The sequence below is a fragment of the Pseudomonas psychrophila HA-4 genome, assembly GCF_000282975.1.
Lineage (GTDB): Bacteria > Pseudomonadota > Gammaproteobacteria > Pseudomonadales > Pseudomonadaceae > Aquipseudomonas > Aquipseudomonas psychrophila_A.
Genome location: NZ_ALJC01000120.1, coordinates 57672 through 103741 on the forward strand (window position 1 = coordinate 57672; position 46070 = coordinate 103741).

The window sequence follows — 46070 nt, forward strand, 5'->3', positions numbered from 1 at the left end:
CTTGTGCTCGACCAACTCTTCGAAAATCATCACCTGCAGCTTGCCCAGACCTTCAAAGCCCAGCACCTTGGCGCCAGCTTTCTTGGCGATGGCACGGGCCTTGTCGATGTCGTTCAGGTCGTCTGCGGTCAGTTCAGGGTTGTACTTAAGGATCGAGTCGAACACCGACAGACGCACGAACGGTTCTCCGAAGTGGAATACCTTGTCGCCATACGGCACATCGGTCGTGCCCAGAACCAGTTGCGCCAGTTCGCGGAACAGCTCTTCGGTCAGGTCCATGTTGTCTTCGTAATCGGCGTAAGCCTGATAGAACTCCAACATGGTGAATTCTGGGTTGTGACGAGTCGACACGCCTTCGTTACGGAAGTTACGGTTGATCTCGAACACTTTCTCGAAGCCGCCAACAACAAGACGCTTGAGGTACAGCTCAGGCGCGATCCGCAAGAACATTTCCATGTCCAGCGCATTGTGGTGGGTTTCGAACGGCTTAGCAGCCGCACCGCCCGGAATGGTTTGCAGCATCGGCGTTTCGACTTCGAGGAAATCACGCGCCATCAGGAAGTTGCGGATGTGGGCAATGACCTGCGAGCGCACACGGAAGGTGTGACGCACGTCTTCGTTAACGATCAGGTCAACGTAACGCTGGCGATAGCGCTGCTCGGTGTCAGTCAGACCGTGGTGCTTGTCTGGCAGCGGGCGCAGGGATTTAGTCAGCAGACGCACGCTGGTCATCTCAACGTACAGGTCGCCTTTACCGGAACGGGCCAGGGTGCCTTCAGCAGCGATAATGTCGCCCAAGTCCCAGGTTTTAACGGCGGCCAGGGTTTCTTCTGGCAAGGTTTTACGGTTGACATAGACCTGAATGCGACCGGTCATGTCCTGAATCACCATGAACGAGCCACGGTTAAGCATGATGCGACCAGCAACCTTGACCGGGATTGCCGCCTCAGCCAGCTCTTCCTTCGTCTTGTCGGCGTATTTCTTCTGCAGATCTTCGCAGTAGTTGTCGCGACGGAAGTCATTAGGGAAGGCATTGCCCTTAGCGCGCTCGGCTGCAAGTTTTTCCTTGCGCAGAGCGATCAGGGTGTTTTCTTCCTGTTGCAGGTCTTGCGGGTCGAGTTGTTGGTCGCTCATGTCTTAAAAATTCCATCACAGGTTCGTTGCCCCCGCCTCGCGGCAGGGGGTGGCGGGCCTTCAGCGCGCCCTTGGGGCATCGCACAGGCTTCGCACTTACGGGTGTTGCGCGCCTTACAAGCCTTGTTTCAGGCTGGCTATCAGGTATTCATCGATATCGCCATCGAGCACTTTGTCGCAATCGCTGCGCTCGATATTGGTACGCAAATCTTTGATACGCGAGGCGTCGAGTACATACGAGCGGATCTGGTGACCCCAGCCAATGTCAGACTTGGTCTCTTCCAGGGCTTGGGATGCCGCGTTGCGCTTCTGTACTTCTTGCTCGTAAAGACGTGCCCGCAACATTTTCATCGCGGTGTCTTTGTTCGCATGCTGAGAACGTTCGTTCTGGCAGCTCACCACGGTGTTCGTCGGAACGTGGGTAATCCGCACGGCCGAGTCAGTGGTGTTTACGTGCTGACCGCCCGCACCGGAGGAGCGATAAGTGTCGATCCGCAGGTCTGAAGGGTTGATGTCGATTTCGATGTTGTCGTCGATTTCTGGCGAAACAAACACAGCCGAGAACGAGGTATGACGACGGTTGCCCGAATCGTACGGGCTTTTGCGAACTAGACGATGGACGCCAATCTCGGTGCGCAACCAACCAAATGCGTATTCGCCCTTGATATGAACGGTTGCACCTTTGATCCCGGCCACTTCACCGGCAGACAATTCCATAATGGTGGCATCGAAGCCGCGCTTGTCGGCCCAACGCAAATACATCCGCAGCAGGATATTGGCCCAGTCTTGCGCTTCGGTACCGCCGGAACCTGCCTGAATGTCCAGGTAAGCGTTATTGGCGTCCATTTCACCGCTAAACATGCGGCGGAATTCGAGTTTTTCAAGGGCTTCGCGCAGACGTTCGACTTCAGCGGCGACGTCATCCACAGCGGCCTGGTCTTCTTCCTCGGCGGACATCAACAGCAGGTCTTTGGCATCGGCCAGACCTGTGTGCATCTCATCCAGAGTTTCGACGATTTGCGCCAGTTGAGCGCGCTCGCGACCCAGTTCCTGGGCGTACGAAGGGTTGTTCCAGACACTTGGATCTTCAAGCTCGCGATTGACTTCGATCAGACGCTCATGCTTTTGATCGTAGTCAAAGATACCCCCGAATAGTTTCGGAGCGCTCTGACAGGTCCTTGATGCTGTTAAGGATCGGGTTGATTTCCATGGCTGGCGGCACTCGTAGGCGATTTTTACAAAGCCGGGGAGTATACCGTAAACGTTGATCGGCAGCAGCCCGCCTGGCGGGGATGTTTGTGCGCAACCCACTCTCTGTAGCGAGCTTGTCTCGCGATCTTTTGCGTTTAAAGATCGCGAGACAAACTCGCTTCTACAGGGGCCGGTGTACGCTACTCAATCCCGACCTGATTACGCCCGTGGTGCTTGGCCAGATAAAGCCCTTTGTCCGCCGCCGAGATGAGTTGGCGCGAACTGCCATTTTGTTGTGGGGTGAGGGTCGCCAGGCCAATGCTGATGGTCAAGCTGCTGCCTTCACTCGGCTGTATATGCGGGATTTTTAGCGCTTCTACCGACTGACGCAGTTTTTCTGCAACCAATCGCGCGCCGCCTTGCGAGGTGTTAGGCAACACAATGGCAAACTCTTCGCCGCCATAACGCGCGGGTAGATCAGACGGTCGACTGCTCGCATCACGAATGGCCGAGGCCACTTTGCGCAACGCTTCGTCGCCATCCAAATGGCCAAAGGTGTCGTTGAAGGATTTGAAGTAGTCGACATCAATCATCAACAGCGACAACTGGGTCTGCTCACGCAAGGCGCGACGCCACTCAAGCTCCAAGTATTCGTCAAAGTGCCGACGATTCGACAACCCGGTCAAACCATCCGAGTTCATCAGCCGTTGCAGCACCAGATTGGTGTCCAGCAACTGCTGCTGGCTGACCCGCAACGCGCGGTAGGCCGCATCACGCTGCAACAAGGTCATGTAGGAGCGCGAGTGATAGCGAATCCGCGCCACCAGTTCGATGTTATCGGGCAGCTTGACCAAGTAATCATTAGCCCCCGCCGAAAACGCCGCGCTCTTGATCAGCGGGTCTTCTTTGGTGGACAGAACGATGATCGGGATGTTTTGGGTCGCTGGGTGATTGCGGTACTCGCGCACCAACGTCAGCCCGTCCAGCCCAGGCATGACCAGGTCCTGCAAAATCACCGTCGGTTTGATCCGAATGGCTTGAGCAATCGCCTGATGCGGGTCCGCACAGAAGTGAAAGTCTATGTTCTGCTCAAGCGCCAAGCCTCGGCGCACGGCTTCACCGATCATTGCCTGATCGTCAACCAGCAACACCATGGCGGCGTTTTCGTCAGTTTTAACGTCGTCCAACTGTAAATCGCTCATGCGCGTTCACCTGAATTACTGCCTTCAAGCCAGTTATGCCGAATTTTGCCAGTCATTTCGCAAATATCTCCAGCAAACGTGGCGCAATCTTGTCTAAAGGACGGATTTCAACCGCTGCATCAATGGCCGCTGCCGCTTTGGGCATGCCATACACTGAGCTACTTTGTTGGTCCTGAGCGATGGTCAAGAAACCTTGCTGACGCATGAGTTTGAGCCCTTGCGCCCCATCGCGCCCCATACCGGTTAATAGCACACCCACCGCGTCACCATTCCAGTGTCTGGCAACACTTTCAAAAAACACATCGATCGAGGGTCGATAAATCTCGTTCACAGGCTCTGCCGTATAGGCCAAGGTGCCGTTTTTTAATAGCCGAATGTGGTGGTTGGTGCCCGCCAGCAGCACCGAGCCCACCTGCGGCGTCTCGCCATCGCGGGCCAATCGCACGTCCAGCCCGCACGATGTACTGAGCCAATCGGCCATGCCTGCCGCAAACACTTGGTCAACATGCTGCACCAGCACGATGGCCGCCTGAAAGTTTCTCGGCAGCCCTTTAAGCAGTGTTTCAAGCGCTGCCGGCCCGCCCGCAGACGAGCCAATTGCCACCAACCCACGCTGGGCAGACAATTCGCGCGGTTGGGCAGACACGGGTTTTACCCGTTTGTCGCTTTGGCCCATCAACCAGCCCACGTTGAGGATTTTGCGCAGTAACGGCGCCGCTGCCTCTTTGGCATTGCCCGCTCCCAGCGCCGGCGTGTCAACCACATCCATTGCACCAAAACCCATGGCTTCGAATACGCGGTGTACATTCTGCTCGCGGTCCACGGTCACAATCACGATGGCACACGGGGTTTCAGCCATGATCCGGCGCGTGGCCTCTACCCCGTCCATCACCGGCATGATCAGGTCCATCAATATCAGGTCCGGCGTCTGTTCGGCGCACAGGCGCACCGCCTCCTCACCATCGCGCGCAACCCAGATCACTTGGTGAGCGGGCTCAAACGCCAGCGCTCGACGCAAGGCCTCAACCGCCATGGGCATATCGTTGACGATGGCGACTCTCATGTTTGGGCTCCACCAATAAGTTCAACCACAGCATCCAGCAAAGCGTCGTCATGGAAGCTGGCTTTGGCTAGATAATAGTCGGCCCCAGCATCTAGGCCACGTCGACGATCTTCTTCACGATCTTTGTAAGAAACCACCATCACTGGCATAGATTGCAAACGGTTATCTCGGCGCAACAACGTGACCAGTTCAATACCATCCATGCGCGGCATGTCTATGTCGGTAATCAATAGGTCGAAGTGCTCGGCCCGCAGGGCATTCCAGCCATCCATACCGTCAACCGCCACGGCCACTTCATAGCCGCGATTGATCAGCAGTTTGCGCTGCAACTCGCGCACGGTTAGCGAGTCATCAACCACCAAAATGCGTTTGCGGGTCAGTTCGGCGGTGTGGCGGTTGCGCCGGTCGATACGTTCCAGACGCCCGGTGTTGAGCAGTTTGTCGACTGAGCGCAGCATGTCTTCGACGTCCACGATCAGCACCGGCGAACCATCGTCCAGCAAGGCCCCGGCTGAGATGTCTTGCACCTTGCCCAGACGCGGATCGAGGGGTAACACCACTAACGTCCGCTCGCCGATGAAGCGCTCAACGGCCACGCCATACACGGCGTCGCGCTCACGAATCACCACCACCTTGAGGGTTTCGTCATCGCTCTGGCTGGGGGGGCGTTGCAGCAACTGGCTGGCCGCTACCAGCCCCACATGGCGGCCTTCGTGCCAGAAATGCTGACGACCTTCGACCTGCACGATGTCATCCGGCAACAAGTCGCGCATGCGTTCAATGTGCGCCAGCGGGAAGGCGTACGCCTCATCGGCTACTTCAACCACCAGGCTGCGAACCACGGACAAGGTCAGCGGCACTTCAAGCTGGAAGCGGCTGCCCTGCCCCGAGGTCTGTTCCAGCACAATCGCGCCGCGCAGCAGGCGCACCATGTGCTGCACTGCATCCAGCCCGACGCCGCGCCCGGAGACTTCGGTCACGGTGTCGCGCAGGCTGAAACCCGGCAGAAAGAGAAAGGTCAGCAGTTCTTCTTCGCTCAATTGCGCCACGGTCTCGGCGGTCGATAACTGACGTTCGACAATGGTGCGACGCAAACGCGTGAGATCAACACCGGCGCCATCATCGCTGAGTTCCAGCGCCAGCAAACCCGCCTGGTGCGACACGCGCAGGCGAATGGTGCCTTCTGCCGACTTGCCCGCCAGCAGGCGCTGTTCTGGCGACTCAATTCCGTGGTCAACCGCATTACGCAACAAGTGAGTCAGTGGCGCTTCAAGTTTTTCCAGTACATCGCGGTCAACCTGGGTTTTCTCGCCTTCAATTTCCAGGCGAATCTGCTTGCCAAGGGCACGCCCCAAATCGCGAACCATACGTTCCTGGCCAACCAGTACGTCAGCAAACGGGCGCATCCGACAGGCCAGCGCGGTGTCATAAAGCAATTGCGCGCGCTGACCGGTCTGCCAGCCAAATTCGTCCAGTTCTGCGGTCTGTTCGCTCAGCAGGTGCTGCGACTCGGCCAATGATCGCCGAGCCTCAGTCAACGCTTCCTCGACGTCATGGCTAAAGCCCGCCGCTTTAAGCTGTTCGCTCAGGGTGTCCAAGGCTCGCAAGCTGGTGCTTTGAATGCGCTTGAGCCGATGCAGGGCCATCAAATAGGGCTTAAGCCGCTGGGTCTCAACCAACGATTTGCTCGACAGGTCGAGCAGACTGTTGAGCCGCTCGGCGGTCACGCGCAATACCCGCTCGCCGCTCTCCGTCAAACGCTGAGGACGACGCGCGGGTTCTGGCTCCGCAGGTTCAGGCTGCATAGGCGGCTCAGGCTCGATCAACGGAGCAGCCACTACAGACGTCGGCGCCAGTAACAATTGTGAAACGTCGAATGCCGGCGGCGCGAACCGTGGCGTAACTATTGCAGAGGGGTCAAGCAACTCGTTCAGGTGCGTGACATAGGCGTCAATATCAGCCGGGCCAACATTTTCACTGCCGGGGGTGGCAATACGCATCAGCAAATCAGTGCCCTGCAACAACGCATCAATGTGCTCGGGATGCAGGCGCAAGCGCCCTTCTTGAGCACTGACCAGGCAATCTTCCATGACGTGGGCGACGCTGACCCCAGCATCGACCCCGACGATTCTCGCCGCACCTTTGAGCGAATGAGCAGCACGCATGCACGCTTCTAGCTGATCGGCTTGTGTTGGGTTGCGCTCCAACGCCAACAGACCGGCACTCAGAACCTGGGTCTGGGCCTCGGCCTCAAGACTGAAGAGTTCTAGTAAGGAGGCATCACGCATTTGCTCAGGGGTCATGTCAGGCTCCGGGAAATGGCGCTCAGCAGTTGTTCTTCATCCAGCCAGCGCAGGCTGCGGCTTTTCCACGGCAGTACACCCCGGGTGTATTTGGCACCGGCATGGTCGCCCGAGAGCGAAGCGGTGTTTAGAACACGTTCTTCAATGTTGTGAACACCGTCCACTTCATCAACCGGCAAAACCACGGGGCCGCCGTGCGCCGCCACGATCAGCATGCGCGGCATGACGCGTTGCGTAGTGGTTGGCGTGACCGTCGGGTCCAGCCCCAACAGGTCAACCAGTGACAGACACGGCACCAGCGCTCCCCGCACATTGGCCACGCCTTGCAACGCCCGTGAACGCTGGTGTGGCAGGGAGTGGATGGCTTGCAGGCGCGCGACTTCGTCTAGGCAACCGGTATTCAGGCCCAGCCACTCGCCGCCCAAACGAAAAATCACCAGCGAGCGCGTCGCGACTTTTCGTTCGAAATCTTGAGGGGCAGAGAGTTCATCGTGCTTTTGATCAAAGGAGTAGCGATCCAGCAAGCGCGTCGCGGCGACCGAATACACCGCGCAGTTGCGGCAATGAATATGCTCGGGCAACAGCGGGCAGGATTTATCGCCATAGATACCGATACGATTCCAGCAGTCATCAATGGCTTGGGCTTCGTCATGAATCAAGCTCTGGGCTGTTAAACCGCTCATTGTTTACGCTCACTGTGAACGGACCGCTCGTGACGGGCAGCACGCTCTTGCAAGCGCTGCGCACCTGCCGCATCACCTTGCGAAGCCAATAAAGCCGCCAAGTGTGCCAGCGCGTCTGAATGCTGCGGTTCCAGGTACAACGCCTTGCGATAAAAGCCCTGGGCCTGGTCGCTCCGACCTTCAACATCGCTGAGCAAACCTAACCAATAAAACACTTGTGCCTGCGGGCCATGCAGTAGCAAAAACTGTTCGCAGGACTGCCGGGCATCACTGCTTTTGCCTTCATTGGCCAAGCGTGCAATCTGCTCCAGCAAGGCGCTCACCCCTGAAGTTGCCGGGCTCGGTTTGTGTGGCGCTGGCGTTGCAGTTTGCGGGCGCGGGGCAAAAGGCCGAATCACCGGGGGGGACGTCGGCGGCAGTGGACGCGTCAGCGGTTTGAACTCAGCTAGCGCGGGGCGCGCAGCAGGCAACGGCTCATGGCTGTGACTAAAGGCAAACGACTGTGGCGCACAAATCGAACGCATCCCCAAGCGTGCCAGCAAGCTGCCTTCCGCCGGGCCAATGAACAGCACGCCGTCGTCGCGGGTTAAACGCTTTAGTACGTCCAGCGCTTGCTGTTGTGTTTTCAGGTCAAAGTAGATCAGCAGGTTGCGGCAAAACACAAAGTCATAGGGAACGTGATTAACCACCAGTGCCGGATCAAGCAAGTTGCCGACATGAAAGCTGACCTGCTGGCGCACCCGCTCCGACAGTTGGTAGCCGTCATTGGTAACGCTGAAATAGCGCTCACGAAAATCGGTTTGTTCGCCACGAAATGAATTCTTGCCATACACCGCCGCCTGAGCACGCGCCACCGATAGCGGGCTGACATCCAGGGCTTCGACCTTGAACTGATGCCCGGTAAAACCAGCATCAAACAAGGCCATTGCAATCGAGTAGGGCTCTTCGCCCGTCGAGCACGGCAGACTCAATATTCGCAGGATGCGGCGAGTGCCCACCTCCTCCAAACGCTTTCTGGCCAATCGACCCAACGTCGCAAACGACTCAGGGTAACGAAAAAACCAAGTCTCGGGCACGATGACCGACTCGATCAGCGCTTGCTGTTCATCGTGCGAGGTGATCAGCCGCTGCCAGTAATGATCGCTGTCGACCATGTGCAGCGCCGTGCAACGCTGACGAACAGCGCGCTCGATAATTGCCGGGCCGACAGACGCCACATCCAGACCGATGCGTTGTTTCAGAAAGTCGAAGAACCGTTGATCGTCACTCATGCGAGCTCCCGCGTGAAGGCGTCATCCGGGTTCGCAGGAAACAGCAGCGCACACACCGCCGGGCTCAGCAGGTCATCGACTCGGATCCACTGCGTTAGGCCATGAGGGTCTTTGCGCACCGGCCCCAAATAAGGCGCGTCGCGGTTATCCAGGCCATACGGCTGGAAATCATCAGGGTTACACCGCAAGGTATCGCTGGCCTGCTCAAGCATCAGCCCCAGCAGTTTTCCACGAAAATCGACCAACACCAGACGGGTACTCGTGCGAGCCACCGCCGCGTGGCCAAAGGTCATGGCGCTGACGTCAATCACCGGCACCATGTGACTACGGTGCGCAAACACCCCGGCCACCCAAGCAGGGGCCTGGGCGATCGGCTTCAGCGGTAAACGCGGCAACACTTCGACCACATCGGTGGCGGGCAAGGCATAGCGTTCATCGCCGATGTAAAACACCAGAAACAGGCGATTGCTGGGCGTCACTGCGCCCATACGTTTGGCTAGAGGCTCGATCATCAGACTTTGAAACGCGAAACGCCGCTGCGCAGTCCAACAGCAACCTGACTGAGTTCGTCGATCGCGAAACTGGCCTGACGCAAGGACTCAACGGTCTGACTGCTGGCATCACCCAACTGCACCAGCGCCAGGTTAATTTGTTCGGCGCCCGTGGCTTGGGCCTGCATCCCTTCATTGACCATCAAGACGCGCGGCGCCAGGGCCTGAACCTGATGGATGATTTGCGACAGTTGCTCGCCCACTTGGGTCACTTCGGACATGCCTCGGCGCACTTCTTCCGAGAACTTGTCCATGCCCATCACGCCCGCAGACACGGCCGACTGAATTTCACGCACCATTTGTTCAATGTCGTAAGTGGCAACAGCGGTCTGGTCAGCCAGACGGCGGACTTCAGTGGCAACCACGGCGAAACCACGGCCATATTCACCGGCTTTTTCAGCTTCGATGGCAGCGTTGAGCGACAACAGGTTGGTCTGGTCAGCCACTTTAACGATGGTCACGACCACTTGGTTAATGTTGCCGGCCTTTTCATTGAGGATCGCCAATTTGGCGTTGACCAGATCGGCAGCGCCCATCACCGAGTGCATGGTTTCTTCCATGCGTGCCAAGCCTTGCTGCCCGGAGCCGGCCAGAATCGAAGCCTGATCGGCGGCCGATGTCACTTCAGTCATGGTGCGAACCAGGTCACGGGACGTGGCCGCGATTTCGCGGGAAGTCGCGCCAATCTCAGTGGTTGTGGCTGCAGTTTCAGTGGCGGTGGCTTGTTGCTGCTTAGACGTGGCGGCGATTTCGGTGACCGAGGTGGTGACTTGCACCGAGGAGCGTTGGGCTTGAGACACCAACGCAGTCAGCTCGGTCATCATGGCATTGAAGCCGGTTTCGACCGCGCCAAATTCGTCTTTACGCTCCAGATTCAAACGCGAGCTCAAGTCACCCGAACGCATGGTTTCAAGGATCGCAACAATACGCTGCATCGGCGACATGATTGCCTGCAACAACAGGAAGCCACAAAGCCCGGCCGCCAACACGGCAATTACCAGCGACACCAGCATGCTGATTTTTGCGCTCGTGACGGCATTGGCAATGGCTTCTGTCGCGTGATTGGCAGCGGTGCGATTGGTGTCAATGATGGTGTTGAGTTGCTTGCGGCCGGCCATCCATAACGGGGCCAACTGATGAGTGATCATTTCATCGGCCTGTTCGGTTTTTTTGTCTTCATAAAACTCTAAAACGCCGGCCAAGGCCTGAGTGTATTGAACGTGGAGGCGCTCAAACGCATCAAACTCGGCACGGTCTTGGTCATCAAAAATGGTGGTGCGGTAGTTATCCAGCTCACGCTTCATCCGCTCCTCGTAGCTGGCATACAGCTTACGGTCTTCACTGTTCAGGTCTCGCTGGGTCGCCGACCCCACCAGTTGCAGGGTCAAGACATAACTGTCGACCCAAGCACTGCGTACCATCGAACTGTAATAGACCCCGGGAATCGAGTCGGTCCGAACCGCCTCTTCGCTCGTCTCAATGGAAAGCAAGCGAGAGTAAGACGCAACAACCATCAACGACATGATGGCGATGATCACCGCAAAGCTCGCCAAAATACGTTGGCGTAACGTCCAGTTCTTCACAGTTAATCCTCGGGGCCATTCAAATGATGCGAAGTATAGCCGAGGGTACGCGATGATTCGCCTGATCGTTGAGACTGTTCTCACAGCGATTAACAAAAAAACCTACATGCGAATACGCACTAAATCAGTAGGAGATTTGACCAGGGCTCATAGGTCAAACGCTCTGTAGCCACTGCCTATGGCTGCGATAAGGGCCGCAGGACCTCCACGCTGATCCAGACATTCGGGGCCGCTGCGCAGCCCATCGCAGTCTGCGGCAGCGGCTACAAATGCTTCTTAGACTTTGGCCTCATTGACCTGCTTTTCCAACTCAGCCTTAAAGCCAGGATCGAGTTTGAGTTGCTTGGCCAGTTCGTCCAGATATGCCCGCTCACCGAACGCTTCTTCATCCACCAAAATCAAGCTGGCGATGTACATTTCAGCAGCTATTTCGGGTGTGGTCGCAACGCTGGCAACTTCGGCGGGGTCGAGCGGTTTATTCAGTTCGGCTTGCAGCCATTGCTGTAAGGCAGGGTCTTGCTTGAGCTTGCTCAGTTCGCCGTCGATCAATTGGCGCTCTTTCTCATCAATATGCCCATCGGCCTTGGCGGCTGCCACCAACGCTTTAAGGATGGCCTGGCTGTGCTCCTCAACCTGCACGGGCGGCACTCGATCAATGGTTTGCGGCTCGTTTTGTGGCGCTTTGCCCTGATTCGCCTGCCAATTGCCGTAGGCCTTGTAAGCGAGCACACCCAAAGCTGCCAGGCCACCATACGTCAGCGCCTGACCACCATATTTACGCCCGCCCTTGCTGCCCAGCAACATGCCCAAAACACTGGCGGCCATAGCCCCGCCACCTGCCCCCGACAGCAAACCACCCAACCCACCAGCCCCCAACAAGTCGCCCAAGCCGCCTTTATTGGCACTGGTACCGGGAGCACCGCTTGATGCACCGGTTTTTTTCTCCAACATTTCCTGGCCGGACTTAAGCAACTGGTCGAGCAATCCACGGGTGTTCATAAGCAACCTCCTCATTTCGGGTTCAGGTGGGTCAGCATGGCCATTCAGTCGCGCAGGTCCGATTCATGTATCGGCTGGTCACGGTGAGTGGCGCGTTGATATTGGGCGGGCCACGTGGCTTGTTTACCGCCGAGATCATCGTCTGCGTGCAACGCCCAATACGGGTCGCGCAAGAGTTCGCGGGCTAGCAAAATCAGGTCTGCCTGACCAGTGCGCAAAATATGCTCGGCTTGCGCAGGCTCGGTAATCATCCCAACCGTGCCAGTGGCGATGCCCGACTCTTTGCGTACACGCTCTGCAAATCGAGTTTGATAGCCTGGCCCTACCGGAATCTCAGCCGTGGCCGCCGTGCCGCCTGAAGAGACATCAATCAGGTCAACACCCAGCGCCTTGAGGCGCAGCGCCAACTCAACCGTCTCGTCAGGGTTCCAACCGTCTTCCACCCAATCGGTGGCCGAGACCCGGACAAACAAAGGCAGCTCTTGTGGCCAGACTTCGCGCACCGCCTCTGTCACTTGCAGTACCAGACGAATGCGATTCTCAAAGGAGCCGCCGTATTGGTCGAGCCGTTGGTTACTCAACGGTGACAAAAATTGATGCAGCAAGTAACCGTGCGCGGCGTGCACCTCAACCACGGAGAAACCGGCTTCCAGCGCCCGTTTGGCAGCGTCGACAAAGGCTTGAATAATTGCCTGGATCTGCCCTTCGTCCAGTTGCGTCGGTGCAGTGTGCTGAGGATCGAAGGCAATCGTCGAAGGCCCGACAGGCACCCAGCCACCCTCATCCACTTTGACGCTGCCGTGTTTGCCCAGCCAAGGTCGATAAGTGCTGGCCTTTCGCCCGGCATGCGCCAGTTGAATACCGGCCACAGCGCCCTGAGCGCGGATAAACCGAGTGATGCGTTGCAGGGGTTCTATCTGTTCATCGTTCCACAGCCCAAGGTCCTGGGCGGTGATACGGCCGTCGGGGGTCACGGCGGTGGCTTCGGTAAAAATCAAACCGGCGCCGCCAATGGCGCGGCTGCCCAAATGAACTAAATGCCAGTCATTGGCCAGCCCGTCGACGCTGGAGTACTGGCACATAGGCGAGACCGCTATGCGGTTGAGAAGGGTCAGTTGACGCAGGGTAAAGGGTTCGAGCAGCAGACTCATGGGTCACCTCTAATTCCAGTGGGTAGGCTCCAGGCACTTGTATCAGCCTAGTCGACAATGCCGGATGAGGTGGGGTTCAAATCTTGTGGGCATTGAGACCCGTGGGCGTCTGGCTTGCTCGCGATGGTCGATAACGATGACGCATATTTATTGAGCAAATGCGGTGTTCTGAGGAACATCGCGAGCAAGCCCGCTTCCACACTTAAGTGAACAGCATTGTCTGAAGGATCGGGCTTGTCTCACGATCTTTTGATCTTGAAGATCGACGCCTTCGACAGTTAACGCGGTTCGATGTGGGCGATCATCAGTTGCACGGTTTCGTTGCCGCGAAATTCGTTGAGGTCGAGTTTGTAGGCCAGCTCAACCCAACGAATCGTCGGGTTGGGCCACACTTCCCGGTCAATCCCGAAGGCGATGCCGTCCAGTTTTACGCTGCCGCACTCGGTTTTCAGCACCACTTTCAAGTGCCGCTCGCCCACGATGCGCTGCTCAACCAACTGGAACACGCCATGAAACAGCGGCTCAGGAAAGTGTTGCCCCCATGGCCCGGCATTTCGCAGGGCACGCGCGAGTTCGAGGTGGAACTCTTCGACCGCTAAGCTGCCGTCAGACAATAGCCGCCCTGTGAGGTCTTCTTCACGCAGTTGACGCCTTACTTCGGCGTCAAATGCTTGGGAAAACAGCGTGAAGTTGGCCTCGGGCAAGGTCAGGCCAGCTGCCATGGCGTGACCGCCGTACTTGCTGATCAAGTCCGGGTGTTGCGCCGCAACCACACTGAGTGCATCGCGAATGTGAAAACCGGGCACCGAACGCCCGGAACCTTTGAGCATGCCTTCGCCCGCATCAGCAAAGGCGAAGGTGGGGCGGAAGTAACGCTCTTTGAGGCGCGAAGCCAGAATTCCGATAACGCCTTGGTGCCACTCAGCATCGAACAGGCACAGGCCAAACGGCATGCTGTCTATGGTCAAGTCCTTGAGCTGGGCCAACGCTTCACGCTGCATGCCTTGCTCGATGGATTTGCGGTCCTGGTTCATTTCGTCGAGCTGGGCGGCCATGTCGCGCGCCGCGTTCGCGTCATCGGTGAGCAGGCATTCGATGCCCAGGCTCATGTCGTCCAAACGCCCGGCAGCATTGAGGCGCGGCCCGAGAATAAACCCCAGGTCGGTTGAGGTAATACGCGAGTGATCACGCTTGGCAACTTCAAGAATAGCCTTGAGCCCCGGCCGCGCACGCCCGGCGCGAATCCGCTCAAGTCCTTGGTGCACCAGAATGCGGTTGTTGGCATCCAGCGGCACCACGTCCGCCACACTGCCCAATGCGACAAGGTCCAACAGCTCGGCAATGTTTGGGGCTTTGCTGTTTTGATACCAGCCCAGGCTGTTCAAGCGTGCGCGCAAGGCAATCAGTACGTAGAAGATCACCCCAACCCCCGCCAGCGCCTTGCTGGGGAACTCGCAACCCGGCTGGTTGGGGTTGACGATGGCATCGGCCGCCGGCAGTTCGTTGCCCGGCAAGTGGTGGTCGGTGACCAGCACGCTCAGCCCGGCTTTTTTCGCCGCCGCCACGCCTTCGACGCTGGAGATCCCGTTATCCACAGTGATCAGCAATTGCGGCGAACGGGTCAGCGCCACTTCAACGATTTCGGGGGTCAGGCCGTAGCCATACTCAAACCGGTTGGGCACCAGGTAGTCGACATGGGCGGCGCCCAGCAGACGCAAACCGAGCATGCCCACGGTACTGGCCGTGGCACCGTCGGCATCAAAGTCACCGACGATCAAGATGCGCTGGCGCTGTTCGAGCGCCACCACCAGCAAGTCCACCGCAGCATCGATGCCCTTGAGCTGCTGGTACGGGATCAACCGCGCCAGGCTTTTATCCAGCTCAGCTTGTGATTGCACACCACGCGCTGCGTACAGCCGCGTCAGCAGTGTCGGCATTTCGCCCAAAAAAGGCAGGGTTTCAGGCAGTGGACGAGGTTCGATACGCATAAGCGGGTGGAGAGTCTCTAGAGCGGGATATTAAAAAGGAATTAGCCGCGTTCGCCGGCCAGCCACTGCAACTGCACTTCGTGCTGGCCGCGGTCGTCAGTCACAAAAATGGTGCCTTCGCTGATCATCACGTCCCACTTGATAACCCGCGGCATGTCTTTGGCCAAGACTTCCAGAATTTCTTGTGGAACGGCAGCAATGTTGACGTTTTTCAGGTTTTTGATCGCCGGGATCACTTTGCCTTCCCACACACGCAAGCTGCCATAAGCCAGCAGGCTGGTACGTTCGGTGCGGCGCGAACACCAGGTCAGGCGATCGGCATCGGGCTGGCCGACTTCAATCCAGTGCAGAACACGGTCATCCAGGCTTTTTTCCCACAGCGCTGGTTCGTCGACATCTGAAAGGCCACGGCCAAAAGACAGCTGCTCGTTGTACCAGAAGGCGTATGCCAGCAGGCGAACGGTCATGCGCTCTTCGGTTTCCGAAGGGTGGCGGGCGATGGTCTGCTTGACGGTTTCATAGACCCCACGATCGAGATCGGTGAGGTTGAGTTCAAACTTGTAGGTCGTGGACGGCTGGGCCATGAACGGGCTTCTTGATACGGAGAAAGGCGGCAAGTCTAACCGATCCACCGATCACTGGGTGCCGTATGCACTGCGTGCGGCTTGCAAGGGATCTGCCCAGATGCGCGCAGGCTTGAAGAAAACGGGTTGCTGCGCAACCCTTCGCAGCCTGCGGCGGTTTTTATGTTAAAACGCTGTATCTGCTCGCTCTGCACAAGGACTCCGCATGCCGCTCGCCACCAAACCTCTTTCAGGCCTCAAAGTTATCGAACTGGGCACGCTGATCGCAGGTCCTTTTGCATCGCGGATTTGCGCCGAATTTGGCGCTGATGTCATCAAGGTGGAGTCACCTGACGGCGGAGATCCGCTGCGCAAATGGCGAAAACTATACGAAGGTACGTCGCTGTGGTGGTTCGTGCAGGCGCGCAACAAGAAGTCCCTAACGCTGAACCTCAAGCACCCGGAGGGGCTGCATATCCTCAAGCAACTGTTGACTGAAGCTGACATTCTGATCGAGAACTTCCGCCCCGGCGTGCTGGAAAAGCTCGGCCTGGGCTGGGATGTTCTACACGCGCTTAACCCGAAACTGGTGATGGTGCGCCTGTCAGGCTTTGGTCAGACAGGGCCGATGAAAGACCAGCCGGGGTTCGGCGCGGTCGGTGAATCCATGGGCGGGCTGCGCTATATCACTGGTTTCGAAGACCGACCTCCAGTACGCACTGGCATTTCAATTGGCGATTCGATTGCCGCACTGTGGGGCGTGATCGGTGCTTTGATGGCGCTGCGTCATCGCGAAGTAAATGGCGGCCAGGGTCAGGTGGTTGATGTGGCGCTGTACGAAGCCATTTTCGCCATGATGGAAAGCATGGTGCCCGAGTTCGATGTGTTCGGTTTTATTCGCGAACGTACGGGCAATATCATGCCGGGCATCACACCCTCCTCGATTCACACCAGCCAGGACGGCAAGCACGTGCAGATCGGAGCCAACGGCGACGCCATTTTCAAACGTTTCATGCTCATCATTGGTCGTGAAGACCTAGCAAACGACCCAGCATTGGCCAGTAACGATGGGCGGGACCTGCGCCGTGATGAACTGTATGGCGTCATCGACCGTTGGGTCGCCACACTCCCGCTGGAGACCGTGCTTGAACACCTAAACACGGCCCAAGTCCCCGCCAGCCGCATTTTTTCGGCAGAAGACATGTTCAGCGACCCGCAGTTTTTGGCCCGTGAGATGTTTCTGCAAGCCAAGCTGCCTGACGGCAAAAACTTCAAAATGCCGGGCATCGTACCAAGACTGTCTGATACCCCAGGCTCAGCAGATTGGGTCGGGCCCGAGCTGGGTGCCCATAATCATGAGGTCTTGAATGAACTAGGCTACGACATCACGGCCATCAACCATTTGAAACTCACAGGCGCGATTTAACTCGCTTGCCTTTTTTAATGAGTGCCAAGGAGACCAGCACAATGACTAGTCGCTGGACCAGACGAGGTATGTGGGCAGGCTTGCTGACATCGGCATTGCTTTTCTGGGCCTCAGACAGTCTGGCAACAGAGAAGCTCATTTGGCTGGTGCGAGACCTACCGCCACTGACGATGCACGATGGTCCACAAAAAGGCCATGGCATCATTGACCAACTCCTGCCCGTGTTGATAGCCAACATGCCGCAATATCAGCACGTCATCATGCAAGTCAATCGTGCACGGTCTATACAAATGCTTGAAGGTTCACAGCTGAGCTGCGACCCGATGTTGGTGTGGAACCACGACCGCGCTCAGCGAATCGCCTACTCCACCCCGATCATTGGCTTGCACAGTAACGGCCTTGTGATTCGGCGTAAGGATCAACCGTTGATCGCCCCGTTTGTGCACGATGACTCCATCGACTTACTGGCCATGCTTAATTCGCAGTCAGTGAAACTCGGCCTCGTTGCCAAACGCAGCTACGGCACATGGATTGATGACCAACTGTCTCATGGGCCTACGAACCAGTTCTTTACTCATTACGGTAACGACGCGCTGGGCAGCCTTTTGCAAATGCAGCAGGCGGGTCGTTTGCAGACGCTGCTGGGCTATTGGCCTGAAATTCAGGCAAAGGCTGAGCAATACGGCGTGTCGTCCACAGCGCTGGCTTTTTACCCCATCCAGGGCGCCCCTCCGTATCAGCCTATTTACGTTGGCTGCTCAAAAACGCCGGAAGGGCAGCGAGCTATTGCCAGTATTAATACCGTGCTGGCTAATCTGGCCCACGAGCCACAGACGTCATCAGACACTTACTGGATAGACCCCAGCCAGACAACTAAAGACCAACTACCGGATACGCCTGCGCCGTGACAAAAAAAACACAAAAAAAACCCCGAGAAGTGGGGAGTCATCTCGGGGTTTAACAAGGTCATGATGACCTGCTCAACAGGCTACAAGTATCGGAGCAATAGACTTGATCCTGCTGATGAAAAATCTGACACAGGCAACCTATAAAAGGTTCCCTGCAACGTGAAATCAATTCGCACTTTCAGCTGTGGTACGTGCGTTGTAAGCCTCAAGTAACTGCCCTAACCCATTGATCGTTACCGGCTTTTGCAAGCATCCCAACACCTCGAGCCCTCCCTGACGAGCGGTACGCACCGCCTTTTCTACAATGTGCGGCGAAGCACAGCTCAGAATGATCAGCGCCTGCGCCTCGCGCTTGATAGCCAGTTCTCGAATCAGGTCCAGCCCGGATAAACCATCCAAATACAGATCACAAATAGCAACATCGATCCCCCCACGATTGGCTAAAGAGTTGCGGGCGGACTCAATGCTTTCTGCAGCCAGAACATCAAAAATGCGAAAGGCATTAAGCATCTGGTGCAACACCATCAGTTGAAAAGGATTGTCTTCAAGAATCAAAACTTTCATTAAGCGCATCACGGACCTTTGGGGTATTGCGCACACTATCGGCAAGGGGACCAACTCTAGTGCGATCATCTGAAAATCGACATAAGACAAGTCCTAAAAAGGTGTAAGAATTTTCAAACAGAAAATGTCACTTTTTCAGCCTACCCCCACTTTTTCTGCGCAGAGAGATCAAACCACCCCCCGACCACTCCCTCCAAATGGCCGCACTCCGAGTAGAAAGGCACTATCCAGCAATACACCTCGGCATTGACTGTTTTGAATGCCTCGTTGCGTTTTTGATAGAACGGCTTTCGATTACGGAGCACCGACATGATTTCAGTGTGGAATTGCTCGGCAACTCCGGCAGGAAAAAACTCAGCCTCAGTCATGACTTTTCCACAAATCAATTCGAGCCGAGTCGAAAAATACTCTTCGTAAGTGCGATTACAGGTGATCATTTGCGCTTCAAGGCCCTTCACAAAAACCGGACAGGGGATTGCATCAAAGCAGCGTTGCTGAAACCCCTGGTGCTTGCGCAAACTGCTTTCGACCCTTAGCTCAAGTCGCAAGCGTTTTGCCAGTCGCCGGTTCCACACCATCAGCATCCCGCCCAATACAATGGCGACGGCCATGATGGCGTAGGCCCACGTCGCAGTTAAACCTGCTGATTCCTCGGGCTGCTTGCCAACCTCGTGCAGCCACTTGATCCTCAGTGCCTGCATTTCAGCCACTGGCAACGCCTCCAAACCTTTGTTGAGGATGTCGAGCAGTTCAGGAGACTGATTCGAGACCGAAAAATTGTCTGAAGACCATCGGCCATCGACGCTTCGCCCGACTTTCAGCCGTTTTGTCGGATTGATATAAGCCTGTGTTTCATTCTGAATGGTGGCAATCGCATCACCGCGCTCCACCAAGAGGCGCGCCTGGGTATAGTTCTCGACCATGTGTAACGTGATCTCGGGATAATCGCGGCGAATCATGGCTTCCAGTGCATGCTTGGCCGGCAATGCCAATACCTGGCCTGAAAGATGAGCTAGGGAACTCAACCGAAAATCATTAACGTTGACCACGAAGACCCAGGGCGCGCCACCATAAGAATACGTAAAGTTTAGAAAAGCCCGGCGCTCGGCATTTTTGGCCAGGGTGGTGTTCATTTGCGCCTTGCCGCTTTTGATCATTTCTAGAGTTTGTACGGTAGAAAAACTTTCTTGGTGCAAAAACTGCAAACCGGTCATCCGAGAAATACGCGCCAAAATATCCACGGTCAGCCCATCCCAGCCTTTTCCAGCCGTTTTAAAGACATAGGGTGGATATTGCTGAGAGGCGACAATGACCACCGGATTTTTCTTAATCCAAGCATGCTCTCTGGGCAGCAACTTAATGTGCTGCTGGCCGATGCCGTCCCCTAGCCCGGTTGTCCAACGTGAACGTATTAGCCGCGCAACGCCGTCATCCACGCTGCTCAGTGCTCGATCAATCAATGCCAGCAACTGAGGATCATCGCGCCGGGTGGCAAAGGTAAAACCAGATACCGGTAATGCACTGTCACCTAGAATTCGCATGTCCGTGTAGGACGTGGCAGGTTTGAAGGCTTTAATAATCAGTTCATTTCCCACCAGCGCATCAATATCACCCTCAGAAAGCGCTTCGAGTGCGCTGTGCAGCGTCGGAGTCAGAACGATCTCGCTGCGGGGATAAAACGCATCAGCCACCTTCTCATCGACTTCCCCTTCCAAAAAGCCGATCTTCTTACCGCCCCACTCGTTATCTGCTGCGGAGTTAGCTCCTCGGCCCACAATGACAGAGCGGCCGACCACATACTCCTTGGAAAAAATCATGCCTTCAACGCCGCGTTCATAGCCGTTGGCACTGGCCAGAATGTCGATCCTGCCTGAGAGCAACGCAGCCACCGCTTGGTCGCGCTTGTTGAACCCCAATATTTCAACCGTTGCGCCCAACTTGTCACGCACAAGGCTGAGGTAGTCGGCACTGATGCCCTGATAACGATTGCGATCGGTGACGGTGTCCATCGGCACGTAACCACCCAAGGTGATACCTACGCGCAACGGACCACGCTCTATCAACCATTGCTGTAGTTCGCGATCAATCTTTAAAGGGGGAAGTTCGATAAAGCTTTTTGGGAGTTTGAAAGGCAGGCCTTGCGCAGCATGGGAGACGGCGCTAACGCTAACCAGGCCGATTAACAGTGCGAAGAACATCCCTGATTTCAGCACGCGGTAAAAACGTGGCATGACAGCCTCCTTGACCGACAGCTCGCCAGCATAAGGAGGCGAAAACGGAGCAAGTTTGCCATGCAGCCACAAAAAAGCCCGTCAGATGACGGGCTTCAAAGTGCGTAAGAAAAAGACCCTTAAAGTGCCTTTCCACGGTTGCCATGCTGACTCACAAAGGCCTGTACGGCTTTCAGGTCATTGGCTAACACGGTGTAACGCTCTTCTCTTTCAAACAAGTCCGAAAGGTGAGCAGGCAGCTCTAGTGCTTTTCCTACGCCTGCTTTTTCAACAGCCTCCGGGAACTTGACCGGATGCGCAGTCCCCAGAATAACCATTGGGGTATCCAAGCTACGACGGCACTCGCGAGCTGCCTTGACGCCGATGGCCGTGTGCGGATCCAGCACTTCGCCCGTTTCAGCGAACACTTGGGCAATCGTTTCGCACGTTTGCTCGTCGTTGACAGCCAGCGAGTCGAACAAGCGACGCGCTTCGGTCCAGCGGTCTTCTTCAACACTGAAGTTGCCGGTTTGCTTGAACGCATCCATAAGGCCAGCAACCGCCGCACCATTGCGCCCGTGCAGGTCGAACAACAGACGCTCGAAGTTCGAGGAAACCATGATGTCCATCGACGGCGACAAGGTCGCGTGCAGGGTGTCTTTGGCGTACTGATTGCCGCTCATGAAGCGGTGCAGGATGTCATTGCGGTTGGTCGCTACGATCAACTGGTTGATCGGCAAGCCCATGTTGCGTGCCAGGTAGCCCGCAAAAATATCGCCGAAGTTGCCGGTTGGTACCGAGAACGATACAGAACGGTGCGGACCACCCAATTGCAGGGCTGCGTGGAAGTAATAAACGATCTGGGCCATGATCCGCGCCCAGTTGATCGAGTTCACAGCAACCAGTCGCGTGCCTTTGAGGAAGCCTTGGTCAGCAAAGCTGGCTTTGACCATTTCTTGGCAGTCATCGAAGTTGCCTTCGATGGCGATGTTATGGATGTTGTCACCGAACAGCGTGGTCATTTGGCGACGCTGAACTTCCGACACCCGGTTATGCGGGTGCAGGATGAAAATATCCACATTTTCGCAATGCTTGCAGCCTTCAATCGCAGCCGAGCCGGTATCACCGGACGTCGCGCCAACGATCACTACGCGCTCGCCACGCTTGGCCAGTACGTAATCCAACAAGCGGCCCAGCAACTGCAGGGCAAAGTCCTTGAACGCCAGCGTAGGGCCGTGGAACAACTCAAGCACCCATTCGTTACCCTTGAGCTGGCGCAGCGGGGCAACCGAGCTGTGAGCAAAAGCTGCGTAGGTTTCTTCCAGAATTTTTTTGAAATCGGCATCAGGAATGCTGCCGGTGACAAACGGGCGCATCACCCGGAATGCCAATTCGTGGTACGGCAGACCCGCCCACGAAGCGATTTCTTCTTGCGTAAAACGCGGCAAATTTTCAGGAACGTACAAACCGCCATCGCTGGCCAGACCGGCTAACAGGACATCTTCAAAATTCAGGGCCGGTGCCTGGCCACGGGTGCTGATATAGCGCATTTTTTTCAAACCTTCGGTTTGAGCGCCAAGCGGTTTAGCCGCAAGCCGCAAGTAAAAGCCAATCGGCTCCTGCTTGCAGCTTGTAGCTTGTCGCTTGCCGCTGCTTCATTAATTGAGACTTTCTACGCGGATGCGAACAACCGGGCCAACCACGCCTTGCAAGGCTTCCAACGCGGTGATGGCATCGTTCATGTGCTGTTCCAACACACGATGGGTCAGCAGAATCATTGGCACTAGACCGTCATGCTCTTCAACTTCTTTCTGCATGATCGATTCAATGTTGATACCACGCTCCGACAAGATGCTAGCCACTTGAGCCAATACGCCCGGATGATCCTTGGCCTGGATACGCAGGTAGTAAGCGCTTTCGCACGCTTCGATCGGCAAAATCGGATGGTCAGACAGCGAGTCCGACTGGAAAGCCAAGTGCGGCACGCGGTTCTCAGGGTCGGAGGTCATGGCACGCACCACGTCCACCAGGTCAGCAACCACCGAGGACGCCGTAGGCTCCATACCAGCGCCAGCGCCGTAGAACAGTGTCGAACCTGCCGCATCGCCATTGACCATGACGGCATTCATCACGCCGTTGACGTTGGCGATCAGACGATCAGCCGGGATCAAGGTCGGGTGAACCCGCAATTCGATGCCGCTGGCCGTGCTGCGTGCAACGCCCAGGTGCTTGATGCGATAGCCCAGCGCTTCGGCGTAGTTCACGTCAGCAGTGGTCAGTTTGGTGATGCCTTCGGTGTAGGCCTTGTCAAATTGCAGCGGAATGCCAAAGGCAATCGACGCCAGAATCGTCAGTTTGTGCGCGGCATCAATACCTTCAACGTCGAACGTCGGGTCGGCTTCGGCGTAGCCCAGCGCCTGCGCTTCAGCCAGCACGTCTTCAAACGTACGGCCCTTTTCGCGCATTTCAGTGAGGATGAAGTTACCCGTGCCGTTGATAATGCCCGCCACCCAGTTAATGCGGTTCGCCGACAGGCCTTCACGAATGGCCTTGATCACCGGGATACCACCGGCAACCGCGGCTTCGAACGCCACGATCACGCCTTTTTCTTGGGCCTTGGCGAAGATTTCGTTGCCGTGAACAGCAATCAGCGCCTTGTTGGCTGTGACTACGTGCTTGCCGTTTTCGATGGCTTTGAGCACCAGTTCGCGGGCGATGGTGTAGCCGCCAATCAGCTCGATAACGATGTCAATTTCAGGGTTGGTCGCAACAGCGAATACATCGTTGGTAATGGGGGTACCGGTAATGTCGCACTGAGGGTTTGGCGTACGCATGGCAATTTGCGCAACCTGGATACCACGCCCGGCACGGCGGGCAATCTCCTCGGCGTTACGCTTTAGTACGTTGAAGGTGCCGCCACCGACGGTCCCGAGCCCACAGATACCTACTTTGACCGGATTCACGCTGAATTCCCCATAAAACGGCCGACTCAAGGTCGGCCGTGAAAAACAACCGTGGATTGCCACGGTTCTCTATTAATAGCCGGGCAGTTGAACTGCCCGGCCATGATCGTTACCGGCTTAGCGTAACGACGCAGGATTATTTAACACTGAGTGCCAGCTTGCCAACCTGCGCAGCAGGCTGATAGCCCGGAATCACCTGGCCATCAGCCAAAACGATGGCTGGCGTACCGTTAACACCAATCGACTGACCCAACGCGAACTGCTTTGCCACCGGGTTGGCGCATTTTGGGGCGTTAACCGTTTTGCCGTCAGTCATCTTGTCCATGGCGCCTTTCTTGTCCGCGGAACACCAGACGGCTTGCAGTTGTTGGTCACCCTCAGAGCCGAGGCCCTGACGCGGGAACGCAACATAGCGCACTTCAATGCCCATTTTGTTCAACGCTGGGATTTCGCCGTGCAATTTATGGCAATACGGGCACGTGGTGTCGGTGAAGACGGTGATATGTGATTTGGTTTCGCCAATCGCTGGGTAAACCACGGTTTCAGCCACTGGAATCCCGTTGATCAACTTGGCGACGCCGGAACGCTCAGCTTTTTCGGTCAGGTTTACCGGCTTACCGTCTTTAAGCTGGAACATGTAGCCTTGGACGATGAACTGACCATCGGCACTGGCGTACAGCACACGACTGCCTTTGAGCTTGACTTCGTAGAGGCCGGCCAGCGGGCTGGCGCTAATGCTCTCGACAGGAACATCCAGTTGCAGCGTTTCAAGGCTTTTGCGAATGGCTTGTTCGGCACCGGTGTCGGCAAAAGAAAAAGTACTGACCAACGCAATGGCTGCGGCGGCAAACATGTGGATCAAGCGCATGTGAACTCCTGAAGGCGGACAAACGGCCAAACCTGAATACCCGGATCTAAAAAGGGTTTTGGCGGCTCGCTTTCGAAACCGGCAAAGCCTACCACAGATGACCTGTAAGACCGACTCTGGCCGTGTGTCATCTGTCTTAACCCCGTGGGTGATGAAGGGCGTGCAGGTCTTGCAGGCGAGCCCGCGCCACATGGGTATAAATCTGTGTTGTGGACAGGTCGCTGTGCCCCAGCAACATCTGCACCACGCGCAAATCGGCACCGTGGTTGAGCAAGTGGGTGGCGAAGGCGTGACGCAAGGTGTGCGGAGACAGCGACTTGTCGATCCCGGCCACCTTGGCCTGATGCTTAATCCGATGCCAGAAGGTCTGGCGAGTCATTTGCTCACCACGCTGACTGGGGAACAACACATCGCTGGGGCGGCCGCTCAATAACTCATGGCGGGCATCGCGCATGTAACGCTCGACCCAAACAATCGCCTCCTCTCCCATCGGCACCAGCCGCTCCTTGCTGCCTTTGCCCATCACCCGCAAAACACCCTGCCGCAGATTGACCTGCTCCAGGGTCAAGCTGATCAACTCGGTCACCCGCAGACCGCAGGCATACAGCACTTCAAGCATGGCGCGGTCACGCTGACCGATGGCATCGCTCAGGTCCGGGGCGGCGAGTAACGCCTCTACATCAGCTTCTGACAGTGACTTGGGCAACGGCCTACCCAACTGCGGCATATCAACTTGCAACGTTGGATCGACGGCAATCAGCTTTTCACGCAGTAAATAGCGATAGAAGCCACGCGCCCCGGACAAAAAGCGTGCAGTCGAACGCGGTTTATAGGCCTGATCAAGACGCCAGGCCAGATGATCGAGGATCAAGTCCCGGCCAGCATTCATCAGTTCAATCTCGCGTTCCTGCAACCAGCCATTGAACAGAGCCAAATCGCTGCGATAGGCATCGCGGGTATTGTCCGACAATCCTTTTTCCAGCCATAAGGCATCCAGAAAGCGGTCGATGAGAGGGTTATCGATAGCAGGCATTGGCACTCGTGCAGCACGGCCCGTAAGCCGCGCATAAATAAAATGTGAACTGAAATAGCGCCCGCTAGTCTTTCATAGCCAGCTGATGCCATAAACCCTACGTTCTTACAGGATCGGACGATGACCGAACAACAAATTTTGCTGTCCTTCGGTGGCATTGGCATTGCAGCTCTTGCTTCTCAATGGCTGGCTTGGCGTCTTAAGCTGCCCGCTATTTTATTTTTACTGCTGACCGGAATAGTAGTCGGGCCGGTTTTAGGCTGGCTGGACCCACAAGCACTGTTCGGCCCCATGCTCATGCCGCTGGTTTCGCTGGCGGTAGCGTTGATTCTATTTGAAGGTAGCTTGACCCTGCGCCTGTCCGAGTGGCGTGAAATCGGCAGCGTCGTGCATCGACTGGTCACCATCGGTGCGCTCTCAACTTGGGCAGTGATTACGCTGGCCACACACTGGCTGCTGGGCTTTGACTGGCTGCTGGCATTGCTGTTTGGCACCCTGACGTTGGTCACCGGGCCAACGGTGATTGTGCCGATGCTGCGCGTGGTGCGGCCCAAAGCATCGATTGCCAACATCCTGCGCTGGGAAGGCATCGTCATCGATCCAATTGGCGCCCTGCTCGCGGTGGTCGTTTACAGTTTTATCATCGCCCGCGCTACTGATAACGGCCTGAGCCAAAGTTTGTTGACCTTTGCCGGGGTGATCGTGTGCGGCAGCCTGTTCGGCATCATTGGCGGCTGGGTCATGGGACATATCGTGCGCAAGCAGTGGCTGCCGGAGTACCTCCAAAGCCTGGCAACACTGGCCGCCGTGCTTGGGGTTTTTATTGCCGCTAATCAGGTGATGCACGAGTCCGGCTTGTTGGCGGTCACGCTGATGGGCATGTGGATGGCCAACATGAAAGGCGTGGATGTGCGCAACATTCTGCACTTCAAAGAAAACCTGAGTGTTTTTTTGATTTCAGGTCTGTTTATTTTGCTCGCAGCACGCCTGGACTTGAACGCCATGATCGGCCTCGGGCCTGCAGTGCTGGTGTTGTTGCTGATTATTCAACTGATCGCCCGCCCGTTGAACGTGCTGCTCTCAACCTTCGGCTCAAAACTGAACTGGCGTGAACGCGCATTGCTGGCCTGGATTGCGCCACGCGGGATTGTTGCGGCGGCCGTGTCGGCGATTTTTGCGATTCGATTGAACGAAGCGGGCCATGAAGGTGCACTGCTGCTGGTGCCGCTCACCTTTGCGGTGATCATTGGTACCGTGGTGCTACAAAGCGCTACGGCTCGCCCGCTGGCACGCCTACTAAAAGTGGCAGAACCTGCGCCCAGCGGATTTTTGATCGTGGGTGCCAACGGCCCGGCCCGAGTCATCGGCAAAGCACTGCAACAATTGGGCAGCCGCGTGGTGCTGACTGATTCCAACTGGGAAAACATTCGAGCAGCACGCATGGACAATTTACCCACCTACTTTGGGAATCCGGCTTCTCAGCATGCAGAGACGCACCTTGATTTAGTGGGGCTAGGGCATTTGCTGGCCTTGTCAGCGTCGGGGGAACTAAACACGCTGGCCGCCGTGCGCTTTCTTCATGAATTTGGGCCACGGCGCGTGTTTGCCTTGGCCAACATTCAGGACAACCGTCGCACCGACAAACACCGTGCCAGCCATGAGTACCGTGGCCTTGCGCTGGGCAATCCGGCGCTGACCTACGGGCAGCTGGCCAGCGAGATGAGCCAGGGCGCAGAGCTGTACAGCACCAACCTGACCGACAACTTTACCTGGGAGGATTACCAGCAGTTGCACGGCAAGCGGGCCACCCTGCTCTTTGCCCGCGACAACAATGGCTGGGTGCATGTGGTAACACCTCAAAGCGAGCTGAAACCGGGGACAGGGTGGACATTGCTGGCGCTAATCAGGCAGGACGACTGAATGGCCCTTCGATCGTGCTCTGGTAAACCGGGCTGGATGGTTTTACGGCTGCTGCGCAACCGGACGTAGCCTCGCAAAGCTCGACAACTGCTACGGACGGCGATCCTTGTCCCCAGCCCGCAGCTACACACGGCAATCCCGGTATTTTAATACCCCGGCAACACCGGCACCGGGCGCTTGTCGTCATCAATGGCGACAAAACTGAACAAGCCCTGGATCGCCAGTTCACGGCCATCACAGCTCATGCTCTCGACATACACTTCGACCTCTACCTTGAGGCTGGTATTGCCCACTTTAACCACGCGGCCAATCAACTCGACAATCGAGCCCGCTGCAATCGGGTGGTTGAAGTCGATGCGGTCGGTCGAGACGGTGACCAGCGGCAAACGGCAAAAACGTGTCGCTGCGATGAACGAGACTTCGTCCATCCAAGCCAACGCAGTGCCGCCAAATAAGGTGTTGTGGTGGTTGGTGGTCGAGGGGAATACGGCTTTGGTGATGCGGGTGACGGACAATTCTGTACGGCGGTGGATCTCTTGCTCACGCGAAGTCATGCTTTTTACTACCTACAACTGGACAAAGGTCTGACAAATTTCAGGCAACAAAAAAGCAGCCCGAAGGCTGCTTTTTTCTGCATCGGGAAGCTGGACTTAAGCCAGTTTTTCCTTGATGCGAGCTGCTTTACCGGACAGGTCACGCAGGTAGTACAGCTTGGCTTTACGAACGTCACCGCGACGCTTCACAGCCATGCTGTCGATTTGCGGGCTGTAGGTCTGGAAAGTACGCTCTACGCCAACACCGTTGGAGATTTTACGAACAGTGAAAGCACTGTTCACGCCACGGTTACGCTTGGCAATCACTACACCTTCGAAAGCTTGCAGACGCGAACGATCGCCTTCCTTCACTTTCACCTGAACGACAATGGTGTCGCCCGGGGCAAAAGGAGGGATCTCTTTGGTCATCTGCTCTGCTTCGAGTGCAAGGATGATTTTGTTAGTCATGCTGTGCTCCTAAGGTAGATCGTCTGATCTACCATCGATACGTTGTTAACTATCGTCCCGCGCGAGGATGTATTCCTCGAGCAGCTTCTTCTCTTCTCCAGAAAGCGAGCGGCTTTCCAGAAGATCGGCGCGTCGTTCAAAGGTCCGCCCAAGGGACTGCTGTAAACGCCAACGCCGGATGTGTGCATGATTGCCACTTAGCAATACGTCGGGAACACGCTGATCCGCATACACCTCCGGTCGGGTGTAGTGCGGGCAATCCAGCAGACCATCCGTAAAGGAATCTTCCTCGGCGGAGTCCGCATGCCCTAAAGCTCCGGGCAGCAGTCGTGTAACCGCATCAATCAGAACCATCGCCGGTAGCTCGCCACCGGAAAGTACATAGTCACCAATCGACCACTCTTCATCGACATAAGTGTTTATAAAACGCTCGTCAATGCCTTCATAGCGACCTGCAATGAGGATTAATGCTTCCTCATTCGCCAGCTCGCGTACCGCCGACTGATTCAGTTGACGGCCTTGGGGCGACAGGTAAATAACCTTCGCCGCCTCTCCGGCTGCTTCTCTGGCCTGAACCAGTGCATCTTCCAGAGGCTTGATCTTCATCACCATGCCCGGACCACCGCCAAATGGGCGATCGTCCACAGTGTGATGTCGGTCCGTTGTGTAGTCCCGCGGATTCCAACAGGTGAGCTGCAAGAGCCCTTGTTTCACCGCACGACTAGTGATGCCGTAGTCGCTGATGGCGGAAAACATTTCGGGAAACAAACTGATCACTTCTACGCGCAATTTAGCCACGCTTAGAAGTCCGCATCCCAATCCACCTTCATCTCGCCAGCTTGCAGGTCGATGCTCAACACGCATTGCTCTGTATAGGGCAACAAGCGATCGCGATCGTCCAGGCTACCTGGGCAAGGTTTGACTTCCATGACATCGTTCGAGCCAGTTTCCATCAGATCAACGACCTTTCCGAGCAATTGCCCTTCGAGGTTGGTCACTTTAAGACCCTGCAGCTGGTACCAGTAGTACTCGCCTTCGGTCAGTTCAGGAAACAGGTTGCGTGGCACACAGATCTCAAATTCGCGGAGAAGACCAGCTTCATCACGATCATCAAGACCTTTGAGCTTCACGACCAGAAACTTGCCGTTATGAGAACGGCCACTGACCAGCTCTGCCTGTCGTACATCATTGCCGCGCCGAAGCGTCAGCTTTTTGTAGTCCAACAGGTTATCAATTGGATCCGTAAAGGAATAAACCTTCACTTCGCCGCGCACGCCGTGAATGGAGTAGATTTTGCCGATAACGATCAAATCATCAGCAGTTTCAGGCGTCACGCTCATATTGCTCAGGCCGCAGCCTTAGCGTTTTCTTTAACCAGCTGAGCAACACGCTCAGACAGTTGAGCACCAACGCTCAGCCAGTAGGCGAGGCGGTCTTCTTTAACGGAGAAACGAACTTCTTGACCACGAGCAACCGGGTTGAAGAAGCCAATTTGTTCCTTGTGGGAACCGTCACGTGGGTTACGGCTGTCGGTAACGGTCAAGTGGTAAAACGGGCGCTTTTTGGAGCCGCCAAGGGCAAGACGGATTGTTAGCATGTGAACATCGTTCCTGTAGTCGGTGCTGCAAATCTAAATGCACAGCGGGCATAGGTGCCCGAAAGGCCGCATATTCTAAGGAATATCCGGACTTTTGCAAATGTCTTTTTCTGGCGCCTATCGGCGTGCCATGTAGATTTGCTATAAGGCCGCCACGAATGACGGCAGGTCAGCTCCCGCACAGCGCGGGTTTGCTGGGTGTCTCGCAGGGCTGCGAGTTACCCGCACGCAAGCGTGCGGGCGGGTAATTTACATTTTTGGCATGCCGCCGCCGGGCATCATTGAGCCCATGCCACGCATCATTTTCGCCATTCCGCCTTTGGCAGAGAATTTTTTCATCATCTTTTGCATCTGCTTGTGCTGCTTAATCAAGCGGCCGATGTCCTGCACCTGCGTGCCGGAACCCATGGCAATACGACGCTTGCGCGAACCGCTGATCAGGTCAGGGTCACGACGCTCGGCTGGAGTCATGGAGTTGATGATGGCTTCCATTTGCTTGAACTGCTTTTCTGCTGCGCCCTGGGCATTGCCCATTTGCGCCAGATTCACACCACCCATGTTCGGCAGTTTGTCCATGAGACCGCCAAGGCCGCCCATGTTTTTCATCTGTTGCAGTTGGTCCCGGAAGTCTTCGAGGTCGAAGCCTTTGCCTTTCTTGAGCTTTTTAGCCAGTTTGTCGGCTTTATCTTTATCGAGCGTCTGTTCTGCTTGCTCGATAAGGCTGAGCACGTCGCCCATGCCCAAGATGCGCGAAGCAATACGATCTGGGTGGAACGGTTCGAGCGCGTCGCTCTTCTCGCCCATACCGATGAACTTGATCGGCTTGCCAGTGATCGAGCGCACGGAGAGCGCCGCACCGCCACGAGCATCACCGTCGACCTTGGTCAGGATCACACCGGTCAACGGCAGCGCATCACCAAAAGCCTTGGCCGTGTTGGCGGCATCCTGACCGGTCATAGCATCGACCACGAACAGGGTTTCTGCAGGCTTGACTGCCGCGTGCAGCGCTTGGATCTCGGCCATCATCTCGGCGTCGACGTGCAAACGACCGGCGGTATCGACGATTACGACATCAATAAACTTGAGCTTGGCTTCATTAATAGCCGCTTGTGCGATGGCCACAGGCTTTTGGCTGATATCGGACGGGAAGAACGTAACGCCCACTTCGCCCGCCAGGGTTTCCAGCTGTTTGATCGCGGCCGGACGATAAACGTCGACCGAGACCACCATCACGGTTTTCTTTTTGCGCTCTTTAAGGAAACGCGCCAGCTTGCCAGCGGTGGTGGTTTTACCCGCCCCCTGCAAACCAGCCATTAAAACGACAGCAGGCGGCGTGACATTGAGGACGAGGTCCTCGTTGGCAGCGCCCATCAGGCTTTCGAGTTCAGCCTGAACAATTTTCACAAACGCCTGACCCGGCGTCAGGCTGCGCGACACTTCTGTGCCGACCGCGCGCTCTTTGACCGAGTTGACGAAGTCTTTGACCACTGGCAAAGCCACGTCGGCTTCCAGCAACGCCATGCGTACTTCACGCAGGGTATCTTTGATGTTGTCCTCGGTCAGCTTGGCCTTGCCGGTGACATGGCGCAGCGTCTGCGAGAGACGATCGGTTAAATTTTCAAACATGCGCGATCCTTTCAGGCCCAAAGTAGACCGGGGTTATTGCGGCCCAGCCCGTGTAAAACTGACGCTCGGCGAGCCTGCGGCGTGGGCAGGTCGCGGATTATAGCGAAGACTGGCCGCGGCGGACACCATGCCGTCGCTTAAGTGGTCTTTCGTGTACAGGCTGTTGTATGCCAAACTCAGCCCTTTCGGGCTTGCCTAACAGGATTTATGCTCCCCTTGTCACCCAGTTTGCTACCTAGCCTCGCCGCCGCCTGCTTATATGCCGCTGCGACCTTCTATCAAGGCTCTTGCCTGCGTCAGGGCACCAAGGCAAACAAACGCCTGTTGGTGACGCTTGGCATCCTCGCCGTCATCGTCCACGCTGCGAGCCTGTATACGCACTTACTGAGCCCTGCCGGTCTTGAGCTGGACTTTTTCAGCGCGGCCAGCCTGATTGCTGTGGCGGTGATTATCGTGACGCTCATTGCCTGCGCACGAATACCGGTCGAGAACCTGCTGCTGCTTCTCTATCCACTGGGAATGCTAACGGTGCTGTTATCCGAGTTCGCGCCAGCCGGTACTGTCCAGATCGTCAATGAAGAGCCAGGGATCCTGCTGCACATTTTGCTGTCGATCTTGGCTTACGGCATGTTCACCATCGCCGTATTCCAGGCCTTGCTGCTGTCGTTGCAGAACTACCAGCTCAAGCACAAGCACCCAAAGGGCCTGATCAAAAACTTCCCGCCGCTGCAAACCATGGAAAGCCTGCTGTTTGGCTTCCTTTGGGCCGGTTGGTCGCTGCTGTCTCTGTCGTTGATTTCCGGCTGGGTATTTCTCGGCAACCTGTTTGCGCAGCATTTGGTTCACAAAACCTTGCTAGCCTGCCTCGCCTGGGTGGTCTTCAGCGTGCTGCTGTGGGGGCGAAATCACCTCGGCTGGCGCGGACACAAAGCCATTCGCTGGACGCTAGCTGGTTTCTGCCTGTTAATGCTGGCGTACTTTGGCAGCAAACTGGTTCGCGAATACATTCTGCATATCTGACGGGCGATAAAAATGGATAGCTTGCCCCACGGGCCAATGCTCGCAGTATTGGCCCTGCTGTTTCTGGGACTGGGTTTTTTTATTGGCAAGACTTCGCGCAACAAGGCCATCAAGGGACATCGCGACGAACCTCTGCAGACTCACAGCGAAAACTCTGAGGGCGACGCCGAGCAGGCCAATGGCCGTACTACGCTGATTTCGGGCATTCATGCGCTGGACAACATCACCGTCAACGACATCCTGATTCCACGCAGTGACGTTGAAGGGCTCAATCTGGACGACTCCATTGACGAGTTGATTGAGCAGCTGCGCCTCACCAAGCGCACCCGCCTGCCGGTTTTTCATAACGACATAAACCAGGTCGAGGCCATCCTCAACACCCGGCATATCCAACACATGTTGCCCGACGCCAGCCTGACCAAAGAAGCATTGCTTGCGGTGTGCCACGAACCGTACTTCGTCCCAGAAAGCACCCCGCTGCAACTGCAACTGCTCAACTTCCACAAACAGCAACGCCGAATGGGCGTGGTGGTTGACGAATACGGCGAAGTACTCGGCATCGTGACCCTCGAAGACATTCTTGAAGAAATCGTCGGCGAATTTGAAAACGAGCAAAATCTCGACAACCCTCATATTGAGCCGCTCCCGGACGGCCGCTTTGTGGTGGATGGCGCTGCCTCTATTCGCGAGCTAAATAAAAGCCTGGGCTGGCACCTGCCCAGCGATGGCCCGAAAACCCTTAACGGGCTGGTCACCGAAGCACTGGAAACCATTCCAGAAAGCACCGTTTGCCTGAAGATCGGCCGCTACCGCCTAGAAATTCTCGCGACGGAAGAAAACCGCGTGAGCCGCGTACTGATCTGGCACGACAGCGTCAAGCCCGCGGCTTAATCGCCGCGTAAGGTCTTGTTACATTCGAACAGGGCTCCCTATAATCATCGCGCTTACCCAAGCCCCGTCGACACGCGTGCTACCCGCACCCAGCGCTGTTGACGGGTTGCTTTATGCAACATCGGCGCACGCTCCCATCCCGAACTGCGTTTGCACCTGCCCTTATCCATAGGGCCCTTCGACCATAAAAATTGCTCTGGTACAGACGGCCGCAAAGGCTGATTCGACCCAGAAGCTCATAACTGTCAGGGATATGCGCATGACCACCAGCACCACTTACAGCGAAGCCTCGTCCGACAAGCCGGTCAATTCCGCTACCCGCGTCGCGACAGCCAGTTTTATTGGCACGGCCATCGAGTTCTACGACTTCTATGTGTATGCCACGGCGGCTGCACTGGTCATCGGCCCGGTATTTTTCCCGCAAACCTCTGGCACAGCGCAAATGCTGTCGGCCTTCCTAACCTTTGGTATCGCCTTTCTTGCACGCCCGCTGGGTTCATTTTTATTCGGCCATTTCGGTGACCGAGTCGGACGTAAATCCACCTTGGTCGCCTCCTTGCTATTGATGGGCGTGTGTACCACCTTGATCGGCGTGCTGCCGGGTTACGCCACGATTGGCGCCTGGGCCCCGATTCTGCTGTGCGTGCTGCGCTTCGGCCAAGGCCTGGGGCTGGGTGGCGAATGGGGCGGCGCGGCATTACTGGCCACCGAGAACGCACCGAAAGGCAAACGCGCCTGGTTCGGCATGTTCCCGCAGTTAGGCCCGTCTATTGGCTTTCTGGCCGCCAACGGCTTGTTCCTGATACTGGCCATGTCTCTTAGCGACGAGCAGTTCCGCTCATGGGGCTGGCGGATTCCGTTCCTGCTAAGCGCCGCGCTGGTGATGGTCGGCCTGTATGTGCGCCTGAAGCTGGAAGAAACCCCAGTGTTCTCCAAGGCCGTGGCGCAGCACGAACGGGTGAAAATGCCGGTCGTCGAACTCTTTGCGCAATATTGGGCACCGATGTTGCTGGGCGCCGCCTCGATGGTGGTGTGCTATGCGCTGTTCTATATCTCAACGGTGTTTTCGCTGAGCTACGGCATTTCAACACTGGGTTACACCCGCGAGACATTCCTCGGCCTGCTGTGCTTTGCCGTGCTGTTTATGGCCGCCGCGACGCCGCTGTCGGCGTGGGCCAGCGATCGTTACGGGCGCAAGCCGGTGTTAGTGGTCGGAGGCGTACTGGCAATTCTGTCTGGTTTTTTGATGGAACCGCTGCTCACTCACGGCACCACGTGGGGCGTGGCGCTGTTCTTATGCATTGAGCTGTTTTTGATGGGCGTGACTTTTGCCCCCATGGGCGCCCTGCTCCCGGAACTGTTCCCGACCCGTGTGCGTTACACCGGCGCCTCTGCGGCCTATAACCTCGGCGGGATTGTTGGTGCATCGGCTGCACCGTTCTTCGCCCAGAAGCTGGTGGCGATGGGCGGTTTGAGCTGGGTAGGCGGCTATGTCTCGGGCGCAGCAGTGCTCAGCTTGATCGCTGTGCTGTGCCTGAAGGAAACCAGAGAAGCGGACCTGAATAAGGTGGCTTAATCGGGGATGTGTAGTCGCTGCCGAGGCACGAAGGCTGCGAGCTCTTAACGATTAAAAGCTCGCAGGCTTCGTGCCTCGGCAGCGACTACGGGGGCATTGTCTATTACAGCTCTACGACAACCGCTTGGGCGGCGCGAGTGGCTTTGGCGCGAGCCGCTTCAATCGACTCATCACGGGCCAGGGCAACGCCCATGCGGCGCTGGCCATTGACTTCTGGCTTGCCAAACAAGCGCAGCGCGGTGTCCGGCTCGCTCAGAGCGGCGCCGAGGTTGGCGAATGCGGTCTGGGTCGACTGGCCTTCTACCAAGATCACTGCCGATGCCGATGGGCCGAACTGACGGATCAACGGGATCGGCAAGCCCAGAATGGCGCGGGCATGCAGTGCAAACTGCGACAAATCTTGGGAAATCAGGGTAACCAGACCGGTGTCATGGGGACGCGGCGACACTTCGCTGAACCATACCTGATCGCCTTTGATAAACAGCTCAACGCCAAACAGCCCACGACCGCCCAACGCTTCAGTCACTGCCTTGGCGACACGCTCGGACTCGGCCAGTGCAATCGGGCTCATGGCTTGCGGCTGCCAGGATTCTTGATAATCGCCCTTTTCTTGACGATGACCGACTGGCGCACAGAAGGTTGTGCCGCCGATGTGGCGCACGGTGAGCAAGGTGATTTCGTAGTCGAAGTCGATAAAGCCTTCGATGATGACCCGACCTTTGCCCGCACGACCGCCTTCTTGTGCGTAATCCCAGGCTTTTTGTACATCGTCAGTGCTGCGCAGCAGGCTTTGACCTTTGCCCGAGGAACTCATCACCGGCTTGACCACACACGGGAAGCCCAAGTCCTGAACAGCCTTGCTGTAATCCTCAAAGGTGTCAGCAAAGTGGTAAGGCGAGGTAGGCAGGTCTAGCTCTTCTGCCGCCAGACGACGGATACCTTCGCGGTTCATGGTTAGCGACGTAGCACGGGCAGTCGGGATAACGTTGAACCCTTCAGCTTCGAGCTCGACCAGGGTCGCGGTGGCGATGGCTTCGATTTCCGGAACGATGTAGTGCGGCTTTTCCAGTTCGATCACGGCACGCAGTGCCGCACCATCCAGCATGTTGATCACGTGGCTGCGGTGTGCAACCTGCATGGCCGGTGCGTTGGCGTAACGATCAACTGCAATCACTTCAACGCCCAAGCGCTGCAATTCGATGACGACTTCTTTACCCAGCTCGCCGCAGCCGCACAGCAATACGCGAGTCGCGGTCGGCGACAGTGGAGTTCCGATACGGGTCATTTCAGGTCCTCAAGGAAGCAAATCATCGAAGGCGCTCGCAACGCTCGCGCCTGCTGGGAAGAAAGGCGGCATTTTACATGATTAGGCAGCGGCTTTGCGCAAACGCCAGGCCATCGCCAACCAGACACAGGTGACACCGGCGAACTTAGAGGCCATCGCCGTAAGGATCACGCCCGGCGTAAAGGCGTCGATCATGCCGAAGAAGATAAAGGTATCAATCGGGATGCTCAGCGCCGAGCTGATCCAGAGCCGGTCATGCAACGGCCGCTTGGTGATGCTGAACACCAGCCAATCTATGCACTCCGACACCGCAAAGGCCGTAGCACTAGCCAAGGCGATGGAAGGGTCGGAGGTGACATATGACAACACCAGCGCGGCTAGCATAGCCAAAATGGCACCGTGCCCAAAGCGGGTTTGCACCATGTCGCGCAACACGAAGACCAGCCCGCCCCACGCAGACCAGATGATGTCCAGGTGCGGGGCCGTGGAAAACGCGTAGTTAATCAGCACGACGCTGGTGATGTAGGCGATTAGAAACAGCATGGGAGCGGGCGACACCTCTAAATAAGGCGCACAGGGTACTTGAGTCATGTCAAATTTTGTAGGAGCGAGGTTGCTCGCTCCAAGGTTTATGTCTAGCTGCCCAACACCCACATCACTCCGCTGGACGTGGCGCGCTCATGACACAAAGCCAGCACTTCGCGACGCTCAGGGTTGGTCATGCGGCTCCAGCGGGTGATTTCAGCCACGGTGCGCTGACAACCGGTGCACACATCATCATCGTCCAGTGCGCAAATGTTCACGCACGGCGAGGCGACTGGGCGTTCAACCTCACTCACTGTCTTGCACCGTGAGGTCACGCGCATAACGCTGGCCGTTTTTCACGTAATTCGCAGCGCTGGCTTCGAGCATTTTTTTCTGCTCATCGGTCAGTTCTCGGACCACTTTGCCCGGCGACCCCATGACTAGCGAGCCATCAGGTATTTCCTTGCCTTCACCGATCAGCGAGTTGGCGCCGATGATGCAATGCTTGCCGATCTTGGCGCCATTGAGAATCACCGCGTTAATGCCGATTAAGCTGTAATCACCGACCGTGCAGCCATGCAGCATGGCGTTATGACCAATAGTTACGCCGGTGCACAGCGTCAGCGGGTAGCCCATGTCGGTGTGCATCACCGCGCCGTCCTGGACGTTGCTGTCTTTGCCGATCAGGATCAGTTCGTTATCACCGCGCAATACAGCGTTAAACCAGACACTGGCGCCTTCTTCCAGACGCACCTTGCCGATCAAGGTGGCGTTGGGAGCCGCCCAACTGTCGGGATGCGTTTCGACGTGCGAGTCGCCCAAGCGATATTTCATGCTGATGTCCTCAAGGCAAGCGTGGCTGTCTGCTGACAGCTCTAAATATTGATGAATCGTTCGGGTGGGGTATGCAGACTGATGTTCACGTCGTCGTACAGCAGGTTCATCAGTTCAACGATCATGATCGCCGTCAGGCCCCAGATTTTGTACACGCCAAAGCGGTAACTGGGCACATACCAACTGCGCCCCTGATAGTCGATGCGGTGGGTGTGCTCACGCGGGTCCTGACGGAAAAAATCAAGCGGTACGCTGAACACGGCAGCAATCTCGGCATCATTCGCCAAATACTCAACATAGTCCGGGACCAACCCGACATAAGGCGTTACTCGAATACCGTGCAATGAGATCAGGGGACTAAGTGGGCCGATGACTTCGACTAGGCCCGGTGGCAAACCGATTTCTTCTTCGGCTTCACGCAGCGCGGTAAACACCAGGTCCGGGTCTTCAGGGTCGCGCCGTCCACCGGGGAAGGCTACTTCGCCGCCATGGGTCGACAACCCGCTGGCGCGCAGGGTCAAAATCAGTTCGGGCTCAGCACTGCGCGTCACCGGCAGGAGTACAGCAGCCTCGGGAAAGCGCAGGTCTGTTTCCAACGTCCGTGGGGTATAGCGACTCACACGGCTAAGTAGCTCGTCCAGCATAGGTCATCTCGATCCGTCACTTATCGGGCATCATGCACCAAATTGCCCGGCTCACCCAAGCCCCACGCTGTCGCAGGGGGAAAAGTGGCGCTTGCCGTAATCCGGCCCCAGCCCCAAGATAGGCGCCAGAACCAGAGAGCACAGCATGAAATTTTGCAGCCAGTGCGGCAACGCTGTCAGTCAACATATCCCGCAAGGCGATTCTCGCCTGCGTTATGTCTGCGACCATTGCCACGCCATTCATTATCAAAACCCGAATATCGTCGCTGGCTGCCTACCTACGTGGGGCAAACAAGTGCTGTTGTGCCGACGCGCCATCGAACCGCGCAAAGGTTACTGGACCCTGCCCGCAGGGTTTATGGAGAACGGTGAGACCGTCGAACAAGCCGCTCGCCGCGAAACGCTCGAAGAAGCCTGCGCCCACGTTGAACAACTGGCTATCTATACCTTGATCGATGTTCCGCACATCAATCAGGTGCACATTTTCTACCGCGCCGAACTGCAAAGCCTCGACTTTTCAGCCGGCGAAGAAAGCCTGGAGGTGCGTTTGTTTGATGAGGCTGACATCCCTTGGTCCGAGTTAGCTTTTCGCACCGTCAGCCGTACCCTAGAATGCTTTTTTTCAGATCGCCTAACACAGACCTATCCTGTGCGCAGCGAAGCTGTGCCGCCACTGGCAGAGTTGATTAAACACCCACAATAATGTCGTTTGCCTCGTACCTCAGGAATACCCCTCTAATGCGTTGGTTGCTTGCTGCTCTTTGCCTGTCGTTTGCTATTACCTGCCAAGCCGCTGTCGTCATGACAATCAACGGTAAACCCGTCGATAAAGATCTGGTGCTTAAATCGCCGGTAGCGTTACCCCGAGCTGGTGACAGTAAAAGCGTCGACAAAATCTTGGTGCTCAAATCAGCACGCAAGCTGGAGCTGATCAGCGATGGAAAACCCATCAGGACCTACCGCATCTCATTGGGCAAACAACCCAAAGGGCCAAAAATGCGCGAAGGCGACAAGCGCACACCCGAAGGGCTTTACTGGGTGGACTGGCGTAAGAAAAGCGACAAATTCAACTTGGCCATGCATATCAACTACCCCAACATTAGCGATGCAGCGACTGCACGGCGTGAAGGTGTGAACCCAGGTTCAATGATCATGATTCACGGTACACCGGACTCCGAAGACAACCCTGAAGAACTGTTCCATACCCTGGATTGGACCGATGGGTGTATCGCGATGAAAAACTATGAAATGCGCGAAGTCTGGAACATGGTCAAAAACGGCACGATGGTTGAGATACGCCCTTAACCCGCAAAAAAATACCGCGCACTAAAAAGCCCGCTGCCCCATAAGGGTCAGCGGGCTTTTTCATGCAGCGCCGGGCTAAATATCAGCCAAGCGCCACACTTCATACGCAGGTGTTTCATACGGGTGACTGTGCTTGAGCGCAGCCACCACGGCGTGAATCAACTCGTCTGCAATGACCAGCTCAACTTTCCATTCACCGACATACTCGACCTGACCCGTTTGCCCAATGAACGGCTGACTGCCATCCAGTGCACGAAACTGGCCCTGCCCCATGGTCTGCCAGGCGCAGTGGTCATAGGTGCCGATTCGACCGCCACCGGCGGCAAATACAGCACTTTTGACCTCGTCAACATGACTCGGCGGAACGAAAAAGCTGAGCTTGTACATAAGCGAGCACTCTGTTGAACACGCCTGAAAACCTGTGGGAGCCTGGCTTGCCAGCGATGCAGTCAACACGGTTTCTGTTAAACCGCGTCTATGCCATCGCGAGCAAGCCCGCTCCCACAAGGGATATGCGTCTAACGGGCATTGAACTTCAGAATGCCTTAATCAACCCAGACGCGAGCGTTACGGAACATGCGCAACCACGGCGCATCTTCGTTCCACTCTTCAGGACGCCACGAGTTCTGTACAGCGCGGAACACACGCTCCGGGTGCGGCATCATGATCGTCACACGGCCATCGCGACTGGTCAGACCGGTAATCCCACGCGGCGAACCGTTAGGGTTGGCCGGATAGCTTTCAGTCACTTTGCCGTGGTTGTCGACGAAGCGCAGCGCTACAGAACCCGACAGATCGGCCTGAAGCAGTGCTTCTTCACTGGCGAACTCGGCATGACCTTCGCCGTGAGCGATAGCGATTGGCATGCGCGAACCCGCCATACCTTGCAGGAAGATCGAGTTCGACTCTTGTACCTGAACCATGGCAACACGGGCTTCGAACTGCTCTGAGCGGTTACGCACAAAGTGTGGCCAAAGCTCACTGCCCGGGATCAGTTCGCTGAGGTTGGACATCATCTGGCAACCGTTGCACACACCTAGGCTGAAGCTGTCGCTACGCTCGAAGAAGCCCTGGAACGCATCACGTGCACGGGTGTTGAACAACGCTGACTTGGCCCAGCCTTCACCGGCACCCAGCACATCACCGTAAGAGAAGCCGCCGCAAGCAACCAGACCTTTGAACTCATTGAGGTCGACACGACCAGCCAGAATGTCGCTCATGTGCACATCGATCGCGTTGAAACCAGCACGGTCAAACGCCGCTGCCATTTCAACCTGACCGTTGACGCCCTGCTCACGCAGTACGGCAACCTGTGGGCGAATACCTTTTTTGATGTACGGCGCGCTGATGTTGTCGTTGACATCAAAGCCCAGTTTGACGCTCAGGCCCGGATTATCTTCTTCCAGCAGCACATCGAATTCTTGATCGGCGCAGTCGGCGTTATCACGCAGACGTTGGATCTGGTAGCTAGTCTCTGCCCACTGACGTTGCAACAGACGGCGCTGGCCTTCAAAGACCGTTTCGCCCTGATGGCTGATAGTCACTTCGCCATTGTTCAGTGGCTGACCGATCACGGCAACACACTCGCCCAAACCAGCAACGCTGAATTGAGCCAGCACTTCTGCGGTTGCGTCTTGACGCACTTGAATCACCGCACCCAGTTCTTCGTTGAACAGGATGGCCGGGATTTCGCTGGCGTTTTCGGTCAGGCAGTCGAGGTTTAGGTTCAGACCGCAGTGACCGGCAAACGCCATTTCGATCACGCTAGTCAGCAAACCGCCATCGGAACGGTCGTGGTAAGCCAACAGATGGCCGTCAGCATTCAGGCCCTGGATGACGGCGAAAAAGGCTTTGAGGTCTTCTGCGTCATCAACGTCCGGTGCGTGTTTGCCAAGTTTGCCGTGGGTCTGGGCCAAAATCGAAGCGCCCATGCGGTTTTGGCCACGGCCCAGATCGATCAGGATCAGATCGGTCAGGCCTTTGTCCATGCGCAGTTCCGGGGTCAGGGTCTGGCGAATATCAAGCACTGGAGCAAAGCCGGTCACAATCAGCGACAGCGGCGACGTTACGCTCTTGTCTGTGCCTTCGTCGCTCCAGCGGGTTTGCATCGACATCGAGTCTTTGCCCACCGGGATGGTGATGCCCAACTCAGGGCACAGCTCCATGCCGACGGCTTTAACGGTGTCGTACAGACGGGCGTCTTCACCTGGGTGACCAGCAGCCGACATCCAGTTGGCCGACAGTTTGATGTCGGAGATTTTGCCAATGCGCGAAGCAGCGATGTTGGTCAGGGTTTCGCCGATCGCCATACGGCCAGATGCCGGAGCATCCAGCAGTGCCAGCGGCGTACGCTCGCCCATGGCCATGGCTTCACCGGTATACACATCGAAGCTGGTGGCGGTGACAGCAACGTCAGCGACCGGAACCTGCCACGGACCCACCATTTGATCACGGGCAACCAGACCGGTAATGGTGCGGTCGCCAATGGTGATCAGGAAGCTTTTGCTGGCCACAGCTGGGTGGTGCAGGACGCGCTCAATGCTCTCGCCGACATTGAGGGTCGACGGATCGAAGTCATCGCCCAGCTCTGCTTCACGTACCGCTGAACGGTGCATGCGCGGCGCCTTGCCCAGCAACACTTCCAGTGGCATGTCCACCGGGTTGTTGCCGAAGTGGCTGTCGGTCACGGTCAGTTGTGGCTCGGCAGTCGCTTCACCTACAACGGCAAACGGGCAACGCTCACGCTCGCAGATCGCTTGGAAGCGGTCGAAGTCTTCGACGCCTACTGCCAGAACGTAACGTTCCTGGGATTCGTTACTCCAAATTTCGTGCGGGGCCATGCCCGGCTCGTCGTTTGGAATGTTGCGCAGTTCAAAACGGCCACCACGGTCGCCGTCGTTCACCAGCTCAGGGAATGCGTTGGACAGACCGCCCGCACCTACGTCATGGATAAAGCTGATTGGGTTTTTGTCACCCAACTGCCAGCAACGGTCGATGACTTCTTGGCAACGGCGTTCCATTTCCGGGTTTTCGCGCTGTACCGAAGCAAAGTCCAGGTCTGCCGAGCTTGCGCCCGTGGCCATGGAAGAAGCAGCACCGCCGCCCAGGCCGATCAACATCGCCGGGCCGCCCAGCACGATCAGCTTGGAACCTACGGTGATCTCGGCTTTTTGTACGTGCTCGGCGCGGATGTTGCCCATGCCGCCCGCCAACATGATGGGCTTGTGGTAACCGCGCACTTCATCGCCACGCGGGGTGGTGATGGACTGCTCGAACGTACGGAAGTAGCCAGTCAGCGCTGGACGGCCGAACTCGTTGTTGAACGCCGCGCCACCCAGCGGGCCTTCAATCATGATGTCCAGCGCTGTCACGATGCGCTCAGGCTTGCCGTATGGCACTTCCCACGGCTGTTCAAAACCCGGGATTTGCAGGTTTGAAACTGTAAAACCGGTCAAACCCGCTTTTGGCTTGGCGCCACGGCCGGTTGCGCCTTCGTCACGAATCTCGCCGCCGGAACCGGTCGCTGCACCCGGAAACGGAGCAATGGCGGTTGGGTGGTTGTGCGTTTCAACCTTCATCAGGATGTGCACTGGCTCCTGCACCGCGCCGTACTGGCGGGTTTCAGGGTTCGGGAAGAAACGCCCAGCCACGCTACCGACGATCACCGAAGCGTTGTCTTTGTAAGCCGACAGAACGCCTTCGCTGTGCATCACGTAGGTGTTTTTGATCATGCCAAACAGGCTTTTTTCTTGGCTCTGGCCGTCGATATCCCAGCTGGCATTGAAGATTTTGTGGCGGCAATGCTCGGAGTTCGCTTGGGCAAACATCATCAGTTCGATGTCGTGCGGGTTGCGACCCAGACCATTGAAGGCATTAACCAGGTAGTCGATTTCGTCTTCAGCCAGCGCCAGACCCAACTCAGCGTTGGCTTTTTCCAGCGCAGCGCGGCCGCCACCCAACACATCGATAGCCGTCAACGGCTTCGGTTCGGCATGGCTGAACAGACCGGCAGCCTGCTCAAGGTTGCCCAGAACGATTTGGGTCATGCGGTCATGCAAGACCGACGCAATCAATTGAGCATCAGCATCGCTGAACTGACCGGCAACATAGAAGGCAATGCCGCGCTCCAGGCGCTGGACTTTATCCAGGCCACAGTTACGGGCAATGTCGCTGGCCTTGCTCGACCAAGGGGAAATGGTGCCAAACCGCGGCAACACCAAAAACAGTCGGCCACTTGGCTCTTGGACCGGCACGCTTGGGCCGTACTTCAGGAGACGAGCCAGTACCTGCTGTTCATCGCTAGTCAGATCACCGGTTACATCGGCAAAGTGGGCGAACTCAGCATACAAATCACTGACACCTGGAACCTTGAGGCTCAGTTGTGCAAGGAGTTTGCTGTGGCGAAAGGCAGAAAGGGCAGGAGCGCCGCGCAGGATCAACATCTTCGGGACAGCCTCGGGAGGGGTGTGCTTTGAGGCCCGGCATTCTAGCCTAAACCATCGATCACGGCACCCGAAACGGCACACTAGACACACGCCAAACGTCGTTAATCGACCAAAGCCTTATTCTTTATGGCTATCAGCCGTTTAACGGATGGTCGATTATGATCTTTAGCCACACCGTCAACCCCCATTCCATAAGGGTTTCAGCGATTTTAGCGGCTGTTATCAGAATGCCCACAAATTGTCGAGATATGGCACCCGTGCCGCTTTGCGTATACTGCGCGGATGTTTTCTCTAACTGCATTCCGCCAGCGTGGGGCCAAATGGCTACTCGCAACCGGACTCTTCCTGATGCTCGGTGCCTGCGTTGAAAAACCCAGCACCCTTGAGCGCGTAAAGGAGGATGGGGTACTGCGGGTGATCACCCGTAACAGCCCGGCTACCTATTTCGAGGACCGCAACGGCGAGACCGGCTTTGAATATGAGCTGGTAAAACGCTTTGCCGACGATCTGGGTGTAAAGCTCGAAATCGAAACCGCCGACAATCTGGATGACCTGTTTAACAAGCTGGGCCAACCTGACGGCCCGGTGCTAGCTGCTGCCGGTCTGGTCAGCAGCGATAACCGCCTCAAACAAGCTAAGTTTTCTCATCCATACCTCGAAGTTACCCCTCAGATCATTTATCGCAATGGGCAATCGCGCCCAACCACTGCGGCTGATCTGGTCGGCAAGCGCATCACCGTTCTTAAAGGCAGCTCCCATGCTGAGCAGCTAGCCGAACTCAAGAAGACCTACCCTGGAATCGAGTACGAAGAGTCAGACGCTGTAGAAGTCGTCGACTTGTTGCGCATGGTCGATGAAGGGCAGATTGATCTAACCTTGGTCGACTCCAACGAAGTGGCCATGAATCAGGTGTACTTCCCTAATGTGCGCGTGGCCTTTGATTTGGGCGACGCCCGCAGCCAGCGCTGGGCCGTGGTGGCCGGCGAAGACAACAGCCTGCTCAGCGAGATTAATGCCTACCTCGACAAGGTCGAGAAAAACGGCACTCTGCAACGCCTGAAAGACCGCTATTACGGGCACGTAGACGTGCTCGGCTACGTCGGCGCTTACACCTTTGCTCAGCACCTGCAACAACGTCTGCCCAAGTACGAAAAGTTCTTCAAGGAAGCCGCTAAAAAGGAGGAGGTTGATTGGCGCCTGTTGGCCGCCATGGGGTATCAAGAGTCATTGTGGCAACCTGCCGTGACCTCTAAAACTGGGGTTCGCGGGCTGATGATGCTGACCCAGAACACAGCACAAGCGATGGGCGTGTCTAACCGACTGGACCCCAAGCAAAGCATCCAGGGTGGCGCCAAATACCTGGCCTACATCAGGGACCAGTTGGACGATGATATTCAAGAGCCAGACCGCACCTGGTTTGCGTTGGCCGCCTATAACGTAGGCACCGGGCACTTGGATGACGCGCGCAAATTAGCGGTAAAAGAAGGCCTTAACCCGAACAAGTGGCTGGATGTGAAGAAAATGCTGCCTCGCCTTGCGCAGAAGCAGTGGTACAGCAAAACCCGTTACGGCTACGCCCGCGGCGGCGAACCGGTGCACTTTGTGGCCAACATCCGTCGCTACTACGACATCCTGACGTGGGCCACACAACCGCAGCTTGAAGGCGACCAAGTGGCGGACGGCCAATTGCACATCCCCGGCATCGACAAAACCAAGCCAAAAGAAGAACCGCAGCTTTAATACATTT

40 protein-coding genes and 1 pseudogene (1 of these 41 only partly in view) are annotated in these 46070 nt (G+C 56.6%); 9 read left to right on the forward strand and 32 right to left on the reverse strand.

The annotated features are described in order from the left end of the window. From lysS to B347_RS0120860, 13 genes are all read right to left on the reverse strand, one after another. Positions 1-1134 carry the 5' portion of a lysine--tRNA ligase gene (gene lysS / locus B347_RS0120800; RefSeq protein WP_019411627.1) on the reverse strand. Its footprint begins 369 nt before the window's first position, so 1134 of the gene's 1503 nt are visible here — the first part of the coding sequence; the start codon lies at positions 1132-1134; the stop codon falls past the left edge of the window. A 114-nt stretch (positions 1135-1248) separates the two neighbouring features. Further along, positions 1249-2344, reverse strand: a protein-coding gene (gene prfB / locus B347_RS0120805) for a peptide chain release factor 2 (protein WP_100218052.1) whose coding sequence is annotated in 2 segments (ribosomal slippage) — positions 1249-2271 and positions 2273-2344 — 1095 coding nt in all. Because the reading frame shifts where the segments join, the coding sequence is not laid out codon by codon here. A 181-nt stretch (positions 2345-2525) separates the two neighbouring features. Continuing rightward, positions 2526-3527, reverse strand: a complete 1002-nt coding sequence (locus B347_RS0120810) for a response regulator (RefSeq protein ID WP_019411628.1) — start codon at positions 3525-3527, stop codon at positions 2526-2528. Between the two features lie 52 nt (positions 3528-3579). Then, on the reverse strand, positions 3580-4590 hold the full coding sequence (locus B347_RS0120815) for a chemotaxis response regulator protein-glutamate methylesterase (protein WP_019411629.1): 1011 nt from the start codon (positions 4588-4590) through the stop codon (positions 3580-3582). Continuing rightward, entirely contained in the window at positions 4587-6893 is a 2307-nt protein-coding gene (locus tag B347_RS0120820) for a hybrid sensor histidine kinase/response regulator (RefSeq protein ID WP_019411630.1), read from the reverse strand. The genes B347_RS0120815 and B347_RS0120820 overlap by 4 nt, the downstream gene beginning before the upstream one ends. Beyond that, positions 6890-7576, reverse strand: a complete 687-nt coding sequence (locus B347_RS0120825; protein WP_019411631.1) for a chemotaxis protein CheW — start codon at positions 7574-7576, stop codon at positions 6890-6892. Before B347_RS0120825 ends, B347_RS0120820 begins: the two co-directional genes overlap by 4 nt. Further along, on the reverse strand, positions 7573-8847 hold the full coding sequence (locus B347_RS0120830) for a CheR family methyltransferase (protein ID WP_019411632.1): 1275 nt from the start codon (positions 8845-8847) through the stop codon (positions 7573-7575). The genes B347_RS0120825 and B347_RS0120830 overlap by 4 nt, the downstream gene beginning before the upstream one ends. After that, positions 8844-9359, reverse strand: coding sequence for a chemotaxis protein CheW (locus B347_RS0120835; protein WP_019411633.1), 516 nt, complete (start codon positions 9357-9359; stop codon positions 8844-8846). The genes B347_RS0120830 and B347_RS0120835 overlap by 4 nt, the downstream gene beginning before the upstream one ends. Beyond that, entirely contained in the window at positions 9359-10981 is a 1623-nt protein-coding gene (locus B347_RS0120840; protein ID WP_019411634.1) for a methyl-accepting chemotaxis protein, read from the reverse strand. The genes B347_RS0120835 and B347_RS0120840 overlap by 1 nt, the downstream gene beginning before the upstream one ends. A 276-nt stretch (positions 10982-11257) precedes the next feature. After that, positions 11258-11980, reverse strand: coding sequence for a tellurite resistance TerB family protein (locus B347_RS0120845; protein WP_019411635.1), 723 nt, complete (start codon positions 11978-11980; stop codon positions 11258-11260). Between the two features lie 44 nt (positions 11981-12024). Next, the gene (locus B347_RS0120850; RefSeq protein ID WP_019411636.1) at positions 12025-13131 is read right to left on the reverse strand and encodes an NADH:flavin oxidoreductase/NADH oxidase; all 1107 of its coding nucleotides are present in this window, start codon (positions 13129-13131) and stop codon (positions 12025-12027) included. A 278-nt stretch (positions 13132-13409) separates the two neighbouring features. Continuing rightward, the gene (recJ, locus tag B347_RS0120855; RefSeq protein ID WP_019411637.1) at positions 13410-15119 is read right to left on the reverse strand and encodes a single-stranded-DNA-specific exonuclease RecJ; all 1710 of its coding nucleotides are present in this window, start codon (positions 15117-15119) and stop codon (positions 13410-13412) included. Positions 15120-15160: 41 nt separating this feature from the next. After that, positions 15161-15703 (reverse strand): YaeQ family protein, encoded by a 543-nt coding sequence (locus B347_RS0120860; RefSeq protein WP_019411638.1) that lies wholly within the window; start codon positions 15701-15703, stop codon positions 15161-15163. Positions 15704-15908: 205 nt separating this feature from the next. Between B347_RS0120860 and B347_RS0120865 the strand changes: the two genes are divergently transcribed. Together B347_RS0120865 and B347_RS0120870 are read left to right on the forward strand one after the other, a co-directional pair. After that, entirely contained in the window at positions 15909-17108 is a 1200-nt protein-coding gene (locus tag B347_RS0120865; protein ID WP_019411639.1) for a CaiB/BaiF CoA transferase family protein, read from the forward strand. A 41-nt stretch (positions 17109-17149) separates the two neighbouring features. Continuing rightward, positions 17150-18016: a TIGR02285 family protein gene (locus B347_RS0120870; RefSeq protein WP_050997516.1), complete on the forward strand. Its 867-nt coding sequence runs from the start codon at positions 17150-17152 to the stop codon at positions 18014-18016. A gap of 165 nt (positions 18017-18181) precedes the next feature. Here the strand turns inward: B347_RS0120870 and B347_RS0120875 are convergent, their stop codons facing one another. The 6 genes from B347_RS0120875 to xerD all read right to left on the reverse strand — a co-directional run bounded on the left by B347_RS0120875 (position 18182) and on the right by xerD (position 25654). Next, on the reverse strand, positions 18182-18580 hold the full coding sequence (locus tag B347_RS0120875; RefSeq protein WP_019411641.1) for a response regulator: 399 nt from the start codon (positions 18578-18580) through the stop codon (positions 18182-18184). A 140-nt stretch (positions 18581-18720) separates the two neighbouring features. Then, positions 18721-20811 (reverse strand): transporter substrate-binding domain-containing protein, encoded by a 2091-nt coding sequence (locus B347_RS0120880; RefSeq protein WP_019411642.1) that lies wholly within the window; start codon positions 20809-20811, stop codon positions 18721-18723. Positions 20812-20930: 119 nt separating this feature from the next. After that, a complete protein-coding gene (thrC, locus tag B347_RS0120885) occupies positions 20931-22340 on the reverse strand; it encodes a threonine synthase (RefSeq protein ID WP_026014323.1) in 1410 nt (469 codons plus the stop codon). A gap of 108 nt (positions 22341-22448) precedes the next feature. Then, a complete protein-coding gene (locus B347_RS0120890) occupies positions 22449-23753 on the reverse strand; it encodes a homoserine dehydrogenase (protein ID WP_019411644.1) in 1305 nt (434 codons plus the stop codon). A 136-nt stretch (positions 23754-23889) separates the two neighbouring features. Then, complete coding sequence (locus B347_RS0120895; protein WP_019411645.1) at positions 23890-24621, reverse strand: thioredoxin fold domain-containing protein; 732 nt, start codon at positions 24619-24621, stop codon at positions 23890-23892. A 136-nt stretch (positions 24622-24757) separates the two neighbouring features. Next, positions 24758-25654, reverse strand: a complete 897-nt coding sequence (gene xerD, locus B347_RS0120900) for a site-specific tyrosine recombinase XerD (RefSeq protein ID WP_019411646.1) — start codon at positions 25652-25654, stop codon at positions 24758-24760. A gap of 120 nt (positions 25655-25774) precedes the next feature. Between xerD and B347_RS0120905 the strand changes: the two genes are divergently transcribed. After that, the gene (locus tag B347_RS0120905) at positions 25775-27574 is read left to right on the forward strand and encodes a cation:proton antiporter (RefSeq protein WP_019411647.1); all 1800 of its coding nucleotides are present in this window, start codon (positions 25775-25777) and stop codon (positions 27572-27574) included. Between the two features lie 146 nt (positions 27575-27720). On the opposite strand, the gene B347_RS0120910 is transcribed toward B347_RS0120905, so the two are convergent. The 6 genes from B347_RS0120910 to ffh all read right to left on the reverse strand — a co-directional run bounded on the left by B347_RS0120910 (position 27721) and on the right by ffh (position 31798). Beyond that, complete coding sequence (locus B347_RS0120910; RefSeq protein WP_019411648.1) at positions 27721-28128, reverse strand: acyl-CoA thioesterase; 408 nt, start codon at positions 28126-28128, stop codon at positions 27721-27723. A gap of 96 nt (positions 28129-28224) precedes the next feature. Further along, positions 28225-28575, reverse strand: a complete 351-nt coding sequence (rplS, locus tag B347_RS0120915) for a 50S ribosomal protein L19 (RefSeq protein WP_003440273.1) — start codon at positions 28573-28575, stop codon at positions 28225-28227. A 45-nt stretch (positions 28576-28620) separates the two neighbouring features. Next, positions 28621-29373 (reverse strand): tRNA (guanosine(37)-N1)-methyltransferase TrmD, encoded by a 753-nt coding sequence (gene trmD / locus B347_RS0120920; protein ID WP_026014324.1) that lies wholly within the window; start codon positions 29371-29373, stop codon positions 28621-28623. Between the two features lie 2 nt (positions 29374-29375). Then, a complete protein-coding gene (gene rimM / locus B347_RS0120925; RefSeq protein WP_019411650.1) occupies positions 29376-29915 on the reverse strand; it encodes a ribosome maturation factor RimM in 540 nt (179 codons plus the stop codon). Between the two features lie 5 nt (positions 29916-29920). Continuing rightward, a complete protein-coding gene (rpsP, locus tag B347_RS0120930; protein WP_019411651.1) occupies positions 29921-30172 on the reverse strand; it encodes a 30S ribosomal protein S16 in 252 nt (83 codons plus the stop codon). A gap of 249 nt (positions 30173-30421) precedes the next feature. Then, positions 30422-31798 (reverse strand): signal recognition particle protein, encoded by a 1377-nt coding sequence (gene ffh / locus B347_RS0120935; RefSeq protein WP_019411652.1) that lies wholly within the window; start codon positions 31796-31798, stop codon positions 30422-30424. Between the two features lie 207 nt (positions 31799-32005). Between ffh and B347_RS0120940 the strand changes: the two genes are divergently transcribed. From B347_RS0120940 to B347_RS0120950, 3 genes and pseudogenes are all read left to right on the forward strand, one after another. Further along, a complete protein-coding gene (locus B347_RS0120940) occupies positions 32006-32818 on the forward strand; it encodes a cytochrome C assembly family protein (RefSeq protein WP_019411653.1) in 813 nt (270 codons plus the stop codon). A gap of 36 nt (positions 32819-32854) precedes the next feature. Further along, a pseudogene (locus tag B347_RS0120945) lies at positions 32855-33709 on the forward strand (transporter associated domain-containing protein); the annotation flags it as partial. Between the two features lie 259 nt (positions 33710-33968). Next, on the forward strand, positions 33969-35285 hold the full coding sequence (locus B347_RS0120950; RefSeq protein WP_019411655.1) for an MFS transporter: 1317 nt from the start codon (positions 33969-33971) through the stop codon (positions 35283-35285). Between the two features lie 103 nt (positions 35286-35388). Here the strand turns inward: B347_RS0120950 and purT are convergent, their stop codons facing one another. The 5 genes from purT to B347_RS0120975 form a co-directional block, all read right to left on the reverse strand. Beyond that, positions 35389-36570: a formate-dependent phosphoribosylglycinamide formyltransferase gene (gene purT, locus B347_RS0120955; protein WP_019411656.1), complete on the reverse strand. Its 1182-nt coding sequence runs from the start codon at positions 36568-36570 to the stop codon at positions 35389-35391. Positions 36571-36651: 81 nt separating this feature from the next. After that, positions 36652-37113: a VUT family protein gene (locus B347_RS0120960; protein ID WP_019411657.1), complete on the reverse strand. Its 462-nt coding sequence runs from the start codon at positions 37111-37113 to the stop codon at positions 36652-36654. A gap of 92 nt (positions 37114-37205) precedes the next feature. Then, on the reverse strand, positions 37206-37409 hold the full coding sequence (locus tag B347_RS0120965) for a DUF1289 domain-containing protein (RefSeq protein WP_019411658.1): 204 nt from the start codon (positions 37407-37409) through the stop codon (positions 37206-37208). After that, a complete protein-coding gene (locus tag B347_RS0120970) occupies positions 37402-37929 on the reverse strand; it encodes a gamma carbonic anhydrase family protein (protein ID WP_019411659.1) in 528 nt (175 codons plus the stop codon). Before B347_RS0120970 ends, B347_RS0120965 begins: the two co-directional genes overlap by 8 nt. Positions 37930-37970: 41 nt before the next feature. Beyond that, positions 37971-38573: a CoA pyrophosphatase gene (locus B347_RS0120975; protein WP_019411660.1), complete on the reverse strand. Its 603-nt coding sequence runs from the start codon at positions 38571-38573 to the stop codon at positions 37971-37973. A 145-nt stretch (positions 38574-38718) separates the two neighbouring features. Here B347_RS0120975 and B347_RS0120980 point away from each other — a divergent pair, with 145 nt between their 5' ends. Continuing rightward, entirely contained in the window at positions 38719-39276 is a 558-nt protein-coding gene (locus B347_RS0120980) for an NUDIX hydrolase (RefSeq protein ID WP_019411661.1), read from the forward strand. Between the two features lie 35 nt (positions 39277-39311). Beyond that, positions 39312-39878 (forward strand): L,D-transpeptidase family protein, encoded by a 567-nt coding sequence (locus B347_RS0120985; protein WP_019411662.1) that lies wholly within the window; start codon positions 39312-39314, stop codon positions 39876-39878. A gap of 75 nt (positions 39879-39953) precedes the next feature. Here the strand turns inward: B347_RS0120985 and B347_RS0120990 are convergent, their stop codons facing one another. Together B347_RS0120990 and purL are read right to left on the reverse strand one after the other, a co-directional pair. After that, entirely contained in the window at positions 39954-40265 is a 312-nt protein-coding gene (locus B347_RS0120990; RefSeq protein WP_019411663.1) for a YqfO family protein, read from the reverse strand. 158 nt (positions 40266-40423) lie between these two features. Next, a complete protein-coding gene (gene purL, locus B347_RS0120995; RefSeq protein WP_019411664.1) occupies positions 40424-44320 on the reverse strand; it encodes a phosphoribosylformylglycinamidine synthase in 3897 nt (1298 codons plus the stop codon). Positions 44321-44605: 285 nt separating this feature from the next. Here purL and mltF point away from each other — a divergent pair, with 285 nt between their 5' ends. Continuing rightward, positions 44606-46063: a membrane-bound lytic murein transglycosylase MltF gene (gene mltF / locus B347_RS0121000; protein WP_026014325.1), complete on the forward strand. Its 1458-nt coding sequence runs from the start codon at positions 44606-44608 to the stop codon at positions 46061-46063. The last annotated feature ends 7 nt before the right edge of the window (positions 46064-46070 follow it).

Coding starts and splice junctions, on each gene's coding strand:
- rimM (WP_019411650.1), bottom strand. CDS start 29,915: ATGAGCGTGACGCCTGAAACTGCTGATGATTTGATCGTTATCGGCAAA.
- recJ (WP_019411637.1), bottom strand. CDS start 15,119: ATGCGTATCGAACCTCGTCCACTGCCTGAAACCCTGCCTTTTTTGGGC.
- B347_RS0120875 (WP_019411641.1), bottom strand. CDS start 18,580: ATGAAAGTTTTGATTCTTGAAGACAATCCTTTTCAACTGATGGTGTTG.
- B347_RS0120850 (WP_019411636.1), bottom strand. CDS start 13,131: ATGAGTCTGCTGCTCGAACCCTTTACCCTGCGTCAACTGACCCTTCTC.
- B347_RS0120880 (WP_019411642.1), bottom strand. CDS start 20,811: ATGCCACGTTTTTACCGCGTGCTGAAATCAGGGATGTTCTTCGCACTG.
- B347_RS0120835 (WP_019411633.1), bottom strand. CDS start 9,359: ATGATCGAGCCTCTAGCCAAACGTATGGGCGCAGTGACGCCCAGCAAT.
- xerD (WP_019411646.1), bottom strand. CDS start 25,654: ATGCCTGCTATCGATAACCCTCTCATCGACCGCTTTCTGGATGCCTTA.
- B347_RS0120975 (WP_019411660.1), bottom strand. CDS start 38,573: ATGCTGGACGAGCTACTTAGCCGTGTGAGTCGCTATACCCCACGGACG.
- purT (WP_019411656.1), bottom strand. CDS start 36,570: ATGACCCGTATCGGAACTCCACTGTCGCCGACCGCGACTCGCGTATTG.
- B347_RS0120860 (WP_019411638.1), bottom strand. CDS start 15,703: ATGGCCCAGCCGTCCACGACCTACAAGTTTGAACTCAACCTCACCGAT.
- B347_RS0120815 (WP_019411629.1), bottom strand. CDS start 4,590: ATGAGAGTCGCCATCGTCAACGATATGCCCATGGCGGTTGAGGCCTTG.
- B347_RS0120820 (WP_019411630.1), bottom strand. CDS start 6,893: ATGACCCCTGAGCAAATGCGTGATGCCTCCTTACTAGAACTCTTCAGT.
- B347_RS0120825 (WP_019411631.1), bottom strand. CDS start 7,576: ATGAGCGGTTTAACAGCCCAGAGCTTGATTCATGACGAAGCCCAAGCC.
- B347_RS0120910 (WP_019411648.1), bottom strand. CDS start 28,128: ATGACTTCGCGTGAGCAAGAGATCCACCGCCGTACAGAATTGTCCGTC.
- ffh (WP_019411652.1), bottom strand. CDS start 31,798: ATGTTTGAAAATTTAACCGATCGTCTCTCGCAGACGCTGCGCCATGTC.
- B347_RS0120985 (WP_019411662.1), top strand. CDS start 39,312: ATGCGTTGGTTGCTTGCTGCTCTTTGCCTGTCGTTTGCTATTACCTGC.
- rplS (WP_003440273.1), bottom strand. CDS start 28,575: ATGACTAACAAAATCATCCTTGCACTCGAAGCAGAGCAGATGACCAAA.
- B347_RS0120940 (WP_019411653.1), top strand. CDS start 32,006: ATGCTCCCCTTGTCACCCAGTTTGCTACCTAGCCTCGCCGCCGCCTGC.
- B347_RS0120960 (WP_019411657.1), bottom strand. CDS start 37,113: ATGCTGTTTCTAATCGCCTACATCACCAGCGTCGTGCTGATTAACTAC.
- purL (WP_019411664.1), bottom strand. CDS start 44,320: ATGTTGATCCTGCGCGGCGCTCCTGCCCTTTCTGCCTTTCGCCACAGC.
- B347_RS0120895 (WP_019411645.1), bottom strand. CDS start 24,621: ATGCGCTTGATCCACATGTTTGCCGCCGCAGCCATTGCGTTGGTCAGT.
- B347_RS0120830 (WP_019411632.1), bottom strand. CDS start 8,847: ATGAGTGACGATCAACGGTTCTTCGACTTTCTGAAACAACGCATCGGT.
- B347_RS0120870 (WP_050997516.1), top strand. CDS start 17,150: ATGACTAGTCGCTGGACCAGACGAGGTATGTGGGCAGGCTTGCTGACA.
- mltF (WP_026014325.1), top strand. CDS start 44,606: ATGTTTTCTCTAACTGCATTCCGCCAGCGTGGGGCCAAATGGCTACTC.
- B347_RS0120865 (WP_019411639.1), top strand. CDS start 15,909: ATGCCGCTCGCCACCAAACCTCTTTCAGGCCTCAAAGTTATCGAACTG.
- rpsP (WP_019411651.1), bottom strand. CDS start 30,172: ATGCTAACAATCCGTCTTGCCCTTGGCGGCTCCAAAAAGCGCCCGTTT.
- B347_RS0120845 (WP_019411635.1), bottom strand. CDS start 11,980: ATGAACACCCGTGGATTGCTCGACCAGTTGCTTAAGTCCGGCCAGGAA.
- B347_RS0120970 (WP_019411659.1), bottom strand. CDS start 37,929: ATGAAATATCGCTTGGGCGACTCGCACGTCGAAACGCATCCCGACAGT.
- B347_RS0120990 (WP_019411663.1), bottom strand. CDS start 40,265: ATGTACAAGCTCAGCTTTTTCGTTCCGCCGAGTCATGTTGACGAGGTC.
- B347_RS0120810 (WP_019411628.1), bottom strand. CDS start 3,527: ATGAGCGATTTACAGTTGGACGACGTTAAAACTGACGAAAACGCCGCC.
- thrC (WP_026014323.1), bottom strand. CDS start 22,340: ATGCGCTATATCAGCACCCGTGGCCAGGCACCGGCCCTGAATTTTGAA.
- B347_RS0120950 (WP_019411655.1), top strand. CDS start 33,969: ATGACCACCAGCACCACTTACAGCGAAGCCTCGTCCGACAAGCCGGTC.
- B347_RS0120980 (WP_019411661.1), top strand. CDS start 38,719: ATGAAATTTTGCAGCCAGTGCGGCAACGCTGTCAGTCAACATATCCCG.
- B347_RS0120905 (WP_019411647.1), top strand. CDS start 25,775: ATGACCGAACAACAAATTTTGCTGTCCTTCGGTGGCATTGGCATTGCA.